We start from the raw sequence: 55,627 nt of genomic DNA, 5'->3' as shown, positions 1-55,627 counted from the left end.
GACCGCCGAACACCTCCGCGCCCAACTGGAGGGCGACGGCCGGAGCGTCCCCTGCCTCGGCCTGCTCGACGGCACGCCCATGAGCTACTTCGAGGTCTACCGCGCCGACCTCGACCCGCTCGCCCGGCACTACCCGGCACGCCCCCACGACACGGGCGTCCACCTGCTCATCGGCGGCGTCACCGACCGGGGCCGGGGCATCGGCACCACGCTCCTGCGGGCGGTCGCCGACCTGATCCTCGACCACCGTCCCCGGTGCACCCGGGTCCTCGCCGAACCCGACCTCCGCAACACCCCCTCCGTCTCGGCCTTCCTCGGCGGCGGCTTCCGCTACGCGGCGGAAGTCGACCTGCCCGACAAGAAGGCCGCCCTCATGATCCGTGACCGCGCCCTGCGGCACGTCCTCTGAACCCGTCCCCTCCCTTGCGTACACCGCTCGTCCCACAGCGGTTCCCACCCCGAGGAGTCCTCGTGTCGACGTCCCCTGCACCCCACGACTCCGTACGACCCGTCCCTCCCGTCCCGGCCCCGATCCCGGCCCAGGCCCCCGCACCCGCACCCGAACGCCCCGCATCCGAGCCCCCCGTGCCCGAACTGCTCGCGCCCCCCGAGCTGAACGCCGCCGCCTGGGCCCGCGCCTCCTCCCGCCTCCTCGCCAAGCTCCTCGCCGAGTTCGCGTACGAGGAGGTCCTCGAACCCGTCCCCGCCGTGGACGAGGACAGCGCCCCCGACCGTCACACGCTGCGCCTCGACGACGGCACCACGCTCAGCTTCCGCGCCCGCCGCGGCGCCTACGACGGCTGGCGCGTCGCCGCCGACTCGATCACCCACGAGGGCCGGCCCCTGACCGATCCCTTCGACTTCCTGGTCCGTGCCCGCGGCCTCCTCCGGCTCGACGGCGCCACCCTCGGCCACCTCATCCGCGAACTCTCCGCCACCCTCGCCGCCGACACCCGCCTCGACCACACGGCCCTCCCCGCGCACGAGCTGGCCGAGCTCTCCTACGCCGAACTCGAAGGCCACCAGACCGGCCACCCCTGGCTCGTCCTCAACAAGGGACGCATCGGCTTCTCCGCCTCCGACGCCGCCCGCTGGGCCCCCGAGGCGCGCCGCCCCGCCCGGCTGCCGTGGATCGCCGTCAGTACCCGCCTCGCCGCCTACCGGGGCGTCCCCGGCCTGGAGAATCCCGACCTCCTCTACACCCGGGAACTCGACCCCGAGGTCCGCGCCGCCTTCCGCGCCGCCCTCACCGCCCGCGGCCACGCGCCCGACGACTACCTCCTGCTCCCCGTCCACCCCTGGCAGTGGGACGAGATCCTGCTCCCCCTCTACGCGCCGGCCGTCGCCGCCGGGGACGTCGTCCCCCTCCCCGCCGACGGCGACCTCCGCCTGCCGCAGCAGTCCGTCCGCACCTTCCTCAACACCAGCCGCCCCGACCGGCACACCGTCAAGCTCCCCCTCTCCGTGCTCAACACCCTCGTCTGGCGCGGACTGCCCACCGAACGCACCCTCGCCGCCCCCGCCGTGACCTCCTGGGTCCACGGACTGCGCGACGCCGATCCGTTCCTCCGGGACGAGTGCCGCGTGATCCTGCTCGGGGAGGTCGCCTCCGTCACCGTCGAGCACCCGCTGTACGACCGGCTGCCCGAAGTCCCCTACCAGTACAAGGAACTGCTCGGCGCGATCTGGCGCGAGCCCCTGAGGCTGCCGCCGGGCGAGCGAGCCCGCACCCTCGCCGCCCTCCTCCACACGGACCCGGCCGGCCGTGCGTTCGTCGCCGAACTCGTCGAGCGCTCGGGGCTAGCCCCCGCCGTCTGGCTCCAGCACCTCTTCACCGCTCTGCTCCCTCCGCTGCTGCACTTCCTCTACCGCTACGGCACCGTCTTCTCGCCCCACGGCGAGAACGCGATCGTCGTCTACGACGCCGACGACGTCCCCGTCCGCCTGGCGATCAAGGACTTCGTCGACGATGTGAACATCAGTGCCCACCCGCTTCCCGAACACGCCACCCTTCCGGACGACGTCCGCGACGTCCTGTTGACGGAGGAGCCCGGTTTCCTGACCCAGTTCATCCACTCGGGGCTCTTCGTCGGCGTCTTCCGCTACCTGGCGCCGCTCTGCGAGGAGCAACTCGGAGTGCCCGAGGAGGACTTCTGGGCCCTCGTCCGCGCCGAGGTCCTGCGCCACCAGGCGCGCTTCCCCGAGCTGAAGGAGCGCTTCGAGCTCTTCGACCTCCTCACCCCCCGCATCGAACGGCTCTGCCTCAACCGCAACCGTCTGCACCTGGACGGCTACCGGGACCGGTCCGAGCGCCCCCACGCGGCCGTCCACGGAACCGTCCCGAACCCACTCGCGTGACCGGGCTGTCAGCACCTCCCCTTAGGGTGGGAGGGCTATGACGAAGCCATCCCTCCCCGACCTCCTCCACGCCGCCGTCGCCGCCGTCGGCGGCACGGAGCGACCCGGCCAGGTCACCATGGCCGAGGCCGTGGCCGAGGCCATCGACGACAGCTCCCACCTCCTCGTCCAGGCCGGCACCGGCACCGGAAAGTCGCTCGGCTACCTCGTGCCGGCGCTGGCCCAGGGGGAGCGGGTGGTGGTGGCCACGGCCACCCTGGCGCTGCAGCGCCAGCTCGTCGAGCGCGACCTCCCCCGGACGGTCGACGCGCTGCACCCGCAGCTGCGCCGCCGCGCCCAGTTCGCCATGCTCAAGGGCCGGTCGAACTACCTCTGCCTGCACCGGCTCCACGAAGGGGTGCCGCAGGACGAGGAGGAGGGGCTCTTCGACCCCTTCGAGGCGGCCGCGCCCAGCAGCAAGCTGGGCCAGGACCTCATCCGTCTGCGGGACTGGTCGGACGAGACGGAGACCGGCGACCGGGACGACCTGACGCCGGGCGTCTCCGACCGGGCCTGGTCCCAGGTCTCGGTCTCCTCCCGGGAGTGCCTCGGCGCGAGCAAGTGCGCCTACGGGGCGGAGTGCTTCGCGGAGGCGGCCCGCGAGCGCGCCAAGCTCGCGGACGTCGTCGTCACCAACCACGCCCTGCTCGCCATCGACGCCATCGAGGGCGCCCCGGTGCTCCCGCAGCACGAGGTGCTGATCGTCGACGAGGCCCACGAGCTGGTCTCCCGCGTGACCGGCGTCGCCACCGGGGAGCTCACCCCCGGCCAGGTCAACCGCGCGGTGCGGCGGGCCGCGAAGCTCGTGGACGAGAAGGTCGCCGACCAGCTGCAGACCGCCGCCGAGGGCTTCGAGCGGGTCATGGAGCTGGCGCTGCCGGGCCGTCTGGAGGAGATCCCGGAGGACCTCGCGTACGCCCTGATGGCGCTGCGGGACGCGGCCCGCGCCGTGATCACGGCCCTGGGCTCGACCCGCGACCGGTCCGTGCAGGACGAGGACGCCGTGCGCAAGCAGGCCATGGCCTCGGTGGAGACCGTCCACGGCGTCGCGGAGCGGATCACGCAGGGGTCCGAGTACGACGTCGTCTGGTACGAGCGCCATGAGCCCCGCGGCGGAGCCGCATATCGACACAGTGGCGCCTCGTTGCGGGTCGCGCCGCTCAGCGTCTCCGGTCTGCTCCGGGAGAAGCTGTTCACCGAGCGGTCCGTGGTGCTCGCCTCGGCCACCCTCAAGCTGGGCGGCGACTTCAACGGGGTCGGCGCCTCGCTCGGCCTGGCCCCCGAGGGCACCACCGGGGACGACCTGCCGGTCTGGAAGGGCCTCGACGTCGGCTCCCCGTTCGACTACCCCAAGCAGGGCATCCTGTACGTCGCCAAGCACCTCTCGCGCCCCGCGCGCGACGGGGACCGGGGCGACATGCTCGACGAGCTCACCGAGCTGATGCAGGCGGCCGGCGGACGGACCCTGGGCCTCTTCTCCTCCATGCGCGCGGCGCAGCAGGCGGCGGAGGAACTGCGGACCCGGGTCCCCGAGCTGCCGATCCTGCTCCAGGGCGAGGACACCCTGGGCGAGCTGATCAAGAACTTCGCCGCCGACCCGCGGACCTGTCTCTTCGGCACGCTCTCGCTCTGGCAGGGCGTGGACGTCCCGGGTCCCAGCTGCCAGCTGGTCGTCATGGACAAGATCCCGTTCCCGCGCCCGGACGACCCGCTGATGAGCGCCCGGCAGAAGGCCGTCGAGGAGGCCGGGGGCAACGGCTTCATGGCGGTCGCGGCGACCCACGCGGCCCTGCTGATGGCCCAGGGCGCGGGCCGTCTCGTGCGGGCCACCGGCGACCGGGGCGTCGTGGCGGTCCTGGACCCCCGGCTCGCCACGGCCCGCTACGGCAGCTACCTCAAGGCCTCGCTGCCCGACTTCTGGTACACCACCGACCGCAACCAGGTGCGGAAGTCGCTCGCGGCCATCGACGCGGCCTCGAAGGCGGCGAGCGTCTGAGAACCGGGCCCGGGAGCGACCGGGCCCGGACACGGCAGGGCCCCGGAACCGGCGCAGGGGTTCCGGGGCCCGGTCAGAGCCGACGGGGTGCGGTCACACCCGTCGCAGCACCGCCACGACCTTGCCGAGGATGGTGGCCTCGTCGCCGGGGATGGGCTGGTACGCGGCGTTGTGCGGGAGCAGCCAGACGTGGCCGTCCTCGCGCTTGAAGCGCTTCACCGTGGCCTCGCCGTCCAGCATCGCGGCGACGATGTCGCCGTTCTCCGCGACGGGCTGGCGGCGGACGGTGACCCAGTCGCCGTCGCAGATGGCGGCCTCGATCATCGAGTCGCCGACGACCTTCAGGACGAACAGCTCGCCGTCGCCGACCAGCTGCCGGGGGAGGGGGAAGACGTCCTCGACGGACTCCTCGGCCAGGATCGGGCCGCCGGCGGCGATCCGGCCGACCAGCGGGACGTACGACGCGGCGGGCTTGCCGGTGGTGTCCGTGGGCTGGGTGCTCGGCTGGTCGGAGCCGCGCACCTCGTAGGCCCGGGGGCGGTGCGGGTCGCGGCGGAGGAAGCCCTTGCGCTCCAGCGCCATGAGCTGGTGCGCCACCGAGGAGGTGCTGGAGAGGCCCACCGCCTGCCCGATCTCGCGCATCGACGGCGGGTAGCCCCGCCGCTGGACCGAGTCGCGGATGACCTCGATGACCCGGCGCTGCCGGTCGGTGAGGCCGGAGCTGTCGGCCCGGATGCCGGGAGGTCGTCCGGGAAGGGCGCGGGCGGGGCGCCCGGGCTCCTCGCCGGTCATGTTTACGTCACTCATGGCGTGCACCGCCTCGAGTCGGCCCTGGGAGCGGTCCTGGGCGGTGATGGTGGCACTGTCTGCGGTGGTGGTCACGTCGTCGGCCCCTCTCGAATGGTCTCCCTGGCTGGCACAACGGTAGTAGCTTTCGAAAGGTTGCGCCAAACACACGTTCGAGTGAAAATTCGCGGATTGTCTTACACCTGTCTAGTGAGAGGTGTATGCGCACCGCCGTCCGGGGTACCGCGCCGCCGTCCCGAACGGGGCCTTCCGGTAGCCTTCGGCGCTGGGTCCCCTCGCCCTCCGATCGCCCGCGACAGCCCGCGATCCCTTCGGCGAACCCTCGCAGTGTCACACCCGGCGGGGCGGAATCCCGGGAGTGGGCGCGCCGCGACACGCGGAGGGCCCGGAAGCGCCCGCAACCCAAGATCTAGTGGTTGGATGTCATCGGCCACCCAGGGGTAGTGGTCCCGGTCCGCCGGGGGTGCTCGCATCACCTATGCTGGTGGTCGCTTCGCAGGGCCTTGACGGGCCGCGCGAGGCTCGTCAGCCGTGCCATGAGGGAGGCCTTGGAACCAATGCACTGCCCCTTCTGCAGGCACCCCGACAGCCGTGTCGTCGACAGTCGCACCACCGACGACGGGACGTCCATCCGACGCCGTCGCCAGTGCCCCGACTGCTCCCGTCGTTTCACGACGGTGGAGACCTGCTCGCTCATGGTGGTGAAGCGCTCCGGCGTCACCGAGCCCTTCAGCCGTACCAAGGTCATCTCCGGCGTGCGCAAGGCGTGCCAGGGGCGGCCGGTCACCGAGGACGCCCTCGCCAAGCTCGGCCAGCGGGTCGAGGAGGCGGTGCGCGCCACCGGCAGCGCCGAGCTGACCACCCACGACGTGGGTCTGGCGATCCTCGGCCCCCTGCGGGAACTCGACCTCGTCGCGTACCTGCGCTTCGCGTCCGTCTACAAGGCCTTCGACAGCCTGGAGGACTTCGAGGCCGCCATCGCGGAGCTCCGCGTGCGGCCCCCCGTCGAGAACCCCGGGAGCGGTGCGACCCCAGAGGTCCCCGTTCCCGCCACCGCCGCCGACTGACCGGCGGTCCGGGCCGCACGACGGCCCGGTGCGACCGGCCGCCGTCGCGCGGCCCGGCAGACGTGCCCCGAACGGCCCTCCGGCCCTCGTGGCAGCAGTACTGAACGACGTACCAGAAGACGGTGCCCTGGGACTATCTGGGCGCCAAAGTGTGTTTTGCCCGTATATGGGAGGCGGCATGACAGAGACGGCGAGCGGCCCGGCACGTGGTTCCCGCACCAAGGGAGCCAAGTCGGCGAGCAAGGGCCTGCGGATCGAGCGCATCCACACCACCCCCGGCGTGCATCCGTACGACGAGGTGACGTGGGAGCGCCGGGACGTCGTCATGACCAACTGGCGCGACGGCTCGGTGAACTTCGAGCAGCGCGGCGTCGAGTTCCCCGACTTCTGGTCGGTGAACGCGGTCAACATCGTCACCAGCAAGTACTTCCGCGGCGCGGTCGGCACCCCGCAGCGCGAGACCGGTCTCAAGCAGCTCATCGACCGGATCGTGAAGACGTACACGAAGGCCGGCGAGGAGTACGGCTACTTCGCCTCGCCCGCCGACGCCGAGATCTTCGAGCACGAACTGGCGTACGCCCTCCTGCACCAGATCTTCAGCTTCAACTCGCCGGTCTGGTTCAACGTCGGCACCCCGCAGCCCCAGCAGGTCTCCGCCTGCTTCATCCTGTCCGTCGACGACTCCATGGAGTCCATCCTCGACTGGTACAAGGAAGAGGGCATGATCTTCAAGGGCGGCTCCGGCGCCGGCCTGAACCTCTCCCGCATCCGCTCCTCCAAGGAGCTGCTCTCCTCCGGCGGCAACGCCTCCGGCCCGGTCTCCTTCATGCGCGGCGCCGACGCCTCCGCCGGCACGATCAAGTCCGGTGGCGCCACCCGCCGCGCGGCCAAGATGGTCATCCTCGACGTCGACCACCCCGACATCGAGGACTTCATCCAGACCAAGGTCAAGGAGGAGGAGAAGATCCGCGCCCTGCGCGACGCGGGCTTCGACATGGACCTGGGCGGCGACGACATCACGTCCGTCCAGTACCAGAACGCCAACAACTCCGTCCGCGTGAACGACGCCTTCATGAAGGCCGTCGAGGAGGGCGGGAAGTTCGGCCTGCGCGCCCGCATGACCGGCGAGGTCATCGAGGAGGTCGACGCCAAGGCGCTCTTCCGCAGGATGGCCGAGGCCGCGTGGGCCTGCGCCGACCCGGGCATCCAGTACGACGACACGATCAACCGCTGGCACACCTGCCCCGAGTCCGGCCGCATCAACGGCTCGAACCCGTGCAGCGAGTACATGCACCTGGACAACACGTCCTGCAACCTCGCCTCGCTGAACCTGATGAAGTTCCTCAAGGACGACGGCAAGGGCAACCAGTCCTTCGACGTCGAGCGCTTCGCCAAGGTCGTCGAGCTCGTCATCACCGCGATGGACATCTCCATCTGCTTCGCCGACTTCCCGACCCGGAAGATCGGCGAGAACACCCGCGCCTTCCGCCAGCTCGGCATCGGCTACGCCAACCTCGGCGCCCTCCTGATGGCGACCGGCCACGCGTACGACTCCGACGGCGGCCGCGCCCTCGCCGGCGCCATCACCTCCCTGATGACCGGCACCTCGTACAAGCGCTCCGCCGAACTCGCCGCCGTCGTCGGCGCGTACGACGGCTACGCCCGCAACGCCGAGCCGCACCAGCGCGTCATGAAGCAGCACGCCGACGCCAACACCACGGCCGTCCGCGTGGACGACCTGGACTCCCCGATCTGGGCCGCCGCCACGGAGGCCTGGCAGGACGTGATCCGCCTCGGCGCCAAGAACGGCTTCCGCAACGCCCAGGCCTCGGTCATCGCCCCCACCGGCACCATCGGCCTCGCGATGTCCTGCGACACCACCGGCCTGGAGCCCGACCTCGCCCTGGTCAAGTTCAAGAAGCTCGTCGGCGGCGGCTCGATGCAGATCGTCAACGGCACCGTCCCGCAGGCCCTGCGCCGCCTGGGCTACCAGGAGGAGCAGATCGAGGCGATCGTCGCCCACATCGCCGAGCACGGCAACGTGGTCGACGCCCCCGGCCTCAAGACCGAGCACTACGAGGTCTTCGACTGCGCCATGGGCGAGCGCTCCATCTCCGCGATGGGCCACGTCCGCATGATGGCCGCCATCCAGCCGTGGATCTCGGGCGCCCTCTCCAAGACCGTGAACCTGCCGGAGACGGCCACGGTCGAGGACGTCGAGGAGGTCTACTTCGAGGCCTGGAAGATGGGCGTCAAGGCGCTCGCCATCTACCGCGACAACTGCAAGGTCGGCCAGCCGCTCTCCGCCAAGAAGAAGGAGGACGAGAAGGCCGAGGTCACCGCGAAGACCGAGGCGACGATCCGCGAGGCCGTCGAGAAGGTCGTCGAGTACCGCCCGGTCCGCAAGCGCCTGCCCAAGGGTCGCCCGGGGATCACCACCTCCTTCACCGTCGGCGGCGCCGAGGGCTACATGACCGCCAACTCCTACCCGGACGACGGTCTCGGCGAGGTCTTCCTGAAGATGTCGAAGCAGGGCTCGACCCTCGCCGGCATGATGGACGCCTTCTCCATCGCCGTCTCCGTCGGCCTCCAGTACGGCGTCCCGCTGGAGACGTACGTCTCGAAGTTCACCAACATGCGCTTCGAGCCGGCCGGCATGACGGACGACCCGGACGTGCGGATGGCGCAGTCGATCGTCGACTACATCTTCCGCCGCCTGGCGCTCGACTTCCTGCCCTTCGAGACCCGGTCCGCCCTCGGCATCCACTCGGCCGAGGAGCGCCAGCGCCACCTGGACACCGGCTCGTACGAGCAGCCCGGGGACGACGAGGTCGACGTCGAGGGCCTGGCCCAGTCGGCGCCCCGCACCCCGGAGCTGAAGGCCGTCGCCACCGCCCCGGCCCCCAAGGCCGAGGTCCCGGCCCCGAAGCAGGCGCACACCTCGGCGGAGCTCGTCGAGATGCAGCTCGGCATCAGCGCCGACGCCCCGCTCTGCTTCTCCTGCGGCACGAAGATGCAGCGGGCCGGCTCCTGCTACATCTGCGAGGGCTGCGGCTCCACCAGCGGCTGCAGCTGATCCGTCCGTGAGAGGGGCGTCGACCGACCGGTCGGCGCCCCTTCCGCGTGCCCCAGGGGGATCAGGGGGCCTCGGAGCCGAGCAGCGCGCCGAAGGCCTGGGGGTCGGCGTCGAAGCCGCGGAGGACCGGGCGGTACGCCCAGCCGTCCGGTCCGGTGCGGGTGAACTCCACGACCGTCGCCGACAGGGCGCCCGGGACGTCCGCGAAGTCGTGGGTCAGGAGGTCCGTGTAGCCCTCGCGGACCCGTACGCCCGTGCCCGTGACGTCGCCGAAGGAGATCCGCCCGCCGCTCTGCTGTATCGCCACGCCCACCACCACGCGCGCGTACCTCGGGGCCAGCCGGTCCAGCTCGACGGTCATGGCCTCGTCGTAGCCGAACCCCTGGCCCGTACGGCTGTCGCGGTGGAGCGTGATCGTGCCGTCCGGGGAGCGGCTGCCGAAGTGCACCAGCTGGGCCGGGGCGCCGTGCGGGTCGTCGGCGGTGAAGACGCCGGCGACGAGGTCCAGGTCGTGGGCCGGCGCGCCGGCCGGGGCGGGGTCCCACTTGAGCGTCACCTCGACGCGCCCCACCCCTTTGTTGAGTCCGCTCATGGTGCTTCCCCTCTCCGCGCGCCCCCGCGCGCCTCGCCTCGTACCGCCGGCCCCTGCGCGGGGCCCGGGTCGCGTGCCGGTCACTCATGGTGTCATGCGCCGGTGACAAAGGGTCCGGCGCCGGAGGGGGCGGGCGGTGACGAGCCGGATCTCGTCGTCCTGCTGGCTCGAACCGGACGGGTCGGAGAACTCGGCTCCCACAGAAGGTTTCTGACGGGTGCTCATGGGAAGTCCGGTCGACGCGTCCGGTCCGGGCGCGAGGGAGCGCGCGCGGCCGGAGCGCGTGCGCCCGCCGGGGACTGCCGGGGTGCCTCCCGGCCCCGTACGATGGCGCGGTGCTGGTCAAGTGGATTCGCTGCACCGTGGTGGACCGTCGAGGGTTCGAGCGGGGGCAGCGGAAATGGGCGGGGCTGCTCGGTGAGCCGGGCTTCCGGGGGCAGGGCGGCGGGTGGAGCCGGAGCCGGCCGGACGTCGCCCACGTCTTCGCGTTCTGGGAGAGCCGGGCCTTCTACGACTCCTTCATGGCGCGGTCGCACGACCGGCTCGCGGCGTCGCAGGTCGGCACGTTCCGCGACGGCCGGGTCAGGCTGTTCGACCACCGCTTCGACGTGAAGACCGGATTCGAGCCGCGCTTCTCCGACGCCGACGTGGCGCGGGTGGCGCACTGCCGTGTCCACGAGGACCGCGCCGAGCACTTCGCGCTCATGCAGGAGAAGGTGTGGAACCCGGCGATGGCCGGATCCCCCGGGATGCTGCGGGGCATGTTCGGCGAGGCGCCCGGCAGCGAGTTCCTGGTCCTCTCGATGTGGCAGTCCGCCGCCGAGCACGGCAAGTACCGCGAGGAGCGGGTCGAGCGGCTCGGGCTGCGGGCCAGGACCGCGGCCGACGTGGCGGCGCTGAACGGGGACGTCGTACGGCTCGAACCGTCCTGGACGGTCTGAGGACCCCCGCCGCCCCGCCGGTCGACCCCCTCGGCCGAGCCTTCCGGAGGACGGCGATCTAGGGTCGGGGTATGGCACGACCGCGACGCATCGTCCTCGTCCGGCACGGAGAGTCCGAGGGCAATGCCGACGACACGGTGTACGAACGCGAGCCCGACCATGCCCTGAAGCTGACCGCGACCGGACTGCGGCAGGCGGAGGAGACGGGGGAGCGGCTGCGGGAGCTCTTCGGCGACGAGCCGGTCAGCGTCTACGTCTCGCCCTACCGGCGCACCCACGAGACCCTCCGCGCCTTCCGGTTCCCCCCGGAGCAGGTCCGGGTCCGCGAGGAGCCGCGCCTGCGGGAGCAGGACTGGGGCAACTGGCAGGACAGGGAGGACGTGCGCCTCCAGAAGGCCTACCGCGACGCGTACGGGCACTTCTTCTACCGCTTCGCCCAGGGGGAGTCGGGCGCGGACGTCTACGACCGGGTCGGGGCCTTCCTGGAGAGCCTGTACCGCAGCTTCGAGGCCCCCGACCACCCGCCCAACGTCCTCCTGGTCACCCACGGACTGACCATGCGCCTCTTCTGTATGCGCTGGTTCCACTGGACGGTCGCGGACTTCGAGTCGCTGTCGAACCCCGGCAACGCCGAGACGCGCGTCCTCCTGCTCGGGGAGGACGGGAGGTACCGTCTGGACAGGCCGTTCGACCGCTGGCGCACCCCGGAACCGTACGGCAGCACCGGATAGAGTGGCAGACCGATGACCGCTGACTCCTCACCCGACCGGCGCTTCGACCGCGCCCTGGCCAGCCTGCGCGGGCTGTCCGTGGGAGACGCCCTGGGCTCCCAGTTCTTCGTACCCGTCCACTACCCCCTCCTGAAGCGGCGCGAGCTGCCGCCCGGACCCTGGCAGTGGACCGACGACACCGAGATGGCCTGCTCCGTCCTGGCCGTCCTCGCGCGACACGGCCGGATCGACCAGGACGCCCTGGCCCTGTCCTTCGCGCACCACCACGACTTCGACCGGGGCTACGGCCCGGCGGTCAACCGGATGCTCAGGCTCGTCCGGGAGGGCGCCGACTGGCGGGAGCTGGCCGCCGCGCTCTTCAAGGGGCAGGGCTCCTGGGGCAACGGCGCCGCGATGCGGATCGCCCCGCTCGGGGCCTGGTACGCGGACGACCCGGAGCAGGCGACCCATCAGGCCGAGATCTCCGCGTACACGACGCACCAGCACCGCGAGGCCGTGGTCGGCGCCATGGCCGTCGCCGCCGCGGCCGCCCTCGCGGCCGACCCCGCAGGGCCGCCCGCGCCCGAGGCGCTGCTCGACGGGGTGATCGCCCTGGTGCCGCGCAGCGCGGTCGGAGCGGGGCTGCGCAGGGCCCGCGACATGCTCGACTACGGCGACCCCGGCACGGTCGCCGCCGTGCTCGGCAGCGGACGGCGCACGAGCGCGCACGACACGGTGCCCTTCGCCCTCTGGTCGGCCGCGCGGGCGCTCGGCGACTTCGAGCGGATGTTCTGGACGACCGCGCAGGTCGGCGGCGACGTCGACACGACCTGCGCCATCGCGGGGGGCGTGGTGGCCGCCACGGCGGCCGGCGCGCCGCCGGCGGACTGGCTGGGCCAGACCGAGGACCTTCCGGAGTGGGTGCCCGTCACGACCTCCTGAGACCGGGGTCCGGTCTCGCCGGGTCCGGGGGGTGACCACCTGCCGGGCCCGGTGTTTTTTCGTGCCTTCGCGTGTGCGACTTCCCATGGGGTGATGGGGGGTTGACGCTGATCATTTCTCGGTGTCCAGGGCTTTGGCCCGACCTCTTTCCATGGTGTGCGGAAGCGAATTCCGGGGCGGCCGGAGTGCGGTGACGGCGGAGCCGGGAGACGAGGCGGCGGCGCTTTGCGGGAGCTTGGCGGGAATCCGGGTATCGCGGGCGGTCCCGGGCGGCGTAACCTGTCTGGCGCCATGCCGTACGAACCCCCCACCCACACCGTCGAGCGATCGCTCCGAGCCACCACCGGCGCCAGGATCGTCGCCGGAGTCGACGAAGTCGGGCGCGGGGCGTGGGCCGGTCCCGTCACGGTCTGCGCGGCCGTCACCGGACTGCGCCGGCCCCCCGAAGGACTCACCGACTCCAAGCTGATCACCCCCGGCCGCCGTGCCGCCCTCGCGGTGGAACTGGAGCGGTGGGTGACGGCGTACGCGCTCGGCGACGCCTCCCCGCAGGAGATCGACGACCTCGGAATGACCGCGGCGCTGCGGCTCGCGGCGGTCCGGGCCCTCGAAGGCCTCCCCGTGCGGCCCGACGCGGTGATCCTCGACGGCAAGCACGACTACCTCGGCAGCCCCTGGCGGGTCCGTACGGTGATCAAGGGCGACCAGTCCTGCGTCGCCGTGGCCGCGGCCTCCGTCCTCGCCAAGGTCCGCCGGGACGCCCTCATGGCGGAGCTGGGCGCCGGGGCCGGCGCCGGTCCGGGGGAGTACGCGCCGTACGCCTTCGGCGCCAACGCGGGCTACCCCTCGCCGGTCCACCGGGCGGCCCTCGAAGAGCTGGGCCCCACCCCGCACCACCGGCTCTCCTGGTCCTACCTGGACGCGCTGCCCCGGTGGCGCCACCTCAAGAAGGTCCGCCTCTCCGTCGAGGCGGCCGCGCTGGAGAGCGGGGGCCAACTCGGCTTCGACTTCTGAACTTCCGGTCACGGGGCCGCCGAAGGGCCGCCCACGTGTCCGGGGCGCACCTGTGCGCCCACCCGCCGGTGCCCCGCGCAGCGGCGTTTGATAGACATCCACCCATGCCTCTCATCCCCGAGGAGCCTCAGATTCACGAGAGCGCCCAGGGTCCCCGCGCCACCGCGGCCGCCGGCCGCCCCGCGTCGACCCCCCGTCCCGTACCCGGTCCGCGTTCCGCGGCCTCCCCGCGACCCGGACAGCCCGTCCCCGGACCCGCCCGGCCCGCGCCGCCCAAGCCGCGGCCCGCGCCCGGGAAGGCCCCGGCCGGTCGCACGGAGAATCGTTCCGACCAGCGGTCCGCCCCCCAGCTGCAGCTGATCCCGGCCCCCGTCGACGGCGCGCTCGACGCCGCCGAGGAGGCCCTGGACCTGCTCCTGGAGAGCGGCCGGGCCCCCGGCGAGGTCCTGCTGCTCACCACCGGCGAGCAGCACCCCTGGACGGCGCACGAGCTGTCCTTCGGCGAGGCCTCCTACTGGGCCCAGCAGGACAGCGGCGACGACGTGTTCTTCGCCGACGCCTCCGCCGTGGAGCGGGCCGCCGCCCGTCCCGTGGTGATCGTCGCCGTCAACGGCGGGGACGACGGGGCGACCGCCCGCGCCCTGCCCGCGGCGATGGCCCGCGCGGGCGCGCTGCTCGTCGTCTGCGGCGACCCGCAGCGGATCACGGAGCTCCTCGGAGCGGGCGCCGGCGTCTGACCGGCGGCCCTTTCCCCGGCCGTTCCTCCGCCGGGCCCCGAGGGGTCCGGCGGAGGCCGGTGGCGGCCGTACGACGCCCTTGTGGCGTCCGTACGCCGTCGTCCGTGCATCGTGTGTCGCGTGCCGCCCGTGCGCTCAGCGCGCGGCGGCCCGGCGCAGCGGCTCGGCCGCGCCGCTCGCGGTCCTCGGCGTGATCCGGTCGAACTCGGCCGGGCCGTCGTCGAGCGGCACGGGAAGCGAGTCGGAGCTCGGCCTGCGGCCTCCCCGGCCCTCGCCGAGCACCTGCCAGCCGCTCTTGGTCAGCGTGATGTACGCCCCGCAGCGCAGCCCGTGCAGCGTGCAGGCGTCCCGGAGCCCCCACATCCAGGCCCCGTCCTCCTCCGTCCACCGCTCGTCGCCCTCGCGGCAGTACAGCAGCACCGCGGTCCGCACCGGTGCCCGCCGCCGCAGGTCGTGCGGGATCACCCGCCGCAGGTGCGCCAGCAGCGCGTTGCGGAACTCCCAGCCGTCCGCCGGCGCGGGGCGGTGGACGAACGAGGCGCTGGCGGCGATCCGCTCCTCGTGGTCCAGGACCGCGAGGACCGCCGTCGAGGGCCTGGGTGCGTGACGGGAGTGCAGGCCGCCCACGACCTCGCGCGGATCGCCGAGCAGGGGGATCCCCGCCGCGGCCCACTCGGAGGGTTCGAGTATCCGGGCCAGGCGGCTGGCGGACCCGGACGACGATCTGAGCGAGGCGGCTGTGGGCGGAGCGAATCCGAGGGTCACGGTCCTCCCTTCGGATACGCGCCCGCTGAGCGGGCAAGGTCGGGTGAGGGCGCACCACGGCACAGTCCTTCCGGACCGCTGACGGGCCTTGTGGGGCGGTGGTCCAATTCTTGCGGGCCCGTGCGCGAGCGGCAATGAGCAATTGAGGCCGCTGACGGGAATGCGTTGGTATGCCACTCATATCCCTGCCCAGTTGCCCATTGTTCACTCCCCGTTCGTCCGCCGGTTTCCTCTCCACGCGCCGGACACCCCGCGGGCACCAGCGGAAACACGCCTTCCGCTCGTGGACGGGCCGTCACGCTGGGTGAGTTCGCCGATTGTCAGTGGCATCGGGTTGCATGGGGGCATGGACAACCTGGAGCTCCGCGCCGAAGCCGATGCCGTTCTCGCCGGGCTGGTCGGCGCCCCCGAGGGGACGGCGCGGCTGCGGGAGGACCAGTGGCTGGCGGTGGCCGCCCTGGTGGAGGAGCGGCGCCGGGCCCTGGTGGTGCAGCGCACCGGCTGGGGCAAGTCGGCGGTGTACTTCGTCGCCACCGCGCTGCTGCGCCGCCGCGGCTCGGGACCCACCGTGATCATCTCGCCGCTCCTCGCGCTCATGCGCAACCAGGTCGAGGCGGCGGAGCGGGCCGGCATCCGGGCCCGCACCATCAACTCGGCCAACCCCGAGGAGTGGGACGCGATCCACGACGAGGTCGAGCGCGGCGACACCGACGTCCTCCTCGTGAGCCCCGAGCGCCTCAACTCCGTGGACTTCCGCGAGCAGGTGCTCCCCAAGCTCGCGGTCACCACGGGCCTCCTGGTGGTCGACGAGGCGCACTGCATCTCCGACTGGGGCCACGACTTCCGCCCCGACTACCGGCGGCTGCGCACCATGCTCACCGAGCTCGCCCCCGGGGTGCCCGTCCTCGCCACCACCGCGACGGCCAACGCCCGGGTGACCGCCGACGTGGCCGAGCAGCTCGGCACCGGGGCCGGCGAGGCGCTGGTGCTGCGCGGCTCCCTGGAGCGCGAGAGCCTGCGGCTCGGCGTGGTCCGGCTGCCGGACGCCGCGCACCGGCTGGCCTGGCTCGCCGAGCACCTGGACGAGCTGCCGGGCTCCGGCATCGTCTACGCGCTGACGGTCGCCGCCGCCGAGGAGGCCACCGCCTTCCTGCGGCAGCGCGGCTTCGCGGTCGCCTCGTACACGGGCCGCACGGAGAACGCCGACCGGCTCCAGGCCGAGGCCGACCTCCAGCAGAACCGGGTCAAGGCGCTCGTGGCCACCTCCGCCCTCGGCATGGGCTTCGACAAGCCCGACCTCGGCTTCGTGATCCACCTCGGCTCCCCGTCCTCCCCGATCGCCTACTACCAGCAGGTGGGCCGGGCCGGGCGCGGCGTGGAGCACGCGGAGGTGCTGATGCTGCCGGGCAAGGAGGACGAGGCGATCTGGCGCTACTTCGCCGACACCGCCTTCCCTCCCGAGGCGCAGGTCCGCCAGACCCTGGCCGCCCTAGCCGACGCGGGACGGCCGCTGTCCGTGCCCGCCCTGGAGGCGGCGGTGGACCTGCGGCGCACCCGCCTGGAGACGATGCTCAAGGTCCTCGACGTGGACGGCGCCGTGCGCCGGGTCAAGGGCGGCTGGGAGAGCACCGGGCGGCCCTGGGCGTACGACACCGAGCGGTACGCGTGGGTGGCGCGGCAGCGGGCCGCCGAGCAGCAGGCCATGCGCGACTACGTGAGCTCCTCCGGGTGCCGGATGGAGTTCCTGCGCCGCCAGCTGGACGACGAGGGCGCGGCCCCGTGCGGCCGCTGCGACAACTGCGCGGGCGCCTGGGCCGACGCCTCCGTGTCGCAGGAGACGCTGACGGGCGCGACCCGGGAGCTGGACCGCCCGGGCGTGGAGGTCGAGCCGCGCCGGATGTGGCCGACCGGGATGCCCGCCCTGGGCATCGAGCTCAAGGGCCGCATCCCGGCGGGCGAGCAGTGCTCCACCGGGCGGGCCCTGGGGCGGCTCTCGGACATCGGCTGGGGCAACCGCCTGCGCCCCCTCCTCGCCGAGCACGCGCCCGACGGGCCGGTCCCGGACGACGTCCTCAAGGCCGCGGTGGCGGTCCTCGCCGACTGGGCGCGCTCCCCGGGCGGCTGGGCGCCGGACGTCCGGGACGCCTCCGCGCGGCCGGTGGGAGTCGTCGCCGTGCCCTCCCTGGCCCGCCCGCAGCTGGTCGGCTCCCTCGCCCGGGGCATCGCGGACATCGGCCGCCTCCCGTACCTGGGCACCCTGACGCACACCGGGCCGGACGGCGCGCACGCGGTGCGCCGCAGCAACTCCGCACAGCGCCTCAGGGCGCTCTCCGGGGCCTTCTCCGTCTCCGGGGAGCTGTCCGGCGCCCTGGCGGCCGCTCCCGGCCCCGTGCTGCTCGTGGACGACTTCACCGACTCCGGCTGGACCCTCGCCGTCGCCGCCCGGCTGCTCCGCCGGGCGGGCGCCGCGCAGGTGCTCCCGCTGGTCCTCGCCGCGGCCGGGTGACCTCCTCGGATTCCTGACACGGCGTCTAACTGGGCTTTCCGCCCTCCGAGTTCGGGTTCCGGTTGTCCGTGCAGGGCTAAGATCGACCGAAACCGAAGGGACCGCCCGCGTTTGCGGCGTCATGGGGGGACGATGGTCAGAATCCTGCTTGCCGAGGACATGCTCATGCTGCGCAGGGCCCTGGTGGCCCTGCTGGAGCTGGAGGCGGACCTCGAAGTGGTCGCCGAGGTGGACGCCGGGGACAAGGTGGTGCCCAGGGCGCTCGAAGTACGGCCCGACGTCGCGGTCCTCGACATCGACCTGCCCGGGATGGACGGCATCCGGGCCGCCGGGCTGCTGCACGAGCGGCTGCCGGAGTGCCGGACCGTGATCCTGACGAGCCTGGGACGGCCCGGCAACCTGATGCGCGCCCTCCAGGCCCACGCCTCGGGCTTCCTGCTCAAGGACGCCGACCCCTCCCAACTGGCGGCGGCGATACGGGACGTGGCGGCCGGGAAGCAGGTCATCGACCCCCAGTTGGCCGTCGCCACGCTCCAGGTCGGCGACAACCCGCTGAGTCCCCGCGAGACCGAGGTGCTCCGGCTGGCCTCCGAGGGGGAGGACGTGCCGGAGATCGCGCGGCGGCTCTTCCTGTCCGCCGGGACGGTGCGGAACTACCTGACGACCAGCGTCACCAAGCTCAACGCCCGCAACCGCATGGACGCGGTCCGCATCGCCCGGGACATGGGCTGGCTCTGAGACCGGCCCGGGAGCGGGAGCCGGAGCCGGCGCGGGAACCGGCTCCGGAGCCGACCCGTCTCCCGGGAGGGGCGGCCCGGCTCAGCGGCCCGGGTCAGCGGCCCGGGAGGGCGGCCACCTCCTGCTCGTCGTCCGGGGGCACGCAGACGCCTGCCCGCCGGGGGACCTCCGCGCTCAGCCGGAACCGGCCGTCCTCGCGCAGCCCCGACGTGAGCCGCCCGCCCAGCGCCTCCACGCGCGTGGTCATGTTGTTCAGGCCGCTGCCGCCCGTCCCGGGAACGGCCGTGTGGAAGATCGAACGCTCTTCCCCCACGCCGTCGTTGACGACCGTGATCCGCACGTGGTCGCCTTCCTCGGCCGTCTCGATCACGCAGTGCTGGGCCTTGCTGTGCTGGAGCACGTTGGTGATGCCCTCGCGGAGCACCGTCGCCAGGACCGTGTCGACGGGGCCCGGGGGCAGCTCGACTCCGGCGCGCACCTCGGTCCGTATCCCGATCGTCCGCAGCAGCGACTCGGCCGAGTCGAGCTCGCGGCGCAGGCTCATGTGCAGATAACTGCTGGCCACGGCGCGGACGTCGGCCAGGGCCTGACGGGCCGTCTGGAGTATCTCGGTGATCTCGGTCTCGGCCCGCTCCGGGTCCAGCCGGACGAGGCGCGAGGTGAGCTCGCACTTCAGGGTGATGGTCGACAGGCTGTAGCCGAGCAGGTCGTGCAGGTCGCGGGCGAAGCGCAGACGTTCCTGTGTGATGGCCAGATGGGCGAGCTCCTCGCGCGCGGTCTGCACCTCGCGGATCAGGGAGGCGAGCCGGCTCACCCCGTAGACCACGAGACCGGTGAGGGCCGTGGCGACGCAGTTGTACGCCAGCTCGCCCACGCCGAAGCCGACCGCGAACTGGAGCACCCCGGTGGACACCACGACGGCGCCGAAGGCGAACCAGCCCAGCGCGGTGCGCAGCACGAGCAGCGAGGACGCGGCGAGGAAACCGGGCATCCCCAGCCAGGCGGCGCCGAAGACGCTGAACGGCGCGTACGTCAGCAGGACCTGCGCGGCCAGCGTCCAGCGGCGGTACCGGGTCACGGCGCACGGCATGAACGAGGGGAAGGAATGGCACAGTTGCAGGCCCATCAGGACCAGCAGCAGCGCGAAGCAGGACACCAGGCCGAGCGTGGTGTAGCGGGCCTGGAGCACGTACGTGACGGCGACCGCGAAGAAGCCGCAGATCACCACCGTGGTGATGGCGACGGCGACCCGTGGCGCCATCTCCGCCTGGGGAGCCAGACCTTCCTCGAGCGGTGTGTCACGGGAGGGCGACGCTGTCCGACGCATGATGGCTCCTCGCCTGAAGACGCTCCGGTACCCGCAGCATAAGTAGTACCGGGCGCTCCGTGGCCGGAAGCACACGTTCCTCAGCGGACCGTCACTCGGTGGCCCGCGCGAGGCTGCGTCGCAGTTCCTCGGTGCAGCGGACGTGCCAGTCGTATCCGCGCACCTCCACACCGGCCGACGACGGGCCGTCCGCCCCCGGCGCGGAGGGCAGCGTGCCCAGGACGAACTCGCCCACGGCCGACTCGGTCCGCCAGTCCAGGCCGAGCGCGTGCGCGGACAGGTCGCTGTCGCCGGTGGCCAGCGCGCACGGCCCCAGACCCATCGCCGTGGACACCAGGTACAGCGTCTGCTGGAGCACCCCCACGTCCTTGAGCAGCCCGCTGTACGCGAGTCCGCTGTACTTCAGCGTCATCCGGCGGAACCGCGCCGTCATGGTGATCAGCACGTGCGGCTCGGCCGTCAGACCGGCCGTCGCGCGCGCCCCGGCCAGCAGCTCGTCCAGGCTCTCCGCCGCCATCTCCACCCGGCTCAGGGCGTGTTCCACCGGGTCGTAGTGGTAGGTGCCCCGCTCCAGGCCCGTGCACCTGCTCACCGTCAGGTACAGCTCCAGCGCGTACGCGCCGCCCGTGCTCGGGTACGGGCGGCTGGTGAGGACCGGCTCGCCGTCGTCGGACCCGAAGTCCCCCATGGACCGCACGCGCGCGGAGCGGTACAGCAGCTCGCCCAGCCGGTCCAGGTCCAGGGGGCGTTCGCCGTAGTCGCGCACCGAGCGGCGCGCCTCCAGGGCCACGGTGAAGGGCGGATCGCGGTCGAGGACCCGGTCGAGCTCGGGCACGGGCAGGGGCACCTGCCCGGGGCCCGGGTTGGGGCGGGCGACGACGGGCTCCGCCGCCAGCACCTCCGCGAAGCCGTCGGTGGCGCCCACCGGGTCGTCGTGGCGGCCCTCCCGGCTGCGGGAGTGCAGCATCAGGTCGTGCGGCGACCACGGCAGCAGCGCGGGATCGTGGTCCTCGGCGAAGGCGTACGGCTCCTTCGCGGTCGCCCCCGGGGTCCCCCTGACCACCATGCCCGACGCCTCCAGGTACGACACGGCCCGGCGCACGGTGTCCACCGGCATCCGCAGCCGCCCCGCCGCCTCCTCCGGGGTGGAGGGGCGGGCGAAGCAGCTCACCAGCCAGGCCGAGCGGGGCCGGTGCAGGACCACGCGCTGCCCGGAGAGCGGCGACTCGATGCACAGGCCGTCCTCGTGGGCGCGCATCGCGGCGAAGCGGGAGAGCCGCAGGACGGCCCCCGCGGGCGTGACGGCCGGCCGGAAGCGGGCGTACCGGGAGATCGGGACCACCGAGAGCAGCGTCCTGCCGTCCTTCGTGGCCAGCGAACGCACCAGGACGTTCTCCATGGACCGCAGGAGGGGCGCCAGGACGTCCCGCTCCGGGCTCCCCGGCCCGTCCGGCGCGCTGATGCCCGCCACCACGTTGTCCAGCGACACCGGTCCGTACGACAGGCGCTCCAGGGCGAGGAGGACCACCGGGTCCGTGATCGGCAGGCGGGTCTCGCCCCAGCGGGTCGACAGCAGCGCCGCCCCGTCGGGGAAGCCGCTCGCCCGCGGGTTCCCGGTGGGCTCGTCGGGCAGTTCCAGCAGGGTGTCCTGGCGCAGTGACCACAACTCGACCGGACCGGATTCCGACCCGGCGGGGGGCCATGGGGATGGGGACACGGCTCAGGACCTCTCTTGCGGGAACGCGGGGTTCTACGGAGTCAAAGGAACAGCGGGACCGGGTTGAGGTCCTCGTAGCGGGTGGGGGCGGACAGCCGGCCGAGCCGCACCGGGACGTCGTAGAGCCGCCCCGGACCGAACCGCGTCCAGAAGGTCCGCAGCCCCGGCACGACCACCTTCACCACCGGCAGCCCGACGTCGGGGCGCGTCTGGTCGAGGACCAGCAGCTCCATGCCGTGCGCGGCGACGAGCTCCCCGATCGCCGCCACGTCCTCCCGCAGGTCCCCGCGGCGGACGGACGCGCGGGAGCCGGGGACGGCGACCGGGAGCGCCGGATCGGGCAGCAGATAGGGCTGGTTCGCCACGGTGGCGCCCTGCCACCAGGACAGCGCGGCCGGGTCGTCGCAGGAGTACCCGGTGCCGTCCGCCCGCACCCGCGCCACGGGCGGCAGCATCTGGTTGACCTCCGCCAGCGCCCGGCGCAGCGCGAGCCGGGGGTCGAAGTGCGCGCCGAACCCCAGCGTGATGTCCTCCCCGGGCTTGTCGGTGCGCCGCGAGAGCGCCGCGAAGACCGGGACGCCGAGGTCGCTGGTGAGGTCCAGGGCCCACAGCTCCCGGTGCAGGCCGGCGTGGCCCTCCCGCACCTCGCGGATCCACGGCTCGTCGAACGCCCCCAGGTCGACCGCCGGCTGCCGGGTGCGGTTGTACCACCACAGGCCGACGGCGTCCCGCTCGACCAGCTCCAGGAAGCCCTGGACGATCGCGTCCTCGACGCAACTGCCCGCCGCGGAGCCGTTGGAGTTCGCCGAGGCGAACCGGCTCCCGGGGGTGCGGGGGGCGTTGTAGTACAGCATCGACGTCGGCAGCAGCCGCTGCCCGCCCCCGGTCAGCGACCACACCGGCGTCCAGTCCAGCGGTACGGAGTCGTCGACGGGCTCGCAGATCCGGTGCGCCGGGCCGTGCGCGGCGTTCCACGCCTCCCGGTCCTCGAACTGGCGCGGGTGGAAGAGCTGCACCTCGTCCGGGTGCACGGCGCGGTCGGCGACCTCCCGGTAGGAGGCGCGGAGCGTCGGCTCGTCGCCCTGGAAGAAGCCGCTGTGCCGCTCGACCGCCTCGCACAGGGCGCTGACCCGGGCGTGCAGCGCCGTGGTGCCCTTGCCGGAGCTGGTGCTGCGCAGCCCCGCCCGCACGGAGGAGAGCCCGTCCGGCGCGTGCACCGGATTGTGCCCGGCGTGGAAGCAGTTGAGGAACTCGGGGCCGCGGCTGTCGCGCCGCACCTCCTTGACGACGCCGGTCAGCGGATCCACCAGGTGCCCGTACCGGCGCAGCATCTCCTCCGGCGGCAGCCACCGGTCGCCGCAGTCCACGGCCGCCTTGGGGCGGCTGCGCAGGACCGGCGGGGTGCCGGCCCGGCGGGCGACGATCCCGGGGTCCCCGCACGCCGGGCACTGCGGGCGGCGGCGCACGGGATGGTGGCGGCCCTCCAGGGTGAGCGTGTCGAGCCGCCATATGGCGTCCTGGCCGGGATGCCGGTGCCCGGCGAGCCACTTGACGGCCTCCAGGGCCGCCAGGTGCAGCCCGGCGGCGCGGCCCGCGGCCAGCGACGAGGGCGGGGTGAAGGCGCGCCGGCCCAGCGCCCGGTCCAGATAGGTCTCGGCCGGGCGGTTGCGGCGCAGCGCGTCCGTGACGCAGGTCCAGCAGGGGCCCTCGCCCGGCCGGAACACCGGCCCGATCCACGGCTGTTCGCCCACGAACCGGACCAGCAGCCACGGCACCCCGGAGGCACGGTGGGCGGCGTCGACCGCGCCGAGCGCCGGGTCGGTGTAGTCGTCGCAGACGACGAGGGCGAGACCGGGAGCGGCGGCGGCGCCCGTGCCGCTCGCGGTGTCCGGACGGTGCAGCCTGACGCCCGACGCCGCGAGCGCGTCGGACAGTTCCGCGACGCTCGCGCGGCTCGTCTCCCCGACGCCGACGACCTCCACCGGGGTACCGGCGGTGCGCCGGGTGGCGGCCGCGCCGTCCATCCCGGCCAGCTCCCAGAACGCCCGCTCGGCGGCCGGTCCCGCCGCCGACGGGTCCCGGTCGTCGAGCAGTCCGGCCGTCAGCAGCCCGGAGACGATCCTCTCCGCCTGCTGCGCGGGGATCGTCCGCCCCGCGTCGGCCACCAGCCGGTCGCGGCTGCGGGTCCCGTCGAGCAGGGGCGCGAGGGCGGTGACGCCCTGGCCCCGCAGCGCCGTCACGCCGCGTTCCGACACGAGGTACACCCCCTCACCGGGGACGACCTCCGCCTTGAGGTGGGGTTTGAAGGCGAGACCCGGTCTGCCGGTCCGTTCATCCATCACTGTTTCCCCCTTGACGCGTGGAACGGGAACTTTCGCTTCGGCGTGCGTACGCGTCGCGCGCCCGGGCCGTTCGGTCACGGTCACGGAACGGCCGGCGGGCGCGCGGCGACGGTGGAACTCCGGAACGCTTTCCCGGCGCCTCAGTCGCCGTAGACGTCGACCCAGCAGATGCAGGTTCCCGGCCGGAACTGCTCGGCGGTCTGCGGGACCAGCTCCTCCACGACCAGTTCCTCGTACACGGCGGGAGTGGTGGCGACGGCGGCGGTGGCGACTGCGTGCGTGATGTTCATGACTCCCCCTCGGACGGTTCCGCCGCACCCTGCGGCGGTGGCAGGAGTCTGTCCCCCGGCCGAGGGCCCTGGGCAGGTGCCTGGCTCATGAGCCTTCCGTGAAGTTCTCATGGTCGTTCCGGGTGTGCCTCACCCCCGCCCGAGGAGCCCTGCACTGGCCCTGGAGAACGCCTTTTGGAAGCCTCGACGGAGTGGAGAGGAGAAGCGATGGACCTGAAGGTTCTCGGTATGTTCGACGTACGGGTGGGCGGTGTTCCGGTGGCACCGTCCGCGTCGAAACCGCGCCAGCTGCTGGCCACCCTCGCGGTGCACGCGGGCCAGGTCGTGTCCGTGGGCGCGCTGATCGGTGAGCTGTGGGGGGCGAAACCGCCGAGGAGCGCCCAGGCGACGCTGCAGACGTACGTGATGCAGCTGCGCGGAGCCGTCGGCACGGCCCTCGAAGCCGGCGGCGGGTCCGCCGGGGACGCGAAGCGGATCCTGGTGACGCGGCCCGGCGGATACCTGCTCGACCGGGGGAACGGCACCAGCGACGCCCAGGAGTTCGAGCGCCTGTCCGGCACGGCCTTCCAGGCCCTCGCCGACCGCGACGACGACACGGCGGCGCGGGCCCTGCGCGCGGCGCTCGGACTGTGGAGGGGCCCCGCCTTCGGGGACGTCCAGGCCGGGGCGCTCCTCGCCCTGGAGGCCAGGCGGCTGGAGGAGGCGCGCCTGTGCGTGCAGGAGCACCGCATCGAGCTGGACCTGCGGCAGGGCCGCCACCGCGAACTCATCGGGGAACTGAGCGTGTTGGTGCAGCAGCACCGCACCCACGAGAACCTGCACGCGCACCTGATGCTCGCGCTGTACCGCTCCAGCCGGCGCACCGAGGCGCTCGGCGTCTACCAGCGGCTGCGGGGCACCCTGGTCCACGAACTCGGCCTGGAGCCCTCGGAACAGCTCCGCGAGCTCCAGCACGCGGTGCTCACCGCCTCGCCCAAGCTCCTCGACGTGCCGGAGGCGGACGGCCGCCGTCTCATACGGGTGGGGTGAGGGGACGATGCAGGAGCGATCCGAGCGCACCCGGGCCCGGCTCGTCGCCGCCGCCGCGGAGCTCTTCGACCGGTACGGGTACGCCGAGGCGCGACTGGGGGACATCAGCCGGGCCGCCGGGGTGACCAAGGGGGCGCTGTACTTCCACTTCGAGAGCAAGCAGGAACTGGCCGCGGCGGTCCAGGAGAGCGGCTGCCTGCTCCTCGACGAGACGGTCCTCGCCCTCCGCCGCGACGGGCGGCCGGCGCTGCAGTCGCTGATCGACACCACCCACGCCCTGGCCGTATGGGCGACGGGTGAGCCGGTCGTGCGGGCCAGCTTCCGGCTCGGGCGCGAACGCGCCGACGGGGAGAGACCGGTGCTCAACTACCACCTGGTGTGCGTGGCGGCGGCGGGGCGGCTGCTCGCGCGGGCCGCCGAGGAGGGAGCGTTGCGGCGCGGCGTGGCGGAGGACGCCGCACGGACGCTCGTGGCGGGGATGATCGCCGGGATCGAGGCGGCCGCGTGGAGCGGCGCCCCGTACCCGGAGCTCTCCTCCTGCCTGGGCGAGGCCTGGACACTGGTGCTCCGGGCGGTCGCGGAGGAGGGGGCGGCGCGGGGGCTGCGCACCGCCCCGCCCCCGGGCCCGACGGCGGGTCCGACGGCGGGCCCGGATCCGGTGGTGGACCTGGATCCGACGATGGACCTGGATCCGAGGGTGGGCCCGGATCCGGCGGTGGGCCCGGCGGGTCAGGGCAGCAGGGCCGTCACCGTCTCCACCGTGTCCGCGTCCGCGGGGAGCTTGTCCTCGCGGTAGCGGACCACGCGGGCGAAGCGGAGGGTGACGCCCGCCGGGTAGCGGGTGGAGCGCTGGACGCCGTCGAAGGCGATCTCGACGACCAGCTCGGGTCGTACGGCGACCCCCCAGGGCTCCTCCGTGACCGTCAGCTTCCGCAGCCGCTCGGTCTGCCAGGCGAGCAGGGCGTCGGTCAGGCCCTTGAACGTCTTGCCCAGCATGGCGAAGGAGCCGTCGGCCGTCCGCGCGCCCAGGTGCAGGTTGGAGAGCGTCCCGGTGCGCCGGCCGTGGCCCCACTCGGCGCCCAGGACCACCAGGTCCAGGGTGTGCACCGGCTTCACCTTCAGCCAGGAGGTGCCCCGGCGCCCCGCGCTGTAGACCGCGTCGAGGGACTTCACGACCACGCCCTCGTGGCCTCGCTCCAGCGCCCCGGCGGCGAACGCCGTCGCCGCCGCGCGCTGCTCCGGGTCGGCGGGGTCGGCCACCACGAGCCGGCGCACGCGCTGCGCCTCGGGCACCAGCCGGTCGAGCAGCGCCCGCCGTTCGGCGGCCGGGGTGGCGAGCAGGTCCTCGCCGTCGGCGTACAGCACCTCGAAGAAGACCGGGGAGAGCGGCACCGCCGTCTGCGCGCCGGCCACGTCGAGGGTGGAGCCGGTCCGTCCGGACGTCTCCTGGAAGGGCCGGGGCCGCCCCCGCTCGTCGAAGGCCAGCAGCTCCCCGTCGAGCACCACCTGGCGCACCGGCAGCGCGCGGGCCAGCGCCACCACCTCGGGGGTCCGGCCGGTGATGTCGGCGAGCGTACGGGTGAAGACGCGCACCTCGTCGCCGTCGCGGTGCACCTGGATGCGGATGCCGTCGAGCTTCTCCTCCAGGGCGCAGGGGCCCGTCCGGTCGAGGGCCTCGTCGACGTCCTTGGCGGTGTGGGCCAGCATCGGCAGGACCGGGCGCCCCACCGTGAGCCGGAACCCGGTGAGGGCGGACGGGCCCTCGGCGAGCAGCACTTCGGCGACGGCGGCCGGCGAACCGCTCAGCATGACCGCCTGCCGGACGTCGGCGACCGGCGCCCCGGCGGCCGAGGCGAGGCCCTCCACGGCCACGGCGTCGAGGGCGCCCTGCCGCAACTCGCCGCTGATCAGCCGGAAGAGGAACAGCTGCTCCTCCTCGGTGGCGGCGCCCATCAGCTCGTCGAGGAGCCGCTTGCGCTCGCCCTGGGCGCCCTTGCCGGACACGGCGGCGATCCGGCCGAGGAGCGCGTCGACCTCCCGCACCCCGAGCCGCGGCTCGGCGGCGGGCTCCCGCCGCTCCTTGAGGGTGTTCCAGCCGACGCCGATCCTGCGCTGCGGCAGCCGTCCGGCCATGTACATGATCACGATGGGGGCGTCCGCCGGTTCGGCCGCCCGGAACAGCTCGGCCAGCAGCGCGACCTTCTCCGTGCGCGCGGAGGCGGCGCCGATGTCCCGGGACGCCCGTGCGATGTCGGCGAGTCTCATGCGGAAAGCCCTCTCAGTCGATACTGCCCTGCTTGCGCAGTCTGCTCACCCAGGCCTGCGCGGTGTGGCGCGGCACACCGAACCGCTTGGCGACGGCGCCGACGCTTCCGCCGAGTTCCCCGTAGGCCGCCACGACCACGTCGGTGTCGGGCATCTTCCGGTAGGGCCGCGGACGGTCCTCGGCGGAGACCGCGGAAGCCGGGGCGACCGGGGCGAGGGGGACGGGGGCGGCGGGCGCGGGCTCCGCCGCCGGGGCGGCCGAACCGGGGCTGATGGCACGGACCAGCAGGTCGAAGTCGACCGTGGGAAGCGCGCGGTTGTGCAGTCCCGCCCCACCCGCGGCACGCACGGTGAGCTCCACGATGCGGGGCCCGTCCGTGGTGTCGACCCGCACGGTGGTCTGGGGGCCGGTGAGGTCCGGCTCCCCGTCGCTGCCGGTCGGAGTGATGACGATGACGTATTCGCTCATTCTGCGCCTCCTCGAGAGATCGTCAGTCTACTCTCGATGGAGACTGTGACGGGTTCGACGGGAAGCCTCCCTCACGGACGAGAAGCCTCCCCCAGGGACGGGAAGCCTTCCCACGGACGGGAAGGCTTCCCGCGAACCCACCACGGAGTCCTTCCGGACCCGTCACACCGTCGTCAGTGGCCGCCTCCGCCGCCGCCCTTGCCGCGCAGGCGCGGGGCGTCCACGAGGAATGCCACCAGGACGGCGGCGGCCGCGATCAGGGCGCCGGCCGTCAGCGCGCCCGTACGGGTGTCGAGGGTCAGCATCAGGGGGACGCCCACGGCCCCGCCGAGCTGGGTGGTGATGTTGACCATCCCGCCCGCCGTCGCCATGTCCCGGGGTTCGGTCCGCTGGGCGAGGGTGCCGTTCGCCGAGATCATGATCCAGGTGATCCCGAAGCCCATCAGCAGCACCGAGGGCAGCACGCCCGTGGCGTACGGGGTGCCGGGCCCGGCCGAGGCGAGCCAGGCGGTGGCCGCCGCGACGAGCGCGGTGCCCGAGGCGAGGAGGGCCTTCGGGGTGAGCGTCCGCAGCAGGAGGGGCGCGCCGAACACCGAGTTCGCCACGACCACCGCCGCCAGCGGCAGGATCGCCAGACCCGCCCCGGTGGGGGACCAGCCCGCCCCTTCCTGGAGCGTGTAGCTGATCACCGTGAAGCCGCCGAAGGTGCCGATGTTGGCGGCGAACACGGCCAGGAAGACCCCGGCCCTGGTGCGGTCCCGCAGCACCCGGAGGGGGAGCAGCGGGCCCGTGGTGCGGGGCCCGGCCGGCTCGTCCGCCGGGATCGCGTACAGCGCGACGGCGACCGCGAACACGGCGAGCGGAGCGAGCCCGTACATGCACCACCGCCAGCTCGCGTGCTCGGTCAGCAGGCCGCCGAACAGGACGCCGAGCCCGCCCCCGCCGCCCGCCACGGCGGTGAACACGCCGATGGCGGTGACCCGTTCGCGCGGGTCGGGGAAGGTCCTGGCGAGCAGCGCCATGCTGGCCGGGGCGAGGGCGAGTGCTCCGAACGCGCCCTGGAGGGCGCGCAGGAGGAGCAGTTCGCCGGAGCCGTCGGCCGTGCCGGTCAGCAGCGAGGCGGCGCCGAAGCCGGCCAGGCCGGTGACGAACGCGCGGCGCCTGCCCAGGCGTTCCGAGAGCCGCCCGGCGGGCAGGAAGAGCAGCCCGAAGGCCAGGGTGTACGCGGAGACCACCAGGGCCCGCTCCGTGCCGGTCAGCCCCAGCTCCCGCTGCACCGAGGGGAGCGCCACCGGCACCAGGTTCATCTCCATCACCAGGGTGAGCTGGGCGGCGGCCAGGGCCGCGAGGGCCCACCAGCGCAGCGGGGAGGCGGCGGGGGGATCCCCGGCGGCCCCGGCCCGCGCGGGAGCGGTGTGGGCCGTGGTCATCGCTCCTCCGCGATCAGCCGGGCGAAGGGCAGCCGGGGGGCGACCTCCTCGGCGAAGAGGGTGAGCGCGCGCGCCGACTCCTCGTAGGACACGTGCCCGGAGTGGGTGGTGAGGGTGAGGTCGACGTCCTCGCCGTACCAGCCGGCGATCCGCTCGATCTGGGCGGCGACCTCGGCCGGGTCGCCCGCCAGCACCCGGCCCGCCTCGACCCGGTCGTCGAAGTCGGAGGAGCCGCGGGTCGCGGCGTCGGCGAGCTTCTCGTACCCCGGGTAGGCGGAGCTGCGGGTGCCCGCCCAGGACAGCGTGGCCGCGGAGATCTTCTCGCCGTACACGCCCTCCAGACGGCGGCCCGCGGCGCGGGCGCTCTCGCCGTCCTCGGCCACGTAGCAGGGGTAACTGAGCTCGATCCGGCCGGTGTCGGGCTCCAGACCGGCGTCCACCCGGCCCTTGCGGTAGGCGGCGATCAGCTCCTGGACCCGCTCGGTGGGGGAGACCGCGGCGATGACCTGGAGGCCCCGGCCCGCCCGCCCGGCGGCGGCGCAGGAGTCGACGCTGGTGGTCACGGCGGAGAACACCGGCGGGTGCGGCAGCTGGGCCGGGCGGGGCAGCAGGGTGACCGGGCCGAAGCGGTGGAAGTCGCCCTCGAAGACGACGTCCTCCTCCGTCCACAGCCGCACGCAGGCCTCGGCGCCCTCCTCGAACCGCTCGCGGCTCTCGTCCATGGGGATGCCGAACGCGGCGAACTCGTCGGGCAGGAAGCCCCGGCCGAAGCCGACGTCGACCCGGCCGTGCGAGATGTTGTCCAGCATGGCCAGCTGGCCCGCCAGCTTGATCGGGTGCGCGAAGGCCGGGATCACGGCGCCGGTGCCGAGCCTGATGCGGTCGGTCACCGCGGCCGCGGCGGCGAGGAACGTGGTGGGGGAGGGGCTGTAGCCGCCGTAGTCGAAGAAGTGGTGCTCCACCACCTTCAGCTGGAAGTAGCCCAGCTCCTCGGCCAGCCGGACCAGGCGCAGCCCCTCGTCGTAGTACTCGGCCGGGTTCTTTTCCCCGGGCCCTGCCGTCGGGAAGTACAGGATGCCGAACCTCATACCGCTCCTCGTTCCGTCCGCCGGTGTGGTGTCGCGTGCCGGTGTGGTGTTTCGTGACGGCTTCCGAGGCTGCCAAGTCCGCCTGGACGGGCCGTCGACGCCGGAGCGGGGAGCGCTGGGCTCCCGATAGAGACTCTCAAGACTTTATTGTTGTGTGTGCAGAGTTTGGGTGTAGTCTCTTGATGTGTTCTCGCGAACGGAGGACCGCTGGAGGATCCACGCCGAGGACCCGGAGGAGTGCACTGATGGGACAGTCCGGAAACGACCGCCGCTCCGTGGTGATCACCGGCGGAGGCACCGGCATCGGCCGGGCCGCCGCCCACGCCTTCGCCGACGAGGACCACGACGTCCTGATCGTCGGCAGGGACGAGACGGCGCTGAAGGAGGCCGCGCACGGCCGGCCCGCGATCCGCCACCTGGCGCTCGACATCACCGCGCCGGGCGCCCCCGAGGAGATCGTGCGCACCGCCGTCGCCGAACTCGGCGGCCTCGACGTCCTCGTCAACAACGCCGCCGTGGTCAAGCGGCAGCCGCTGGAGGACGTCGACCGGACGATCGCCGAGGAGCAGATCGCCACCAACCTGCTGGCCCCGCTGCTGCTCACCCAGGCCGCGCTGCCGCACCTGCGCGCCGCCGGCGGCGTCGTCGTCAACGTCAGCGCCTCCGCCGCCGTCCGCGGCTGGGCGGGCAGCTCGGTGTACGGCGCGACCAAGGCCGGTCTCGACTTCCTCACCCGTACCTGGGCCGTCGAGCAGGCGCCGCACGGGGTGCGGGTCGTCTCGGTCTCCCCGGGGCCCGTGGAGACCGGCATCGCCCGCGCCTCCGGCCTCGACGACGAGCAGATCGCCCGGCTGCGCGCCGCCCAGAAGGCCGGGGTGCCGATGGGGCGCATCGGGCAGCCCGAGGAGATCGCCTGGTGGATCGTCACCATGGCCCGCCCCGAGGGCGTCTTCGCGACCGGCGTGGTGCTGCCGGTCGACGGCGGAGCCGCGACCAAGCTCTGACCGGTCCGGACCGAGCTCTGACCGGTCCGGACCGAGCCGCACCGGTCCGCGCCGAGCCGCACCGCACCAGCCCGGACCAAGCCGCACCGCACCGCACCGCACCGGCCCGGTCCGAGCCGCGCCCGCCCACCCGCACCGGCCCGCGTCGGGTCGGACCCGTCCGCACCAGATCCGTCCCTTCCCCCCTTCAGCTCTGAGGAGACGCATGAGACTCACCGGACCGCGCCTCGACGGGCGCGTGGCCGTCGTCACCGGCGCCGGACGCGGCCTCGGGCGGCGCATCGCCGAGGCGTTCACGGCCCAGGGCTGCCGGGTGGTGGCCTCCTCCCGCACCGTCGACCAGCTCAAGGACTGGGTGGAGGCCCACCCCGGCCGGGCCGCCGCCGTGGCGGCCGACGTCCGCGACCCCGAGGCGGTGGAGGCCCTGATGCGGACCGCCCACGAGCGCTTCAACGGCCTGGACATCGTGGTGGCCAACGCCGGGGTCAGCAGGCCCGGCCCGGCGGCGGCGCTCACGGCCGAGGCCTGGGACGAGGTGATGGGCACCAACCTCGGCGGCGTCGTCAACTGCACCCGCGCGGCCGTCCCCTACCTGGAGGACTCGCCCGCCGGGCGGATCGTCAACCTGTCGTCCGTCCTCGCCTCCCGGCCCGTCAGGGGCGGAGCCGCCTACTGCGCCTCCAAGGCCGCGGTGGAGGCGTACACCAAGGTCTGCGCCCTGGAGCTGGCCGCCAAGGGCATCACCGTCAACTGCCTCGCCCCCGGCTTCATCGACGACGGCATGGGCCGCGAACTGCGTGCCAACGAGGCGGTGTGGGCCCAGTACCGGACCAAGCTCGCCACCGGCCGGATGGGCACGGGCGACGAGGTCGCCCAGGCCGCGGTCTTCCTGGCCGGCGGGGACAGCGGCTACGTCAACGGACACGTCCTCGAAGTCAACGGGGGCGTGTCGTGGTAGCCGACCCCTTCCCCTCGTCCCCCTTCCCCCTGTCCCTCTTCCCCCCGTCCCTCTTCCTCCCGTCCCGTCGTCCCGGCCGTCAGGAGAACCCGCGATGAAGGCGCTGATCACCACCGGCGAAGGCCCGTTCGGCCTGCGGCACGAGGAGGTCCCGGACCCGGTGCCGGCGCCCGGCGAGGCGCTCGTCCGCGTCCGCGCCGCCTCCGTCAACCGGGGCGAGCTGGCCCTCGCCGCCGTCTCCCCGGCCGGCACCCGGCTCGGCTGGGACGTCGCCGGAACGGTCGTGCGGGCCGCGGCCGACGGCTCGGGACCGGCCCCCGGCACCCGGGTCGTCGGCCTCGCCGACGGCGGCGGCTGGGCGGAGCGGGTCGCCCTGCCGGTCTCCCGGCTGGCCGCGATCCCCGACGCCGTCACCGACGAGCGGGCCGCCGCCCTGCCCGTGGCCGCCCTCACCGCCTGGTACGGGCTCCGCAAGGCGGGCCCGCTCCTCGGCCGCACCGTCCTGGTGACGGGCGCGGGCGGCGGGGTCGGCCGGATCGCGGTGCAGCTGGCCGCCGCGGCCGGTGCGCGCGTCGTCGCGTGGACCGGCTCCCCCGACCGGGGCCGGGGCCTCGCCGAACTCGGCGCGGAGGTCGTCTCCACCTACGAGGAGGCGGCGGGCGGCGGCTCGGACGTGCTGTTCGACAGCGTCGGCGGGGAGGTGCTGACCCGGGCCTTCGTCACCCTCCGGCGCGGCGGGACCGCCGTCGTGTACGGGAACACCACCCGCTCCGAGCTGGTGCTCCCGCCCGACTGGGGACGGGCCAGGCCGGGGGTCTCCCTGCACAACGTCTTCCTCTTCGACGAGATCGAGCGCCAGGACCCCGCCGCCGACCTGGGCACCCTGCTGGGGCTCTGCGCGGCGGGCCGGCTCGACCCGCAGGTCGCGGCCACGGCCTCCTGGGACGACCCGGCCGAGGTGCTGAAGCGGCTGGAGGGCCGGTCCGTGAACGGGAAGGTCGTCCTCCGGCTGGGCTGAACCCCCGAGGGACTCCCGGGTGATTCCCCGAGCACCTTCACGAGCGACCACCTCACGAGAGACCGACGAGTGAGCGGGCCCGTCCGTCCTCCGGGCGGGCCCGCCGAGGAGCTGAAGCCATGGTTGTGACGGCACACCGTCCCGCCTCCACCCCCCTCTGCACGTGCACCCGGGGAGCCACGATCTGGCTCACCGGCCTGCCGAGCGCCGGCAAGACGACGATCGCGTACGAGCTGGCCGGACGACTGCGGGGCGAGGGCCACCGCGTCGAGGTCCTCGACGGCGACGAGGTCAGGGCCTTCCTCTCGGCCGGGCTCGGCTTCGGCCGGGAGGACCGCGACACCCACGTACGGCGGGTCGGCATGGCCGCCGAGGTCCTCGCGCGCAACGGCGTGAAGGTCCTGGTCCCGGTCATCGCCCCGTACGCCGACAGCCGCGAGGCCGTCCGCGCGCGGCACCGGACCGCCGGCGTCCCGTTCCTGGAGGTGCACGTCGCCGCCCCGGTGGAGGTGTGCGCCGCGCGGGACGTGAAGGGCCTGTACGCGAAGCAGGCTGCGGGCGAGATCAGCGGGCTGACCGGGGTCGACGACCCGTACGAGGCCCCCGAGGCGCCCGACCTGCGGATCGAGTCCCAGAACCAGACCGTGCGGGAGTCCGCGGCACGGCTCCACGCGCTGCTCGTAGAGAGGGAACTGCTGTGACCGTCGCCGCCGTCCCCGGCACCCCTTCCGCGTACGCGCCCGTCGCCGCCCCGGCGGAGACCCCGTTCGCGCTGTCGCATCTGGACTCGTTGGAGTCCGAGGCGGTGCACATCTTCCGTGAGGTGGCGGGGGAGTTCGAGCGGCCGGTGATCCTGTTCTCCGGTGGCAAGGACTCCATCGTCATGCTGCACCTGGCGCTGAAGGCGTTCGCGCCGGCCCCGGTGCCCTTCACGCTGCTGCACGTCGACACCGGGCACAACTTCCCCGAGGTCATCGACTACCGCGACCGCACCGTCGCGAAGCACGGCCTGCGCCTCCACGTCGCCTCGGTGCAGGAGTACATCGACGCCGGGACCCTGCGCGAGCGTCCCGACGGCACCCGCAACCCCTTGCAGACCGTGCCGTTGACCGAGGCCATCCAGCGTCACCGGTTCGACGCGGTCTTCGGCGGCGGACGCCGTGACGAGGAGAAGGCACGGGCCAAGGAACGCGTCTTCTCGCTGCGCGACGAGTTCTCCCAGTGGGACCCGCGCCGCCAGCGTCCCGAGCTGTGGCAGCTCTACAACGGCCGCCACGCCCCCGGTGAGCACGTCCGCGTCTTCCCGCTGTCGAACTGGACGGAGCTGGACGTGTGGCAGTACATCCAGCGCGAGGGGATCGAGCTCCCGGAGATCTACTTCGCCCACGAGCGCGAGGTGTTCGCCCGCAACGGCATGTGGCTCACCGCGGGCGAGTGGGGCGGTCCGAAGGAGGGCGAGAGGGTCGAGACCCGTCTGATCCGCTACCGGACGGTGGGGGACATGTCCTGCACGGGTGCGGTGGATTCCGACGCCACCACGCTGGACGCGGTGATCACGGAGATCGCCGCCTCCCGGCTCACCGAACGGGGCGCCACTAGGGCCGACGACAAACTCTCCGAAGCCGCGATGGAAGACCGCAAGCGCGAAGGGTACTTCTGATGACTGTCGACACACTGCGTCTCGCGACCGCCGGCTCGGTGGACGACGGCAAGTCCACCCTCGTCGGGCGGCTGCTGCACGACTCCAAGTCGATCCTCACCGACCAGATGGAGGCGATCGTCCGGGCGTCGCGCGGCGACGTCCCCGACCTGGCGCTGCTCACGGACGGTCTGCGGGCCGAGCGGGAGCAGGGCATCACCATCGACGTGGCCTACCGCTACTTCGCCACCGCCCGGCGCCGGTTCATCCTCGCCGACACCCCCGGCCACGTGCAGTACACCCGCAACATGGTCACCGGCGCCTCCACCGCCGAACTCGCCGTCGTCCTCGTCGACGCCCGCAACGGCGTCGTCGAACAGACCCGCCGCCACGCCGCCGTCGCCGCCCTCCTGCGCGTCCCCCACGTCGTCCTCGCCGTCAACAAAATGGACCTCGTCGACTACGCCGAACCCGTCTTCGCCACCATCGCCGAGGAGTTCACCACCTACGCCTCCGAGCTGGGCGTACCGGAGATCACCGCGATCCCGATCTCCGCGCTCGCCGGGGACAACGTCGTGGAACCCTCCGACCGGATGGACTGGTACGGCGGGCCCACCGTCCTGGAGCACCTCGAAAGCGTCCCCGTGGGCACCGACCCCTCCCTCTTCCCGGCCCGCTTCCCCGTGCAGTACGTGATCCGGCCGCAGACCGCCGAACACCCCGACTACCGGGGCTACGCCGGGCAGATCGCCGCCGGCGTGCTGCGCGTCGGGGACGACGTCACCGTGCTGCCCTCCGGCCGTACGACGCGGATCACCGGGATCGACCTGCTCGGCCGTCCCGTCGACACCGCGTGGGCGCCCCAGTCCGTCACGCTGCTGCTCGCCGACGACGTCGACGTCTCCCGGGGGGACGTGATCGCCCCCTCCGGGGCCGCGCCGGACACCACGCGGGACATCGAGGCCACCGTCTGCCACCTGCACGAACGCCCGATCCGGCCCGGGGCCCGGGTGCTGCTCAAGCACGGCACCCGGACCGTCGGGGCGGTGGTCGGGGAGCTGCCGGGCAAGCTGGACCCGACCCGGCGGGACGGCCGGCACGAGCGGCCGGAGAGCCTCGGCGCCAACGACATCGGCTCCATGGTGCTGCGCACCTTCGAGCCGCTGCCCCTCGACCCGTACGCGGACTCCCGCCGCACCGGCTCGTTCCTCCTGATCGACCCGGCCGACGGCGCCACGCTCACCGCCGGCATGGCCGGGGGGTGACGGGCACCGGTCAGCCGGTGAGCACCGCCTCGGACTCCGGGGCCGCCGCGGCGGCGGGCGGCTCCGGGGCGGTGAACTCCGGCATCACCTCCCGGGCGAACAGCCGCATGGTGCGCTCCGACTCCTCGTGCGGCATGTTGCCCGAGATCACCTGGAGGCTGACCGTGCAGTCGCCGTACCACTCCCGGATCCGCCGCACCTGCTCCCGCACCTGCTCGGGCGAGCCGACCAGGGCCTTGCCCTCGTCGACCTGCTTGTCGAAGTTGGCGCTGTTCACCTTGGCCACGATGCGCCGGTAGCCCTCGTAGTCGCCGCTGCTGGTGTGGGCCCAGGCGGACACCGCCTTCACCATCTTGGCGTTGGTGTGGGCCGAGTAGCCGCGGCCGAGCTCCCGGGCGGCGGCCGCGTCCTCGTGGAGGTAGCTGCCGTAGCTGAGGTGGACCTCGCCGGCGGCCGGGTCGTGGCCGGCCTCCGCGAGGGCCCGCCGGTACAGGTCGATCATCTCGCGGGTGCGCTCCGGCTTGTTGATCGAGGGCACCAGCATCAGCCCGCGTCCGGCCCGGCCCGCCGCCTCGCAGGACTCCGGGGTGATCGACGCGGCGACCAGCACCCTCGGGTGCGGGCGCTGGGCCGGGCGGGGCAGCAGGGTGACCGGGCCGAAGCGGTGGAAGCGGCCGCTGAAGACCACGTCCTCGCCCGCCCAGAGGCGCTCGCACGCCTCCACGCCCTCCTCGAACCGCTCGCGGCTCTCGTCCATCGGGATCTCGAAGGCGGCGAACTCGTCCGGCAGGAAGCCGCGGGCGAAGCCCACGTCGAGCCGCCCGTGGGAGAGGTTGTCCAGCATGGCCAGCTGTCCGGCCAGCTTCACCGGGTGGGTGAAGGCGGGGATCACCGCGCCGGTGACCAGCCGGATCCGCCGGGTGCGGGCGGCCGCGGCGGCGAGGAAGGTCACCGGGTCGGGGCTGTAGCCGCCGTAGTCGAAGAAGTAGTGCTCGACCGTCTTCACGTGGTGGAAGCCCAGCTCCTCGGCCAGGACGGCCAGGCGCAGCGCGTCGTCGAAGTGCTCGACCGCGCCCTTGTCGGCGGGCCCGGTGGTGGGGAAGAGGTTGATTCCGAACTTCATGGCTTCTCCGGGGGCCTAGGGGGTGGTGACGAGACGGTGCGCGGACGGGGTGTCGTACGTCCGGCGGTAGTACGTCAGGGGGGTGGCGTCCGGCGCGTGGCCGCCGTGCTCGATGCTGCCGACGAGGACCCAGTGGTCGCCCACGAGCTCGGCGGTCCGCAGCCGGCACTCGGCCACCGCCACGACGTCCTCGGTGAGGACGGGGGCGCCGCAGGCGTGCGGGGACGGGGTCCAGGCCGTGCCGGTGAACTTGTGCTCGTCGGAGGAGGCGAAGCGGTCGGCGAGCGCGCCGCGGCCCGCGGCGAGGAAGTTCACCGCGAAGCCCTTCGCGTCGAGGATGGCCGGCAGGGTGTGGGACCCGCTGTCGGCGCAGACGAGCAGCAGGGGCGGGTTCTTGGACACCGCGGTCACCGCGGTGCAGGTGAAGCCCTTCGGGCCGTCCGCCGCCGCCGTGGTGACGACGGCTACGGAACTGGAGAGCGCTCCGAAGATGCTCCGGAACTGCTCGGGTTCGACAGGCATGGACGCTCGCCCCCAGAGGTGTGGCCTGAGACCTGGACGGGTGGTGGACCCGAGCAGCGTGTCAGGGGCGGCTGGAGCGCAGGTCGAGCCCGGATCGCCCCGGTCAGGAGCGGCCGGTGACCCGGTCGAGGGCCCGCCGCAGCTGCGCCTTGGCGTTGGCGTGCAGGACGAGGGGGACGCCGGGCGGCATCACCCGCGCGGCCAGGACGAGCCGCTCCACCCGGCTGGTGATCAGCGCGAAGCGGAAGCCGGCCAGCACCTCGTAGTAGGGGAGCGGGCCGAGGGGGCGGCCGAGGAGCTCGCCGTAGCGCTCCGCCGTCTCCTCGTGGCCGGGCAGCCCGGCGAGCCGTTCGCCGCCGACGCCCTCGCTCAGGAAGCGGTCCATCCACAGGAACCAGCCGAGGTCGACCTCGGCCGGTCCGAGCCCCGTCATCTCCCAGTCGATCAGCGCGGCGGGCCGCAGGTCCTCCCCGTAGACGACGTTCCCGAGCCGGGCATCGCCCCACAGCAGCCCCGGCGGGCCGGGCTCCGGCGGCAGGTGGGTCCGCAGCCAGGCCAGCGCCTCGGTGAGGACGGGGTCGCCCGCGCGGCCGAAGAACGCCGTGTGCCGCGCGTAGTGTTCGAGCTGCTGCGCGGTCCCGGGCGGGCCGCCGTCCGGCGGGGCCGCGAAGCCGAGCCCGAGCCGGCCGGCGTCGAGCCGGTGCACCCCGGCCATCGCCTCCAGGGTCGCCCACCACAGCCGGGCGCGGTCCTCCTCCGGCAGCCCGGCGATCCAGCCCTGCCGGTGGTACGAGGGGAAGTCCGGCGGCACCCTGCCGGGCACCAGGTCCATGACGAGGAACGGGCCGCCGAGCAGCCGCGCGGAGGGCTCGCAGTGGTGCACGGCCGGGACCGGGACGCCGGTCTCGCAGCCCAGGATCCGCAGCAGCTCGTACTGCTCGGCGATCCTCGGCTCCGGGTAGACGCGGGTGTCCCACGGGGCCGCCCGGACCACGAACCTCCGCTCGGTGCCGTCGGGTTCCTCGGCCGTCACGAACAGGGTGAGGGCGGCGAAGCCGGTGGCCGTGGGCCGCTCGGTGCCGGTGATCCGCAGGCCGTCGAAGGGGGGCGTCCCGGCCAGGGCCGCGGCGTACGCGGAGCCGGTCGTGGCGTGCCGGGCCGTCGTCTCCCGCACGGGCGCGGTCTTCTGCGTGGGAGCGGTCTCCTGTGCGGGCGCCGTCATCGCCGTACCGCTTCCAGGGGCTCCGGGGCCCCGTGGGGGGAGAGCAGGTCGAGCGAGAGGGCCGCGTCGCGGGCGGTCTCCACGCTGAGCGCCGGATTGGCGGCGAGGATCGCCGTCTGGAGGTGCCGCAGCCGGGGCGAGGGCTCCAGGCCCAGCTCGTCGTTCAGCCGCTCGCGGAGCGTGTGGTAGACGTCCAGCGCCTGCGCCACGCGCCCCGACCGGTACAGCGCCAGCATGTACTGGGCGTGCAGGCTCTCGTGCGTCGGGTGGTCGGCGGTCAGCGCGCGCAGCTCGCCCAGCAGCCGGTGGTGCAGGCCGAGCCGCAGCTCCGCCTCGACGCAGCGCTCGAACGTGGTCAGCCTGGTCTCCTCCAGGCCCGCGATCCGCGCCTCCAGGCGCGGCCCGGCCGGCACGTCGACCAGCGTCGGACCCCGCCACACCCCGAGGGCGGCGCGCAGCGCGGCGGCCAGCGCCCGGTCGTCGCCGGACGCCTGGGCGGCCCGGGCGTCGCCCATGTGCCGCTCGTAGCGGTGCAGGTCGAGACCGCCCGGCTCGACGTCGATCAGATAGCCCTGGTGCCGGGTGACGAGGATCCGCTTGGCCTCCTCGGCGCTCGCGACCGAGGGGCAGCCGGCGAGGGCGCGCCGGATGTGCAGCACGTAGGTGTGCAGGGTCTGCACCGCGCTGCGCGGCGCCCGCGTCCCCCACAGCTCCTCTATGCATATCGAGGCCGGTACGGGCGTGTTCGCGTTCAGCAGCAGCAACGCGAGCAGCTGCCGCGTCTTGGGTGCGGACGGAAGATGCGAAATTCCACCGTCATTCATGACGACAGGGCCGAGAACTCCGAATTCCACGAGGGCTCCTCAGGAAGGTGATGGCCGGTGCATCCGAGAACGACCGCGACGCTAGCAATCCGCTCGGACGGATGTCCATGCTCGAAGTAATGCTCTGACCAGGGGCATTGGTCCGGCCGAACGTACCGGCCGGCCGGATTTGTCGGGGAGCCGGTGAAAGCCCAGGTGAGCGACGATGGAGGCGTCCTCGCGCATAGGGAGTGACGAGATCTGTTCCATGTGTTCTCACTTGGCCTTCCAGCGGCCGCTCCTAGTGTTTTCCGGGTCGAACACCCTCCGGATGGGAGTCACTTCTGTGGTTGTATTCATGAACCGCCTCACGATGATCGGGGAGCCCTCGGAGTTCGAAAGGATCTACGCGGAGATCGGCAAAATCATGAGCGCCCGCCCGGGCCTCATCCGGTTCCGGCTCGTCCGCTCCACCAAGGAGGCGGACGTCTACTTCAACATCGCGGAATGGGAGTCCGAGGAGGCGTTCCAGGACGCGCTCAAGACGCCCGAGTTCCGTGCCCAGTTCGAGCAGCTGCTGCCGATCATCAAGGGCGATCCGCACGTGTGCGAGGTCGTCCAGGAGGGTCTGCCGGCGGTCCATGCCTGACCTCGGCCCTGAGCGGGTCGCCGACGGCGTGCACGCGTGGGTCCAGCCCGACGGGGGCTGGTGCCTGAACAACGCGGGTGTCGTCGTCGGCGACCGTTCCGTCCTCCTCGTGGACACGGCGGCCACCCGGGCCAGGGCGGAACGGCTGCGCGACGCCGTGCGCGGCCTGACCCCGCTGCCCGTGCGGACCGTCGTCAACACCCACCACCACGGCGACCACACCCACGGGAACCTCGTGTTCTCGGCGGGGGCGGTCGTCGTCTCGCACGAGCGGACCCGCGCCGAGATGGCGGAGCGCGGGCTCGCCCTGACCAAGGTGTGGCCCGACGCGGACTGGGGCGACCTCGACGTCGTCCTGCCGGACCTCACCTACGCGGACTCCCTGTCCGTGCACCTCGGCGGGGGCCGGACCGCCGAGCTGCTGCACCCCGGCCCGGCCCACACCACCAACGACACCGCCGTGTGGCTGCCCGGCAGCGAGGTGCTGTTCGCCGGCGACCTGCTGATGTCGGACTGCACCCCGTTCGCCCTGATGGGCTCGGTACGCGGGCTCGTGCGGGCCGTCGGCCGGCTGCGCGCCCTCGGTGCCCGCAGGATCGTCTGCGGCCACGGACCGGTGTGCGGTCCCGAGGTGTTCGGGGTGACCGAGGCGTACCTCGCCCGGGTCCTCGACCTCGCCGCGTACGGTCTGCGGCGCGGCCGGGACCCGCTGGCCGTCGCCCGCGAGGCGGGCTACGGCGAGTTCGCGGAGCTGCGGGACCCCGAGCGCCTGGTGGCCAACCTGCACCGGGCGTACGCCGAACTGGAGGGCGCCCCCGAGGGGGCGTACCTTCCCTCGGCCCCGGTGTTCCGCGAGATGGTGGAGCTCAACGGCGGACGCCCCCTGACCTGCCTCGCCTGAGGCCGGCCGGGGGCGTCGCCCTCGTAGGAAGCCCCGGAAGCGGTGTCCGCTCCGGGGCTTCTTCGCGTACCGCGCCGTACGGGGGGAGTTACGGGGGAGCACCGCCGTACCGCAGTACGCGCGCGTGCGTGTGCGCACCGCCGTCGTCCGGCCGTGCGCACACGCCTCCGCGTCACACCGCCCCGTCGTGCTCCACCAGGCGGTAACGGATCCGCAGCCGGCCGTCCTCGCCGCGGACCAGCAGGTCCTCGCCGGGAGCGCTCAGGTGCGGGCGCGGGTCGCCGCCGTCCGGGACCTCGAACACCAGGGCGTAGAACCGGCAGCGCCAGGTGCCGGGCTCCTCGCCCTCGTCCACGATCAGCATCCCCAGCCAGTGGCGCCGGGTCACCGGGCGGGCCGCGAGCCGATCCAGACCGACCCGCATCCGCGCCACGATCTCCGCGCGCCCGCGCCAGGGCTCCGGCTTGACGTTCTGCTCGAAGACGCCGTCCTCGGTGAACGTCTCGGCCCACTCCTCGGCCCGGCCCTCGTCGAGCAGCCGCATCTGCCGGGCGTAGAAGTCCTGGACCTCGATCTGGATCTCCGGCGGCGCGGGCCGCACCGGCCCGGCCGTCCGCACGGGCGCGGTCACGACGCCTCCACCAGGGTCGCGCGGGACTCCGCGTACGCCTTGGCCAGGCCCAGCGTGGCCAGGCTGTTGGTGCCGAGCGCCTTGCGGACGTACGCCTTGGCGTCGGCGAGCGTGCGGTCCGCGCCGAGCACGGCCGTCACCTTCCCGGGGATGACCGTCACCGTGTGCCGGGACGTGGCGACCACGCCGCCGTCGGTCTCGGTGAACGTCCACAGGCCGGTGTGCGCGGCGAGCAGGCCGGGCAGGACCAGCTGCTTGTAGACGATGCGGTCCGGGCCGAGGCTCAGCCGGACCGAACGGGTGGTGTGCACCGAGCCGTCCGGCGCCCGGGTGTCCATCTCCAGGACCTGCACCCCGCCCGGTCGCTCGGTGAAGTCGACCCGGGCCACGTGCGGGAGGCGCTCCTCCCAGGCGTCCGCCCGGTCCACGAAGTCGAACAGGTCGGCGGCCGAGCCGGCGACCGTCACCGAGTCCTCGAAGGAGAAGGTCACCTCCTCGCCGTCCACCACCGCGTTCTCCACGACGTCCTTCAGCCGCGCGAGTTCGGCGGTGCTGTTGCTCTCGACGGCCCGCGCGATCCACTGCTGGTGCTCGGGGGAGTCGTCCACGGCCCGGTAGTCGTGGGTGAGGCGCACCAGGGTGCCGCCGTCACCGGACGGCTCGGCGAACCAGTCGCCGCCCATCGCCGCCACCGGGTGGGCGCTGAGCTGCTGCCGGAAGCCGACCCGCAGGTTCTGCGGGTCGAGGGTGCGGCGCGAGGTCCAGTCCTTGACCTCGCCGTTGGCCTGCGCCCACAGGTGGATCAGTTCCTCGCTCGTGCCGTCGTCGTGCGCGACGGTCTCCAGGACCTCCGCGTGGACGGTCGGGGTGAACGCGGCCGGCCACCGGGTCACGTCGGCGATCACCGCGTAGACCTCGGACGGCGGGGCGTCGATCAGAACGGTGTGCTCGGTGTGGTGCTCCACTGCTGCTGACATCTGCTGCGTGTCCTCTCGCTCCTCGACTGCGGTGCGGTCAGTAGTTGCCGAGTCCGCCGCAGACGTTGAGCGCCTGCGCGGTGATGGAGGCCGCGACGTCGCCGGCCAGGTAGCCCACCAGGCCCGCCACCTCCTCCGGGGTGGAGTAACGGCCCAGCGGGATCTTGGCGTTGAAGCGCTCCTGCACGTCGTCGACCGTGGTGTCCCAGGCGGCGGCGTAGCCCTGTCGGACCCGCTCGGCCATCGGGGTCTCGACGTAGCCGGGGCACACGGCGTTGACGGTGATCCCGGTCTTCGCCAGCTCCAGGCCCACCGCCTTGGTGAAGCCGATGACCCCGTGCTTCGACGCCGAGTACGGCGCGCCGAGCACCACGCCCTGCTTGCCGCCGGTGGAGGCGATGTTGATGATGCGGCCGCGGCCGCTCTCCCGCATCCCGCCGGTGGAGAGCACCTCGCGGGTCGCCCAGAAGACGCTGTTGAGGTTGGTGGACATGACGTCGAGCCACAGCTCGTCGGCGATGCCCGCGGTGGGGCCGCCGCCGCTGCGGCCGGCGTTGTTGACCAGGACCCCGACCGGGCCGTGGCGCTCGACGGCGGTCCGGACGAAGTCGTGGACCGACGCGGGGTCCCGCACGTCCGCGGCGACGCCGTCGGCGTCGATCCCCTCCTCGCGCAGGATCTTGACGGTGGTGTCGACGTTCTCCCGGGTCCGGGAGCACAGGAACACCCGGTGGCCGTCCCGGCCGAGGCCGCGCGCGACCGCCAGTCCGATGCCGCTGGTGGCACCGGTGACCAGGGCGAGCCGCTGAACCGTTTCGGGCATGATGGTCCTTCCGTTCGGAGTACGGGCGTCGGTGGGCGGCCGGGTCACGGCCGGAGCAGGATGCGGCCGAGCTGGGCGCGGTCCTCGATGATCCGGTGGGCGGCGGCCGCCTCGGTGAGCGGCAGCTCCGCGTGCACGTGGACCTTCAGACGGCCCTCGGTGACGTGCGCGATCAGCTCCTGGAGACCGCTGCGGATGTCGTCCGGGCGGTGCTGCCACCACTGGTCGAGGCCGCAGCCCACGACGTGCTTCATCGGGATCAGGCGCATCGCCGGGACCTGCGGCAGGGTGCCGCCGGAGGCGCCGTAGAAGACGAGCCGGCCGAAGGGCTTGAGCACGTCCAGGCCCGCGAGCAGGATGTCGCCGCCGACGCTGTCGAGGATGACGTCGACGCCCTCGCCGTCGGTGGCCTTGAGGACCTCGTCGGTCCAGCCGTCCGTGCTGTAGTCCACGACGACGTCGGTGCCGTGCTCCCGCGCGAAGTCGGCCTTGGCGGGCGAGCCGACCGTGCCGATCACCCGGCCCGCCCCGTAGTGGCGGACCAGCTGGGTCATCAGGTGCCCGATGGCCCCGGCGGCCGCGTGCACGAGCACCGTGTCGCCGGGCTGGATGCGGGCCGTCTTCAGGACGCACAGCGCGGTCTGCGCGGGGGACGCCAGGATGCTGGCCTGCGCGGCGTCGATGCCGTCCGGCAGCGGGGCGAGGAAGGTGGCGTCCGCGAGGACCAGGTCCGCGTACGCGCCGCCCATCACGGGCGCCGCCACGCGGTCCCCGACGGCGACCGTGGTCACCTCGGGGCCCACCGCCTCGACCCGCCCCACGACGTCGCCGTTGGGGGTGGCCGGCAGCGGCGGCGGGAACGGTCCGGTGCCCCTGCGGCGCTGCGTCTCGACGAAGTTCACGCCGATCGCCTCGGACCTGATCAGGACCTGCCCGGGGCCGGGGGAGGGCACCGGGACCTCCTCGACGGTGAGCACCTCGGGGTTTCCGTAGCTGTGGTAGCGGATGGTCCGCATGTGTGGCCTCCATGGGTGGTCTGCGAGCCTGACCGGACCGTAGGGCGGCGTGCTGGAGGCTCGCTCGCCGTCCCGTGGAGAGCGCCGGGCGCCCCGCGGCGTGCAGCCTCCCTCCAGTCCCGCTCCATGCCCCGGTGCCACCGTCGAAGCACCAACGACAGGTCGCAACGGGAGGAGTACGGATGACTCGACGAGTCGTCATCACGGGACTGGGGGTCGTCGCTCCTGGCGGAATCGGCGCGAAGGCGTACTGGGACGTACTGGCGAACGGCCGCACCGCCACCCGCGCGATCACCTCCTTCGACGCCTCCCGCTACCGGTCGCGGATCGCCGCCGAGTGCGACTTCGACCCGGAGGAGTCGGGGCTCACCCCGCAGGAGATCCGCCGGATGGACCGCTCGGCGCAGTTCGCGGCCGTCGCCGCCGACGAGGCCGTGGCCGACAGCGGCCTGCTCTTCGCGGACCTGCCCCCGCACCGCACCGGCGTGGCCATCGGCACCGCCGTCGGCTGCACCACCAGCCTGGAGAAGGAGTACGTGGTCGTCAGCGACGGCGGCCGCAAGACCCTCACCGACCACCGCTACGGCGTCCCCCACCTCTACGACTACCTGGTGCCCAGCTCGGTCGCGGCCGAGGTCGCCTGGCGGGTCGGCGCGGAGGGCCCGGTCAACACCGTGTCCACCGGCTGCACCTCCGGCCTCGACGCGGTCGGCCACGCCACCGCCCTGATCCGGGAGGGCTCCGCGGACGTCGTCGTCGGCGGCGCCACCGACGCCCCGATCTCGCCCATCACCCTGGCCTGCTTCGACGCCATCCGGGCCACCTCGCCGCGCAACGACGACCCGGCCCACGCCTCCCGCCCCTTCGACCGGAGCCGCAACGGCTTCGTCCTCGGGGAGGGCGCGGCCGTCTTCGTCTTCGAGGAGCTGGAGCACGCGCTGCGCCGCGGCGCCCACATCCACGCCGAGGTGGCCGGCTTCGCGACCCGCAGCAACGCCTACCACATGACCGGGCTGCGCTCCGACGGCGCCGAACTGGCCCAGGCCGTCACCGCCGCACTCGCCCAGGCCCGGGTCGAGCCCGGGGCGATCGACTACGTCAACGCCCACGGCTCCGGGACCAAGCAGAACGACCTGCACGAGACGGCCGCGATCAGGAAGAGCCTCGGCGAGCACGCCCGCACCACCCCGGTCAGCTCGATCAAGTCGATGATCGGGCACTCGCTGGGCGCCATCGGCTCCCTGGAGGTGGCCGCCTGCCTCCTCGCGATGCGCCACGGCCTCGTACCGCCCACCGCCAACCTCCACGACCCCGACCCGAGCTGCGACCTGGACCACGTGCCGCTGACCGCGCGCGAGACCCCGGTCCGCTCGGTCCTCAGCACCGCCAGCGGCTTCGGAGGTTTCCAGAGCGCCGTGGTCCTCACCGGCAACGGCACCGAGAGAGGAGGAGTCGCCCCGTGAGCGGCACCCCGTCCCCCGCGGTCGTCACCGGAATCGGTGTGGTCGCCCCCAACGGCCTCGGCACCGAGGAGTACTGGGCGGCGACCCTGCGCGGCGAGAGCGGCATCGGCCGCCTCACCCGCTTCGACCCCGCCCAGTACCCCTCCCGGCTGGCCGGCGAGGTCAGCGGCTTCGACCCGGCCGCGCACCTGCCGGACCGGCTGCTGCCCCAGACCGACCACATGACCCGGCTCGCGCTGACCGCCGCCGACCTGGCGGTCCTCGACGCGGGCGCCGGACCCGACGAGCTCCACACCCTCGGCGCGGGCGTGGTCACGGCCAGCGCCTCCGGCGGCTTCGAGTTCGGCCAGCGCGAGCTGGAGAACCTGTGGAGCAAGGGCAACGAGTACGTCAGCGCCTACCAGTCCTTCGCCTGGTTCTACGCCGTCAACACCGGCCAGATCTCCATCCGCAACGGAATGCGCGGACCGAGCGGCGTGCTCGTCGCCGACCAGGCCGGCGGGATCGACGCGGTGGCGCACGCCCGCAGGCAACTGCGCGGCGGCTCCTCCCTGATGGTCACCGGCGGCGTCGACTCGGCGCTGTGCCCGTGGGGCTGGACCGCGCAGATCGCCACCGGGCTGCTCAGCACCTCGGAGGACCCGGCCCGCGCCTTCACCCCGTTCGCCGACACCGCGAACGGCTACGTGGCCGGCGAGGGCGGCGCCATCCTCGTCCTCGAACCGGAGGAGTCGGCCCTCGCCAGGGGAGCGCGCCCGTACGGGTCGGTCGCCGGGCACGCCGCCACCTTCGACCCGCCGCCCGGCAGCACCCGGGGCCCCGCCCTGCGGGCGGCGATCCGGGGCGCCCTCGCCGACGCCGGGTGCGAGCCCGGCGACGTCGACGTGGTGTACGCCGACGCGGCCGGCCTCCCCGACAAGGACGCCGCCGAGGCCGCCGCGCTCCGCGAGGTCTTCGGCCCGTACGGCGTCCCGGTCACCGCCCCCAAGACGATGACCGGACGCCTCTACTCGGGCGGCGGACCGCTCGACCTGGCCACCGCGCTGCTCGGTTTCCGGGACGGCGTGATCCCGCCGACGGTCAACGTGGCCATGCCCGACCCGGCCCACGAGATCGACCTGGTCGTCGGGGAGCCGCGCGCGGCGGACGTGCGCACCGCGCTCGTCCTGGCCCGCGGACACGGCGGTTTCAACTCCGCGATGGTGCTGCGCGCCCCGGCGGCCCGCCGCACCCCGACCCCCTGAACCTCCCTCCGCACCGGAGGGGCGCTTTCGACAATCCACGGAGGAAAAGCCATGGCAGCACAGGAGCTCATCACCCTTCAGGACATCGTCCGCGCCCTGCGCGCCGCCGCGGGAGCGGGGGACGGCGCCGACCTGGACGGGGACGTCGCGGACGTCACCTTCGCCGAGCTGGGGTACGACTCGATCGCCGTCCTGGAGACCATCGGCGCGCTGGAGCGCGAGTACGGCTTCAGCCTGGGCGACGAGGCCGTCCAGGAGGCCCAGACCCCGGGGCAGCTGCTCCGCCTGGTCGCCGAGGCCACGGGCAGCGTGGCCGGTCTGGCCGCCTGACCGCGGTGAGGGACGGGGCCGGCCCGCACGACACCACGTCGTGCGGGCCGGCCTTCTTCGCGCCCCCGTGCGGTGCGGACGCCGTACGGACGGAAACCCGTGGCCCCCGGGGAGTCCCCGGGGGCCACGGGCGGTGCGGAGCGGGCGCGTCACCAGGTGACGGGCACCTCGGTGAACCCCTCCACGAGCACACCGGTGTTGCGGCGCAGCTCCTGCGCCGGGACCGTGAGCCGGAGGTCCGGGTAGCGCCGGAGCAGGGTGCCGATCGCCGTCTGGAGCTCCATCCGGGCCAGCGCGGAGCCGGCGCAGAAGTGCGGTCCCGCGCTGAACGACAGGTGCTTGTTGTCGTCCCGGTCGAGCCGCAGCGCGTCGGGCTCCTTGAAGACCTGCTCGTCGCGGTTGGCGGACTCCAGGGCGAGGAACACGGCGGAGCCCGCCGGGATCGTCACCCCGCCCACCTCGATGTCCTCGGTGGAGTACCGCACGGCGGCCAGCTGCGAGAAGAGCACCTGGTAGCGCAGCAGCTCCTCCACCGCCGCCGGGACGAGCGAGGGGTCCTCGCGGACCTTCGCCAGCTCCTCGGGGTGCGCGAGCAGCGTGACGACGGCGGCGGCCAGGTGGTTGGCCGTGGACTCGTACCCGCCCATCAGCAACCCCTGGACCCAGTACAGGAGTTCGTACTCGCCGAGCCGGCTCTCGTCCTCGTCGCGGACCGCGATGAGGGAGCTGATCAGGTCGTCGCCGGGCCGCTCGCGCTTGGCGGCGACCAGGCGCTGGATGTAGCCGAACAGTTCGCCGCGGTAGCGGGCGACCTCCTCGGCGCTGTAGCGGTTGACCGACAGGTAGGCGTCGGTCCACAGCCGGAAGTCCTTCTGGTCCTCCGGCGGGACCCCGAGCAGCCCGCACAGGGTGCGGATGCCGAGCGGGAAGGCCAGCGCCTCGGCGAGGTCGGCGGTGGGGCCCGCGGCCTCCATCGCGTCGAGCAGCTCGTCGACCAGGGCCTGCACGTGCGGGCGCATCTTCTCGACCCGGGCCGCGCTCAGGGCCTTGGTGACGAGCCGGCGCATCCGCGGGTGCTCGGGCGGGTCCAGGCTCACGTTCGGGTCCTGGAACATCGAGTTGTCCTTGGTGATCCGCGGCAGGTCCTCGCTGGAACGGTCGCGGCGCAGCCGGGGGTCGGAGAGCAGCACCCGGATGTCCTCGTACCGGGTGACGACCCACCCCGGGTCCCCGCTGGGCAGGGTGACCCGGACGGCGGGGCGCTCCCGCAGGCCGCGCAGTTCGCCGGGGGCGTCCAGCACCGACGGACGGTTGCCGAACGGGTAGGTCGGGGGGCTCTCGTGCATCGGGCAGGTCGTCAAGGCGGCGTCCTCTCCTCAGGGTGAAACCACACTCAGGGCAGGGTCGCAGCGGCCACTGGAGCGGCTCTGGAGAGTCAACGGAACCACACTGGAGTGTTTCTAGATTTTGCTGAATTACTTGAAGTATCTCGTGTAGCGTGTTTGGTTAGTTGTCGCCATTGTGTTGTGTCACCCGTCCAGTTGTGTCACCAGCCCAGAGGTCGACACAGGCCCTTCAGACGATGCGGGGAATCATGGAAAGTGCACCATCCGCAGTCGTTCCGCTCGGCTCCCCCGCCAGACCGGCCCGGGGGAGCATCCTCGGCGACGACGAACTGGCCGTGATCGAAGAACTGCTCAGGTCCGGCAGCCCCCTCTCCGGGGGCGTCTGGCGGGAACGCTTCGAAGAGGCGTTCCGCGCGCACCTCGGCGTCGCGCACGCGCTCTCGGTGACCAGCGGGACCACCGCCCTCCGGCTGGCCCTCCACCTGCTCGACCTGCGCCCCGGCGACGAGGTCATCGCCACGCCGCAGACCTACATGGCCACCGTGCAGCCGCTCCTCGACTACGGGGTGCGGGTCCGCTTCTGCGACGTGGAGCCCGACTCGCTCAACATCGACGCCTCGCGCATCGAGGAGCTGATCACCGAACGCACCCGGGCCGTCGTCATGGTCCACTACGGCGGCCGCGCCGCCGACATGCCGCGCATCATGGCGCTCGCCCGGAAGCACGGCCTGACCGTCGTCGAGGACGCGGCCCACGCCATCGGCGGCTCGCTGAACGGCCGGCCCCTCGGCTCGTTCGGAGACTTCGGAATCTTCAGTTTCCACTCCTCCAAGAACATCACCACGCTGGGTGAGGGCGGGATGCTCGTCGTCCGCGACGACGACCACGCCGCCCGCGCGACCGCGCTGCGCGACAACTCCGTCGACGCCGTCTACGTCCCCTCCCGGCACACCTTCGCCTCGACCCGCCGCCCGCCCGCCGGGGCCATGTTCCCCGCCGACTCCTACACGGCCGACTGCCTGATGCTCCGGGGAACGGGCATCAACGGGACGCTTGCCGAGCCGGCCGCCGCGGTCGGCTTCGTCCAGCTCGGCAAACTGCCCCGGCTCCAGGCCAGGCGCAGGGAGCTGGCCCGCCGGTACACCGAGCGCCTCGCCGCCGTCCCCGGCCTGTACGTCCCGCCGGTGCCGGAGGGCGTGGACCACCCCTACCACCTGTTCACCGCGTTCGTGGACCCCGAGCTGATCGACCGGGACGCCCTCCTCGACGCCATGGACGCGGCCGGCGACCCGCTGCCGCTGCGCTACTTCCCCCTGCACCTCATGCCGGAGTGGCGGGCCCACGGCCACCGCGAGGGCGAGTGCCCCGTGGCCGAGCGCCGCTGGTTCCGGGAAATGATCAACATCCCCTGCCAGCCCGGCATCGACGACGACCAGGCCGACCAGCTGATGGACCGGCTGGAGCAGGCCCTGGAACGGTCGTGGCGACGCGGGCGGGCCCCCCTCGGGAGGACGGCATGACCGCACACCGCACCCCGCGCCGCTCCTACGACCTCGTCGTGGTCGGCGGCGGCGCCATCGGACTCAGCACCGCCTGGTACGCCGCGGAGCGCGGCGCCTCCGTCCTCGTCCTGGAGAGCGGCGACGGACCGGAGAACACCGGCAGTTCCACCGGCGACGAACGCCAGTGGCGCGTCCAGTACACCCAGCGCGACCTCACCGAGCTGACGGTCCGCGCCCTGCCCCTGTGGCGGCGCCTGGAGGAGGCCTGCGGCCGGCGGCTGGTGCACCACACCGGCAGCCTGTGGTTCGGCGAGACCAAGGAATCCACCAACGAGGGCCAGATAGCCGACGCCGCCCAGGTCCTCGACGACGTCGGCCTGCGCTACGAGTGGCTCACCGCGACGGCCATCGAGGAACGCTTCGGCTTCACCGGCTTACCGTCCCACTACGAGGGCTTCCACCAGCCCGACGGCGGCGTCGTCGACGTCCGCGGCACCCTCTGGTCCCTCGCCCACCTCGCCCGCGCGGCGGGCGCCGAGATCCGCGCCGGTCAGCGCGTCCTCGCCCTGGAGCCGCACCCCGAACGCGTCGAGGTCGTCACCGCCGACGCCCGGATCACCGCCGACAAGGTCGTCGTCACCGCCGGCCCCTGGACCAACGAGCTGACCGAACCGCTCGGCGTCCGCCTCGACACCGAGGTGTACGACATGGCCACCGCCTACTTCCGGCTCCGCGACCCGGCCCGCGACCTGCCCACCTGGTTCGCCTTCCAGACCCCGACGGACACCGACTCCAACCTCTTCTACGGGTTCGGCACCAACCCGTGGGGCCCCGGCGGCCTCGTCCGCGTCGCCCCGGACTTCGAGAGCGACCCCCGGAGCGCGCCGCCCGCCGAACGGCCGGGACCCGACCCCCACCAGCTGCGCCGCACCGCCGAGTTCGTCGCCCGCCACATGCCCATGCTCGACCCCGAGCCGGTCCGGCCGGGGTCCTGCCTGATCGCCCTGCCCCGCGACCACGGACGGCAGTTCTACCTCGGCGCCCTGCCGCCCGACGGCGGCCGCGACCGGATCCTCGTCCAGTCGGCCGGCTGGGCCTTCAAGTTCGTCCCCGTCTTCGGCGACGCGCTCGCCCGGCTCGCCCTCGACGGCGACCCCGGACACCCCGTCGAGCGCTTCCGCCCGTGACCGCTCACCACCATCCGACACCGCCACCCGAGGAGAACCCGGTGGGACACCTGCACGTGATCGACGCAGCCGCGGTACGCAAGCTGCTCACCTACGACGACGCGGTCCCGGCCATGGAGGACACCATGGTCAGGGCGTCCCGGCGGGAGCTCTACGAGCACCCCCGGGTGACCGTCGAGCCGCCCGGCCACGGGGGCATGGTCCTGCTCATGCCCGCCGTCGGCGGCCCCGCCGAGGAGCCCGTCCTCGGCCTGAAGATGCTCAGCATGTTCCCGCGCGCCGTCGAGCGGGAACTCCCCAGCGTCCAGGGCCTGGTCATCCTGGTCGACGCCATCCACGGGCAGCCGCTCGCCCTGGTGGACGCCGGCGCCCTCACCGAGATCCGCACCGCCGCGGTCACCGCCGTCGCCACCCGCGCCCTGGCCCGCGCCGACGCCCGCACCCTCGCGGTCATCGGCGCCGGGGTGCAGGCGCGCGGCCACCTGGAGGCGCTGTCCCGCACCCGCGACTGGGAGCGGGTGCGGATCTTCAGCCGTACCCGCTCCACCGCCGAGGAACTCGCCCGCTGGGCCAAGGGGTTCTACCCGCACGTCGAGGTCAGCGACTCCACCGCCGAGGCCCTGGCCGACTGCGACGTGCTGTGCACCGCCACCTCGGTCTCCGGCGACGAGCCGGTCTTCGACGCCTCGGAGCTGCCCGCCGGGCGCGGCGTCCACGTCAACGCGATCGGCGCGTTCGGCCCCGGCTGCCGCGAGCTGCCGACCGCGACGGTCGCCTCCGCGCGGCTGATCGTCGACAACCGTGAGGCCGCGCTCCGGGAGGCCGGGGACATCCTGCTGCCCATCGCGGAGGGTGCCCTCACCGAGGACGCCATCGCCGCCGAGATCGGCGAGGTCCTGGCCGGCACCCGGCCCGGCCGCACCGACGACACGCAGACCACGGTCTTCGAGACCCTCGGCCTCCCCGTCCAGGACGCGGTGGCCGCCGCCCTCGTCTACCGCAAGGCCGTCGAGCACGGCATCGGCGAGCGCATCTCCTTCCCCTGACCCTCCTGCCCTTCCGGCACCGACCGGCAACGACCGGCACCGACGACAAGGAGCTGACACCCATGCAGAACGACGATGGCCGCACGTACCTGGTCGTGGTCAACCACGAGGAGCAGTACTCGATCTGGGCCGAGGGCCGCGAGGTGCCGCTCGGCTGGACCGCCACCGGCTTCTCCGGGCCCAAGGACGCCTGCCTGGCGCACATCGCCGAGGTCTGGACGGACATGCGGCCGCTCAGCCTCCGCCGCCGCCTCGCCGCGGCCGCGACCGACTGACCCGGCCGGCCTCGGGCGAAGGCCCGCCCGCCGGCCCGCCGGTCCACCCACCGACGGACCGAACGACCACGACCGACCCACCGCGATCGATCGAGCACGCCACGGCCGCCCACGGACCGCCGCCACCCCGGTGCCCCCCACATCCACCCGTACCCCCGTCCCCTCACACCCAGAGAGGTAACACCTGATGACCACCCAGGAGCAGCCCGGAAGGGCGGCCGAAGCCCCGCGCAGGCCCGGGCTCACCCGCAACAGCGACTTCATGAAGCTGTGGACCGGCGAGTCCGTGAGCCTGCTGGGCAGCGAGGTCTCCCTGATCGCGCTGCCCTCCCTGGCAGTCCTCGCGTTCGGCGCCTCCGCCGGATCCGTCGGCCTGCTCATCGCCCTGCAGTGGATCCCGTTCGTGGTCCTCGGCCCCGTGGTCGGCGTCCTCACCGACCGGATGCGCCGCCGCCCCCTGATGATCGTCTCCAACCTGGGCCGCGCCGTCGCCCTGGGCTCGCTGCCGCTGGCCGCGGTCCTCGGCTCGGTGAGCATGACCCACCTGTACGTGGTCGCCGTGGTCAAGGGCACCCTGGACGTGATCTTCCAGCTCGCGTACCAGGCGCACTTCCCGGCCCTGATCGAGCGCGAGGACTTCGCCGAGGCCAACGCCAAGACGCAGATGAGCCGTTCGCTCGCCGCGGTCTTCGGCCGCAGCATCGGCGGCGTGCTCGTCGGCGTCCTCGGCGCGGCCAAGGCCGTGACCGTCGACGCGCTGTCCTTCCTCGTGTCCACCTTCACGATCTGGGCCATCCGCAAGCCGGAGCCCGCCCCGCAGCCCAGCGGCAAGGGGGTCGGCGCGGCCGTCGCCGACCTCAAGCACGGCTTCACCACCCTCGTCGGCAACCGGCTGCTGCGGAGCCTGACCCTCATGGGCTTCTTCGGCAACCTCGCCGTCTCCATGACCATGGCGATGCTCGTCGTGTACGCCTACGACGACCTGGGCTTCAGCCCCGCGCAGCTCGGCTTCGTGATGAGCGCCGGCGGCGCCGCCTTCGTGATCGGCGCGATCTTCTCCCGCAAGGCCCTGCACCACCTGGGCATGGGCCGCGCGCTGATCGTGACCCACGCGCTGCTCGGCCTCGCCGTGCTCCTCATGGTCCTGGCCGGCAAGGGCACGACGGGCGTCGTGGTCGTGGCGCTCTCGCAGTTCCTCGCCTCGCTCACCACGCCGATCGCCAACGTCGGCATCATGACGATGGTGCAGAAGGCCACCCCGCCGCACCTGATGGGCCGGGTCGGCGGCGTCTCGCTCCCGCTGGTCTGGGGCGCCAACGCGCTCGGACCCGTCCTCGGCGCGGCCGCCGCCTCCGTGTGGGGCAACGCCGCGTCGTTCGCCGTGGCGGCGGTGTTCGCCTGGGCCGCCATCGGCTGGCTGGTGGCCGGCTCGGTACACGGCATCAAGGACGAGGTCCCCGCGGAACTCCAGGCGGCCTAGCGGCCGCAGGCCGGGGGACCAGGGGCCGGGAGGGCCGGAGACCAGGGACCGGGCGCACGACGCCCCGACTCCCGGGCCTCCGGGCTCCCAGGCCCCGGCCCGGCCGCCCCCGAGGCACGGCGCCCCGCGCCTGCCCCCGGCTCGGGCCGGCACCCCCGTACCCACCCCTCCGATCCTCCGATCGCACGAGGCCCGGCCGTACGTCCCCCGGCGGTCGGGTCTCGTGTCTCTCTCCAGGTTCCTTCCACTCCCTGCTGTTCACCTTTGCTTGTTCACCCTTTGCTGCGCACGCGCGTGCGACCGACCGGACCGATGGCGACGAGGAAGACGGGTAGGCCCGTGACCGACCAGATATCGACCGATGCCCTGGAAGAGAAGCGGCGCCGCCTCGCCAGGCTGCTCGCCGAGCGCGACCGCGAGCGCGGCCACGACCAGGAGACCCGGACGGGACCCGTCTCCTTCGCCCAGCGGAGGCTGTGGATCCTCGACCGGCTCGTCCCCGGCAGCTGCGCGTACAACATCCCCATCGTGCTGCGCACCCCCGCCGCCCCCGACCGCCGGGCCCTGGCGGGCGCCCTCGCCCGGGTGGTGCGCCGCCACGAGGTCCTCAGGACCGTCTTCCCCGCGCCCGACGGCGTGCCCGTCCAGCAGGTGCGACCGCCCTTCGAGCCGGTGGTCGAGGAGCTGGACGTCTCCACCGCCCCCGACCCCTCGGCCGCCGCCGAGGACCGCGTCAAGCAGTGGTCGGCGCGGCCCTTCGACCTCGCGACCGGCCCCCTCCTGCGCGCCGCGACCGTCCGGGTCTCCGACGACGAGCACCTGATCGCGCTCTGCGTCCACCACATCGTCTGCGACGGCTGGTCCGTGGGCACGCTCTTCCGCGAACTCGACGCCTTCTACCGCGAGCTGACGGAGGGAACGGCCGCCGCTCTGCCCGAACTCCCGCAGCAGTACGTCG

51 protein-coding genes (2 of these 51 cut by a window edge) are annotated in these 55,627 nt (G+C 73.4%); 31 read left to right on the top strand and 20 right to left on the bottom strand.

Annotated elements, in window-relative coordinates:
* From ACIQVI_RS30030 to ACIQVI_RS30020, 3 genes are all read left to right on the top strand, one after another.
* Positions 1-409, top strand: the 3' end of a protein-coding gene (locus ACIQVI_RS30030) for a GNAT family N-acetyltransferase (RefSeq protein ID WP_403601530.1). The gene continues 422 nt to the left of window position 1, outside the view; 409 of the gene's 831 nt are visible here — the last part of the coding sequence; its start codon lies off the left edge, out of view; it ends in the stop codon at positions 407-409.
* 122 nt (positions 410-531) lie between these two features.
* Positions 532-2,358 carry an IucA/IucC family protein gene (locus tag ACIQVI_RS30025; RefSeq protein WP_403601645.1) on the top strand — a complete coding sequence of 609 codons (1,827 nt, stop codon included), beginning with the start codon at positions 532-534 and terminating at the stop codon, positions 2,356-2,358.
* 37 nt (positions 2,359-2,395) lie between these two features.
* A complete protein-coding gene (locus ACIQVI_RS30020) occupies positions 2,396-4,393 on the top strand; it encodes an ATP-dependent DNA helicase (protein ID WP_351971475.1) in 1,998 nt (665 codons plus the stop codon).
* A gap of 93 nt (positions 4,394-4,486) precedes the next feature.
* Here ACIQVI_RS30020 and lexA read toward each other — a convergent pair whose 3' ends face one another.
* A complete protein-coding gene (lexA, locus tag ACIQVI_RS30015; RefSeq protein WP_121830663.1) occupies positions 4,487-5,275 on the bottom strand; it encodes a transcriptional repressor LexA in 789 nt (262 codons plus the stop codon).
* Between the two features lie 482 nt (positions 5,276-5,757).
* On the opposite strand from lexA, the gene nrdR reads away from it, so the two are divergent.
* Together nrdR and ACIQVI_RS30005 are read left to right on the top strand one after the other, a co-directional pair.
* A complete protein-coding gene (gene nrdR, locus ACIQVI_RS30010) occupies positions 5,758-6,267 on the top strand; it encodes a transcriptional regulator NrdR (protein WP_030220839.1) in 510 nt (169 codons plus the stop codon).
* Positions 6,268-6,445: 178 nt separating this feature from the next.
* A complete protein-coding gene (locus ACIQVI_RS30005; protein WP_403601525.1) occupies positions 6,446-9,343 on the top strand; it encodes a vitamin B12-dependent ribonucleotide reductase in 2,898 nt (965 codons plus the stop codon).
* Between the two features lie 61 nt (positions 9,344-9,404).
* On the opposite strand, the gene ACIQVI_RS30000 is transcribed toward ACIQVI_RS30005, so the two are convergent.
* Positions 9,405-9,935 (bottom strand): TerD family protein, encoded by a 531-nt coding sequence (locus ACIQVI_RS30000; RefSeq protein WP_403601522.1) that lies wholly within the window; start codon positions 9,933-9,935, stop codon positions 9,405-9,407.
* Positions 9,936-10,270: 335 nt separating this feature from the next.
* On the opposite strand from ACIQVI_RS30000, the gene ACIQVI_RS29995 reads away from it, so the two are divergent.
* From ACIQVI_RS29995 to ACIQVI_RS29975, 5 genes are all read left to right on the top strand, one after another.
* On the top strand, positions 10,271-10,876 hold the full coding sequence (locus ACIQVI_RS29995; protein WP_121830660.1) for a YdbC family protein: 606 nt from the start codon (positions 10,271-10,273) through the stop codon (positions 10,874-10,876).
* 71 nt (positions 10,877-10,947) lie between these two features.
* The gene (locus tag ACIQVI_RS29990; RefSeq protein WP_351974034.1) at positions 10,948-11,607 is read left to right on the top strand and encodes a histidine phosphatase family protein; all 660 of its coding nucleotides are present in this window, start codon (positions 10,948-10,950) and stop codon (positions 11,605-11,607) included.
* A 12-nt stretch (positions 11,608-11,619) separates the two neighbouring features.
* Positions 11,620-12,528 (top strand): ADP-ribosylglycohydrolase family protein, encoded by a 909-nt coding sequence (locus tag ACIQVI_RS29985; RefSeq protein WP_351974033.1) that lies wholly within the window; start codon positions 11,620-11,622, stop codon positions 12,526-12,528.
* 291 nt (positions 12,529-12,819) lie between these two features.
* Positions 12,820-13,542, top strand: a complete 723-nt coding sequence (locus ACIQVI_RS29980; RefSeq protein ID WP_403601517.1) for a ribonuclease HII — start codon at positions 12,820-12,822, stop codon at positions 13,540-13,542.
* A 104-nt stretch (positions 13,543-13,646) separates the two neighbouring features.
* Positions 13,647-14,279, top strand: coding sequence for a hypothetical protein (locus ACIQVI_RS29975; RefSeq protein ID WP_403601514.1), 633 nt, complete (start codon positions 13,647-13,649; stop codon positions 14,277-14,279).
* A 135-nt stretch (positions 14,280-14,414) separates the two neighbouring features.
* Here ACIQVI_RS29975 and ACIQVI_RS29970 read toward each other — a convergent pair whose 3' ends face one another.
* Entirely contained in the window at positions 14,415-15,044 is a 630-nt protein-coding gene (locus tag ACIQVI_RS29970) for a hypothetical protein (protein WP_351970125.1), read from the bottom strand.
* A 346-nt stretch (positions 15,045-15,390) separates the two neighbouring features.
* Here ACIQVI_RS29970 and ACIQVI_RS29965 point away from each other — a divergent pair, with 346 nt between their 5' ends.
* Together ACIQVI_RS29965 and ACIQVI_RS29960 are read left to right on the top strand one after the other, a co-directional pair.
* Positions 15,391-17,550, top strand: coding sequence for a RecQ family ATP-dependent DNA helicase (locus ACIQVI_RS29965; RefSeq protein WP_403601510.1), 2,160 nt, complete (start codon positions 15,391-15,393; stop codon positions 17,548-17,550).
* Between the two features lie 132 nt (positions 17,551-17,682).
* A complete protein-coding gene (locus tag ACIQVI_RS29960; RefSeq protein WP_351970127.1) occupies positions 17,683-18,288 on the top strand; it encodes a response regulator transcription factor in 606 nt (201 codons plus the stop codon).
* A gap of 94 nt (positions 18,289-18,382) precedes the next feature.
* On the opposite strand, the gene ACIQVI_RS29955 is transcribed toward ACIQVI_RS29960, so the two are convergent.
* The 4 genes from ACIQVI_RS29955 to ACIQVI_RS29940 form a co-directional block, all read right to left on the bottom strand.
* Positions 18,383-19,549, bottom strand: a complete 1,167-nt coding sequence (locus ACIQVI_RS29955) for a sensor histidine kinase (protein ID WP_403601506.1) — start codon at positions 19,547-19,549, stop codon at positions 18,383-18,385.
* 157 nt (positions 19,550-19,706) lie between these two features.
* Positions 19,707-21,332 (bottom strand): SagB family peptide dehydrogenase, encoded by a 1,626-nt coding sequence (locus tag ACIQVI_RS29950; protein WP_403601503.1) that lies wholly within the window; start codon positions 21,330-21,332, stop codon positions 19,707-19,709.
* A gap of 41 nt (positions 21,333-21,373) precedes the next feature.
* Positions 21,374-23,671 (bottom strand): TOMM precursor leader peptide-binding protein, encoded by a 2,298-nt coding sequence (locus ACIQVI_RS29945; protein WP_403601500.1) that lies wholly within the window; start codon positions 23,669-23,671, stop codon positions 21,374-21,376.
* Positions 23,672-23,814: 143 nt separating this feature from the next.
* A complete protein-coding gene (locus ACIQVI_RS29940) occupies positions 23,815-23,964 on the bottom strand; it encodes a hypothetical protein (RefSeq protein WP_403601497.1) in 150 nt (49 codons plus the stop codon).
* Positions 23,965-24,171: 207 nt separating this feature from the next.
* Between ACIQVI_RS29940 and ACIQVI_RS29935 the strand changes: the two genes are divergently transcribed.
* Both ACIQVI_RS29935 and ACIQVI_RS29930 read left to right on the top strand, forming a co-directional pair.
* A complete protein-coding gene (locus ACIQVI_RS29935; RefSeq protein WP_403601494.1) occupies positions 24,172-24,993 on the top strand; it encodes a BTAD domain-containing putative transcriptional regulator in 822 nt (273 codons plus the stop codon).
* A 7-nt stretch (positions 24,994-25,000) separates the two neighbouring features.
* Positions 25,001-25,789, top strand: a complete 789-nt coding sequence (locus ACIQVI_RS29930; protein WP_403601491.1) for a ScbR family autoregulator-binding transcription factor — start codon at positions 25,001-25,003, stop codon at positions 25,787-25,789.
* Here the strand turns inward: ACIQVI_RS29930 and ACIQVI_RS29925 are convergent.
* The 4 genes from ACIQVI_RS29925 to ACIQVI_RS29910 all read right to left on the bottom strand — a co-directional run bounded on the left by ACIQVI_RS29925 (position 25,723) and on the right by ACIQVI_RS29910 (position 30,245).
* Complete coding sequence (locus ACIQVI_RS29925; protein ID WP_403601488.1) at positions 25,723-27,258, bottom strand: ATP-dependent DNA ligase; 1,536 nt, start codon at positions 27,256-27,258, stop codon at positions 25,723-25,725. The genes ACIQVI_RS29930 and ACIQVI_RS29925 overlap by 67 nt on opposite strands.
* A gap of 13 nt (positions 27,259-27,271) precedes the next feature.
* Positions 27,272-27,727, bottom strand: a complete 456-nt coding sequence (locus ACIQVI_RS29920) for a hypothetical protein (RefSeq protein ID WP_403601485.1) — start codon at positions 27,725-27,727, stop codon at positions 27,272-27,274.
* A gap of 173 nt (positions 27,728-27,900) precedes the next feature.
* On the bottom strand, positions 27,901-29,157 hold the full coding sequence (locus ACIQVI_RS29915) for an MFS transporter (RefSeq protein WP_351970135.1): 1,257 nt from the start codon (positions 29,155-29,157) through the stop codon (positions 27,901-27,903).
* On the bottom strand, positions 29,154-30,245 hold the full coding sequence (locus ACIQVI_RS29910) for an LLM class flavin-dependent oxidoreductase (RefSeq protein ID WP_351970136.1): 1,092 nt from the start codon (positions 30,243-30,245) through the stop codon (positions 29,154-29,156). Before ACIQVI_RS29910 ends, ACIQVI_RS29915 begins: the two co-directional genes overlap by 4 nt.
* Before the next feature lie 245 nt (positions 30,246-30,490).
* Here ACIQVI_RS29910 and ACIQVI_RS29905 point away from each other — a divergent pair, with 245 nt between their 5' ends.
* The 6 genes from ACIQVI_RS29905 to ACIQVI_RS29880 all read left to right on the top strand — a co-directional run bounded on the left by ACIQVI_RS29905 (position 30,491) and on the right by ACIQVI_RS29880 (position 36,129).
* The gene (locus ACIQVI_RS29905) at positions 30,491-31,249 is read left to right on the top strand and encodes an SDR family oxidoreductase (protein WP_351970137.1); all 759 of its coding nucleotides are present in this window, start codon (positions 30,491-30,493) and stop codon (positions 31,247-31,249) included.
* A 205-nt stretch (positions 31,250-31,454) separates the two neighbouring features.
* A complete protein-coding gene (locus ACIQVI_RS29900) occupies positions 31,455-32,207 on the top strand; it encodes an SDR family NAD(P)-dependent oxidoreductase (protein WP_351970138.1) in 753 nt (250 codons plus the stop codon).
* 94 nt (positions 32,208-32,301) lie between these two features.
* Positions 32,302-33,225, top strand: coding sequence for a zinc-binding dehydrogenase (locus ACIQVI_RS29895; RefSeq protein WP_390757485.1), 924 nt, complete (start codon positions 32,302-32,304; stop codon positions 33,223-33,225).
* A 119-nt stretch (positions 33,226-33,344) separates the two neighbouring features.
* Positions 33,345-33,926: an adenylyl-sulfate kinase gene (gene cysC / locus ACIQVI_RS29890; protein ID WP_389669122.1), complete on the top strand. Its 582-nt coding sequence runs from the start codon at positions 33,345-33,347 to the stop codon at positions 33,924-33,926.
* 71 nt (positions 33,927-33,997) lie between these two features.
* Positions 33,998-34,885 carry a sulfate adenylyltransferase subunit CysD gene (gene cysD, locus ACIQVI_RS29885; protein WP_351970152.1) on the top strand — a complete coding sequence of 296 codons (888 nt, stop codon included), beginning with the start codon at positions 33,998-34,000 and terminating at the stop codon, positions 34,883-34,885.
* Positions 34,885-36,129, top strand: coding sequence for a sulfate adenylyltransferase subunit 1 (locus ACIQVI_RS29880; RefSeq protein ID WP_403601478.1), 1,245 nt, complete (start codon positions 34,885-34,887; stop codon positions 36,127-36,129). Before cysD ends, ACIQVI_RS29880 begins: the two co-directional genes overlap by 1 nt.
* A 10-nt stretch (positions 36,130-36,139) precedes the next feature.
* Here the strand turns inward: ACIQVI_RS29880 and ACIQVI_RS29875 are convergent, their stop codons facing one another.
* The 4 genes from ACIQVI_RS29875 to ACIQVI_RS29860 form a co-directional block, all read right to left on the bottom strand.
* Complete coding sequence (locus ACIQVI_RS29875; RefSeq protein ID WP_351970142.1) at positions 36,140-37,252, bottom strand: LLM class flavin-dependent oxidoreductase; 1,113 nt, start codon at positions 37,250-37,252, stop codon at positions 36,140-36,142.
* Positions 37,253-37,267: 15 nt separating this feature from the next.
* Positions 37,268-37,774 carry a flavin reductase family protein gene (locus ACIQVI_RS29870; RefSeq protein ID WP_351970143.1) on the bottom strand — a complete coding sequence of 169 codons (507 nt, stop codon included), beginning with the start codon at positions 37,772-37,774 and terminating at the stop codon, positions 37,268-37,270.
* A 103-nt stretch (positions 37,775-37,877) separates the two neighbouring features.
* On the bottom strand, positions 37,878-38,996 hold the full coding sequence (locus tag ACIQVI_RS29865; RefSeq protein ID WP_403601473.1) for a phosphotransferase family protein: 1,119 nt from the start codon (positions 38,994-38,996) through the stop codon (positions 37,878-37,880).
* On the bottom strand, positions 38,993-39,850 hold the full coding sequence (locus tag ACIQVI_RS29860) for an AfsR/SARP family transcriptional regulator (protein WP_351970145.1): 858 nt from the start codon (positions 39,848-39,850) through the stop codon (positions 38,993-38,995). Before ACIQVI_RS29860 ends, ACIQVI_RS29865 begins: the two co-directional genes overlap by 4 nt.
* A gap of 307 nt (positions 39,851-40,157) precedes the next feature.
* Between ACIQVI_RS29860 and ACIQVI_RS29855 the strand changes: the two genes are divergently transcribed.
* Positions 40,158-40,448: an antibiotic biosynthesis monooxygenase gene (locus tag ACIQVI_RS29855; RefSeq protein WP_237529249.1), complete on the top strand. Its 291-nt coding sequence runs from the start codon at positions 40,158-40,160 to the stop codon at positions 40,446-40,448.
* Entirely contained in the window at positions 40,441-41,349 is a 909-nt protein-coding gene (locus tag ACIQVI_RS29850) for an MBL fold metallo-hydrolase (RefSeq protein ID WP_403601468.1), read from the top strand. Before ACIQVI_RS29855 ends, ACIQVI_RS29850 begins: the two co-directional genes overlap by 8 nt.
* A 172-nt stretch (positions 41,350-41,521) precedes the next feature.
* On the opposite strand, the gene ACIQVI_RS29845 is transcribed toward ACIQVI_RS29850, so the two are convergent.
* The 4 genes from ACIQVI_RS29845 to ACIQVI_RS29830 are packed head-to-tail and all read right to left on the bottom strand — an operon-like array spanning position 41,522 to position 44,796.
* Positions 41,522-41,980, bottom strand: a complete 459-nt coding sequence (locus ACIQVI_RS29845; RefSeq protein WP_403601465.1) for a nuclear transport factor 2 family protein — start codon at positions 41,978-41,980, stop codon at positions 41,522-41,524.
* Complete coding sequence (locus tag ACIQVI_RS29840) at positions 41,977-42,957, bottom strand: aromatase/cyclase (protein WP_403601462.1); 981 nt, start codon at positions 42,955-42,957, stop codon at positions 41,977-41,979. Before ACIQVI_RS29840 ends, ACIQVI_RS29845 begins: the two co-directional genes overlap by 4 nt.
* A gap of 37 nt (positions 42,958-42,994) precedes the next feature.
* Positions 42,995-43,780: an SDR family NAD(P)-dependent oxidoreductase gene (locus ACIQVI_RS29835; protein WP_121831485.1), complete on the bottom strand. Its 786-nt coding sequence runs from the start codon at positions 43,778-43,780 to the stop codon at positions 42,995-42,997.
* A gap of 44 nt (positions 43,781-43,824) precedes the next feature.
* Positions 43,825-44,796 (bottom strand): zinc-binding dehydrogenase, encoded by a 972-nt coding sequence (locus tag ACIQVI_RS29830; protein WP_351970149.1) that lies wholly within the window; start codon positions 44,794-44,796, stop codon positions 43,825-43,827.
* A 182-nt stretch (positions 44,797-44,978) separates the two neighbouring features.
* Here ACIQVI_RS29830 and ACIQVI_RS29825 point away from each other — a divergent pair, with 182 nt between their 5' ends.
* Genes ACIQVI_RS29825 through ACIQVI_RS29815 form a run of 3 tightly spaced genes read left to right on the top strand, consistent with a single transcriptional unit; the run spans position 44,979 to position 47,833 of the window.
* Complete coding sequence (locus tag ACIQVI_RS29825; RefSeq protein WP_053645746.1) at positions 44,979-46,259, top strand: beta-ketoacyl synthase; 1,281 nt, start codon at positions 44,979-44,981, stop codon at positions 46,257-46,259.
* The gene (locus tag ACIQVI_RS29820) at positions 46,256-47,503 is read left to right on the top strand and encodes a ketosynthase chain-length factor (protein WP_351970150.1); all 1,248 of its coding nucleotides are present in this window, start codon (positions 46,256-46,258) and stop codon (positions 47,501-47,503) included. Before ACIQVI_RS29825 ends, ACIQVI_RS29820 begins: the two co-directional genes overlap by 4 nt.
* 51 nt (positions 47,504-47,554) lie before the next feature.
* Positions 47,555-47,833 (top strand): acyl carrier protein, encoded by a 279-nt coding sequence (locus ACIQVI_RS29815; RefSeq protein ID WP_121831481.1) that lies wholly within the window; start codon positions 47,555-47,557, stop codon positions 47,831-47,833.
* A gap of 149 nt (positions 47,834-47,982) precedes the next feature.
* Here the strand turns inward: ACIQVI_RS29815 and ACIQVI_RS29810 are convergent, their stop codons facing one another.
* Positions 47,983-49,179 carry a cytochrome P450 gene (locus ACIQVI_RS29810; RefSeq protein ID WP_351972858.1) on the bottom strand — a complete coding sequence of 399 codons (1,197 nt, stop codon included), beginning with the start codon at positions 49,177-49,179 and terminating at the stop codon, positions 47,983-47,985.
* Between the two features lie 248 nt (positions 49,180-49,427).
* Between ACIQVI_RS29810 and ACIQVI_RS29805 the strand changes: the two genes are divergently transcribed.
* From ACIQVI_RS29805 to ACIQVI_RS29780, 6 genes are all read left to right on the top strand, one after another.
* Positions 49,428-50,699, top strand: a complete 1,272-nt coding sequence (locus tag ACIQVI_RS29805) for a DegT/DnrJ/EryC1/StrS family aminotransferase (RefSeq protein WP_351972857.1) — start codon at positions 49,428-49,430, stop codon at positions 50,697-50,699.
* The gene (locus ACIQVI_RS29800; RefSeq protein ID WP_351972856.1) at positions 50,696-51,868 is read left to right on the top strand and encodes an FAD-dependent oxidoreductase; all 1,173 of its coding nucleotides are present in this window, start codon (positions 50,696-50,698) and stop codon (positions 51,866-51,868) included. Before ACIQVI_RS29805 ends, ACIQVI_RS29800 begins: the two co-directional genes overlap by 4 nt.
* Positions 51,869-51,909: 41 nt before the next feature.
* Entirely contained in the window at positions 51,910-52,914 is a 1,005-nt protein-coding gene (locus ACIQVI_RS29795; protein WP_403601454.1) for an ornithine cyclodeaminase family protein, read from the top strand.
* 62 nt (positions 52,915-52,976) lie between these two features.
* Positions 52,977-53,189, top strand: coding sequence for an MbtH family NRPS accessory protein (locus ACIQVI_RS29790; protein WP_053645756.1), 213 nt, complete (start codon positions 52,977-52,979; stop codon positions 53,187-53,189).
* 187 nt (positions 53,190-53,376) lie between these two features.
* Positions 53,377-54,669, top strand: a complete 1,293-nt coding sequence (locus ACIQVI_RS29785; RefSeq protein WP_403601450.1) for an MFS transporter — start codon at positions 53,377-53,379, stop codon at positions 54,667-54,669.
* A gap of 339 nt (positions 54,670-55,008) precedes the next feature.
* Positions 55,009-55,627 carry the beginning of a condensation domain-containing protein gene (locus ACIQVI_RS29780; RefSeq protein ID WP_403601447.1) on the top strand. The gene runs 2,792 nt beyond the window's last position, so only the first 619 of its 3,411 coding nucleotides appear in the window; its start codon is at positions 55,009-55,011; its stop codon lies beyond the right edge, outside the window.

This window comes from Streptomyces sp. NPDC098101 (genome assembly GCF_044760185.1).
Classification (GTDB): Bacteria; Actinomycetota; Actinomycetes; order Streptomycetales; family Streptomycetaceae; genus Streptomyces.
Note: the sequence above shows the minus strand (reverse complement) of the source record. Positions and strands in the feature narration are given on the sequence as shown.

What these genes read in the sequence shown, in the direction of transcription:
- ACIQVI_RS29910 (WP_351970136.1), bottom strand. Translation starts at nt 30,245, where the DNA reads ATGAGGTTCGGCATCCTGTACTTCCCGACGGCAGGGCCCGGGGAAAAG.
- nrdR (WP_030220839.1), top strand. Translation starts at nt 5,758, where the DNA reads ATGCACTGCCCCTTCTGCAGGCACCCCGACAGCCGTGTCGTCGACAGT.
- ACIQVI_RS30000 (WP_403601522.1), bottom strand. Translation starts at nt 9,935, where the DNA reads ATGAGCGGACTCAACAAAGGGGTGGGGCGCGTCGAGGTGACGCTCAAG.
- ACIQVI_RS29940 (WP_403601497.1), bottom strand. Translation starts at nt 23,964, where the DNA reads ATGAACATCACGCACGCAGTCGCCACCGCCGCCGTCGCCACCACTCCC.
- ACIQVI_RS29985 (WP_351974033.1), top strand. Translation starts at nt 11,620, where the DNA reads ATGACCGCTGACTCCTCACCCGACCGGCGCTTCGACCGCGCCCTGGCC.
- ACIQVI_RS29875 (WP_351970142.1), bottom strand. Translation starts at nt 37,252, where the DNA reads ATGAAGTTCGGAATCAACCTCTTCCCCACCACCGGGCCCGCCGACAAG.
- ACIQVI_RS29815 (WP_121831481.1), top strand. Translation starts at nt 47,555, where the DNA reads ATGGCAGCACAGGAGCTCATCACCCTTCAGGACATCGTCCGCGCCCTG.
- ACIQVI_RS29955 (WP_403601506.1), bottom strand. Translation starts at nt 19,549, where the DNA reads ATGGCGCCACGGGTCGCCGTCGCCATCACCACGGTGGTGATCTGCGGC.
- ACIQVI_RS29930 (WP_403601491.1), top strand. Translation starts at nt 25,001, where the DNA reads ATGCAGGAGCGATCCGAGCGCACCCGGGCCCGGCTCGTCGCCGCCGCC.
- ACIQVI_RS29840 (WP_403601462.1), bottom strand. Translation starts at nt 42,957, where the DNA reads ATGTCAGCAGCAGTGGAGCACCACACCGAGCACACCGTTCTGATCGAC.
- ACIQVI_RS29880 (WP_403601478.1), top strand. Translation starts at nt 34,885, where the DNA reads ATGACTGTCGACACACTGCGTCTCGCGACCGCCGGCTCGGTGGACGAC.
- ACIQVI_RS29830 (WP_351970149.1), bottom strand. Translation starts at nt 44,796, where the DNA reads ATGCGGACCATCCGCTACCACAGCTACGGAAACCCCGAGGTGCTCACC.
- ACIQVI_RS29895 (WP_390757485.1), top strand. Translation starts at nt 32,302, where the DNA reads ATGAAGGCGCTGATCACCACCGGCGAAGGCCCGTTCGGCCTGCGGCAC.
- ACIQVI_RS29990 (WP_351974034.1), top strand. Translation starts at nt 10,948, where the DNA reads ATGGCACGACCGCGACGCATCGTCCTCGTCCGGCACGGAGAGTCCGAG.
- ACIQVI_RS29800 (WP_351972856.1), top strand. Translation starts at nt 50,696, where the DNA reads ATGACCGCACACCGCACCCCGCGCCGCTCCTACGACCTCGTCGTGGTC.
- ACIQVI_RS29870 (WP_351970143.1), bottom strand. Translation starts at nt 37,774, where the DNA reads ATGCCTGTCGAACCCGAGCAGTTCCGGAGCATCTTCGGAGCGCTCTCC.
- ACIQVI_RS29865 (WP_403601473.1), bottom strand. Translation starts at nt 38,996, where the DNA reads ATGACGGCGCCCGCACAGGAGACCGCTCCCACGCAGAAGACCGCGCCC.
- ACIQVI_RS29945 (WP_403601500.1), bottom strand. Translation starts at nt 23,671, where the DNA reads ATGGATGAACGGACCGGCAGACCGGGTCTCGCCTTCAAACCCCACCTC.
- ACIQVI_RS29960 (WP_351970127.1), top strand. Translation starts at nt 17,683, where the DNA reads ATGGTCAGAATCCTGCTTGCCGAGGACATGCTCATGCTGCGCAGGGCC.
- ACIQVI_RS29835 (WP_121831485.1), bottom strand. Translation starts at nt 43,780, where the DNA reads ATGCCCGAAACGGTTCAGCGGCTCGCCCTGGTCACCGGTGCCACCAGC.
- ACIQVI_RS29900 (WP_351970138.1), top strand. Translation starts at nt 31,455, where the DNA reads ATGAGACTCACCGGACCGCGCCTCGACGGGCGCGTGGCCGTCGTCACC.
- ACIQVI_RS29980 (WP_403601517.1), top strand. Translation starts at nt 12,820, where the DNA reads ATGCCGTACGAACCCCCCACCCACACCGTCGAGCGATCGCTCCGAGCC.
- ACIQVI_RS29850 (WP_403601468.1), top strand. Translation starts at nt 40,441, where the DNA reads ATGCCTGACCTCGGCCCTGAGCGGGTCGCCGACGGCGTGCACGCGTGG.
- ACIQVI_RS29915 (WP_351970135.1), bottom strand. Translation starts at nt 29,157, where the DNA reads ATGACCACGGCCCACACCGCTCCCGCGCGGGCCGGGGCCGCCGGGGAT.
- ACIQVI_RS29805 (WP_351972857.1), top strand. Translation starts at nt 49,428, where the DNA reads ATGGAAAGTGCACCATCCGCAGTCGTTCCGCTCGGCTCCCCCGCCAGA.
- ACIQVI_RS29975 (WP_403601514.1), top strand. Translation starts at nt 13,647, where the DNA reads ATGCCTCTCATCCCCGAGGAGCCTCAGATTCACGAGAGCGCCCAGGGT.
- ACIQVI_RS29920 (WP_403601485.1), bottom strand. Translation starts at nt 27,727, where the DNA reads ATGAGCGAATACGTCATCGTCATCACTCCGACCGGCAGCGACGGGGAG.
- ACIQVI_RS29810 (WP_351972858.1), bottom strand. Translation starts at nt 49,179, where the DNA reads ATGCACGAGAGCCCCCCGACCTACCCGTTCGGCAACCGTCCGTCGGTG.
- ACIQVI_RS29905 (WP_351970137.1), top strand. Translation starts at nt 30,491, where the DNA reads ATGGGACAGTCCGGAAACGACCGCCGCTCCGTGGTGATCACCGGCGGA.
- ACIQVI_RS29965 (WP_403601510.1), top strand. Translation starts at nt 15,391, where the DNA reads ATGGACAACCTGGAGCTCCGCGCCGAAGCCGATGCCGTTCTCGCCGGG.
- ACIQVI_RS29855 (WP_237529249.1), top strand. Translation starts at nt 40,158, where the DNA reads ATGAACCGCCTCACGATGATCGGGGAGCCCTCGGAGTTCGAAAGGATC.
- ACIQVI_RS30005 (WP_403601525.1), top strand. Translation starts at nt 6,446, where the DNA reads ATGACAGAGACGGCGAGCGGCCCGGCACGTGGTTCCCGCACCAAGGGA.
- ACIQVI_RS30020 (WP_351971475.1), top strand. Translation starts at nt 2,396, where the DNA reads ATGACGAAGCCATCCCTCCCCGACCTCCTCCACGCCGCCGTCGCCGCC.
- ACIQVI_RS29785 (WP_403601450.1), top strand. Translation starts at nt 53,377, where the DNA reads ATGACCACCCAGGAGCAGCCCGGAAGGGCGGCCGAAGCCCCGCGCAGG.
- ACIQVI_RS29935 (WP_403601494.1), top strand. Translation starts at nt 24,172, where the DNA reads ATGGACCTGAAGGTTCTCGGTATGTTCGACGTACGGGTGGGCGGTGTT.
- ACIQVI_RS29825 (WP_053645746.1), top strand. Translation starts at nt 44,979, where the DNA reads ATGACTCGACGAGTCGTCATCACGGGACTGGGGGTCGTCGCTCCTGGC.
- ACIQVI_RS29790 (WP_053645756.1), top strand. Translation starts at nt 52,977, where the DNA reads ATGCAGAACGACGATGGCCGCACGTACCTGGTCGTGGTCAACCACGAG.
- cysC (WP_389669122.1), top strand. Translation starts at nt 33,345, where the DNA reads ATGGTTGTGACGGCACACCGTCCCGCCTCCACCCCCCTCTGCACGTGC.
- ACIQVI_RS29925 (WP_403601488.1), bottom strand. Translation starts at nt 27,258, where the DNA reads ATGAGACTCGCCGACATCGCACGGGCGTCCCGGGACATCGGCGCCGCC.